We start from the raw sequence: 57671 nt of genomic DNA on the forward strand, positions 1-57671 counted from the left end.
GGATGCGCGCCATGACACTCCGCAGGTTGTTGGGAACCGCCATTTGCGTCGCCACTCTCGCGGCTTGCACACCAGTTGGACCGGATTTTGTGCGCCCCAATTCACCTGTCGTGAAACAATGGATTGAGGTCAACAACCCCAGCGTCGGTCAAAGCGGGCTGACTTCGCGCAGTGCGCCAGTCGTAAAATGGTGGCAGACATTCAATGATCCGACCCTTAACAAACTGATTGCCGAGGCTTACGCCCAAAACCTGACACTTCAGGTCGCTGGTGCGCGGGTTTTGCAGGCGCGCGCGCAACTGGGTATCGCCTTTGGCGAGCTTTACCCGCAGTCGCAGGCCATTGGCGGCTCGCTTGAACGGCGCCAGATCAGCGACAATCTGGGGCCAATTTCGGATGTCAATCGCGTCATCCCGCTGGATACCGAGTTCTCGACCTCGCAAGTCGGCTTCGATGCCCAGTGGGAGTTGGACGTCTGGGGCGCGCAGCGGCGCGGCGTTCAGGCCGCGCGATCCAATCTGGCCCTGCAAGTAGCAAACTACGACGACGCGTTGGTTACGCTGACCGGGGACGTCGCCGCGCTTTACGTCAATATCCGGGCGCTGCAAGAGACGCTGGCAATTGCGCGCGAGAACATCAAATTGCAGCAGGACTCGGCAGACCTGACTCAGCTGCGGTTTAACAATGGCGTCACCACGGAACTGGACGTACAGGAATCCGCCGCCCTGCTGAACAACACCAAGGCGCTGGTACCCGAACTGGAAAGCGACCTGCAACAGACCAAGAACGCGCTTGCGGTATTATTGGGCACGACACCTTCACGCATGACCGGTCTGCTGGGCAATACCGGCCGCATTCCATCGGCCCGGGCAAATGTGGCAGTGGGCGTTCCCGCTGAATTGCTGCGCCGCCGCCCGGATGTGCGCGCGGCTGAACTGGCGGCAGCCACGCAGTCGGCGCAGGTGGGCATCGCGATGGCGGACCTGTATCCCCAATTCATCCTGTCAGGCGCAATCGGCTTGCAGGCATCCGGCGGGCGCGATCTGTTCGGCGGCGGCAGCACAACCGGACTGGCCAGTGCCGGTGTGGTCTGGAATGTGCTGAACTATGGCCGCATCAAGAACAATGTTCGCGCGCAGGACGCCGCTTACCAGGCGCTGATTGCGAATTATCAGAACACTGTGCTGACCGCTTATTCCGAGGTTGAAAGTGCCATGGTCGCTTATGCGCAGGCACGTAAGCAGGTCGGGTTCTATCAGCAAAGTGTCGAAGCCTCACGCAAAGCTGCCGAAATCGCCGTCAGCCAATATACAGATGGCATTGCCGATTATTCGCGTGTGCTGAACACCCAGACCGCGCTATTGCGATCACAGGCCAACCTGATCGAGGCACGGCAGCAGGTATCCAGCAATCTGGTGGCGGTTTACAAGGGTCTGGGCGGCGGATGGCAAATCCGTCAAAATCAGGAATTCTTACCTGAAACCGTTCTGGCCGAGATGGCCTATCGCACGGATTGGGGCGATCTGCTGCAGAAAACCCCAACCCGCGCAAGCCTGAATTAGGTGCTACTTGGTTAACCCGCGCAACCCGCCCGAGATCAGGATATTAACCTCATAGAGGATGCGGGGCGCGGCCAGCCCGCCGGGGCTGGCCAGATAGTTCGGGCTCCATTCCGGATCGAACTTCTGCTTGAACGCACGAAGGCCCTCAAAATGGTAGAACTGTTCGCCATGTTCGTAAACGAACCCACCGATGCGGTTCCAAAGCGAAGCAAGCTGACGGTTTTCGATCCCTGAGAACGGTGCGGCACCCAGTGAAAACCAGTGAAACCCCTGCTGCGCCCCCCAATCCATCATGTCGGCGAAAAGAGCGTCCATGACGAAACTTGGGCTATCGGGTTCATAACGCATGAGGTCCAGTGACAGCTCGGACTTGTTCCCTCCTTGGAACAGATTGGCAAAGGCCATGATCTTGCCGGTGTTGCCATCACGCAGGATCGCATGATCGAAATAGGACAGGTATTGATCATCAAATCCCCCCAGTGCAAAGCCTTTTTCTGCACCGGCCTTTTGCGCAAGCCAGCGGTCTGAAATCCCACGCAAATCTGACAACAGAGGCCTCAGTTCTTCCTTCGGAATGATCTCGAACACATATCCTTCGCGTTCAGCACGGTTCTTGGCCTGCCGGAATCGCTTGCGCGACTTTCCGTCCAGCGAGAAGTCGTGCAATGACACCCGCGCAACCTCGCCAATCTTCAGGATCGACAGTCCAAGATCCAGAAAAGTCGGCAGATATTTGGTCGAGACACTGTAGAACGCACAGAGTTTACCTTCGCGATCCGCCATTTCCCGAAGCTGCCAAATCAGTTGCTGCCCGGCCCTCTCGTCACCAACCGGTTCTCCTTTTGAAATCAGCGCATTGCCCGTGTCTGCATACGCTAAGAATGCGGTCTCATCCGGTGAGATCAGGAATTGCTTGTCACCGGTGAGCGAGATTTGCGACTCCGTATCCTCACTCTCCATCACCAGCCGCTCGACAACCTCTGGGATTTCAACCCGCTGTGGTGTCGGAATCTCACGCCCGAACAGAGAGTTCACGGCAACAATGCCCACGATCACGGCTACAACAAGGCTGGACCGCAGAAAGCGCGAGGCGTCACCGTTCCAGGCAAACTGCCACCACAGATCGTTTTGGTATTCGACATGCGAATATGCAAACAGCCCGATCCAGAATATCACCGCCAACAGAACCACGACACTGATCAGCCATGGGATGTTCAGCCGAAATATCGACGCACCACTGACCCGGTAGAACGCGCCACGAAACATAGCCAGCAGCCCAATCGTTCCCAGCATCGAAAACGCCTCGTGGATGTCGAGCCCCTTTGCAAGCGACGCAAAGAACCCCACCCCCATCAACACCATCGCAACGACCCATGCCCGGTAGAGCTTGCGGAACAACCCGCGCGACACCAGCAATAGCAACACCCCAACGACACTGCCTGCAAGATGCGAAGCCTCGACAAACGAAAGCGGCAGCATATCTTTCAGCGTGCTGAGCTTTTGCGCCCCCGCTGGCAGCGCGCCCGACACCAGCAAGATTACCCCGGCCACCGCGGCAACCCCGGCCGCTACCATCGGAACCATGGGACGGATCACGCGATAGACCCAGATGGCGGCACCGCCGATCATGTGTCTTTGCGTCAAGGCAGATGCAACGGCAATGGAAAGGCTGGCGACTGCAAATGGTAGAAAAGTGTAAACCACCCGGTAAAGCAGCAACGCAGCAATAACATCCGATCGGCCTGACGCCCCCAGACCGGCAATCAATGTCGCCTCAAACACGCCGATTCCACCCGGCGCATGGCTTAGGATTCCAACGGCAATGGCAGCGATATAGATCGTGAAGAAATACGGGTACCCGACACCCAGATCATCCGGCATCAAAACGTAAAGCACCATGGATGCGCCAAACAAGTCCCCAATGGCAGCCAACGTCAGCAGGCCCGCCAGTTTCCCTCCGGGCAGATCGAAACCGACGCCTGCAACGGCCAACCGCCGGCCACCGCTGGACAGCCAAATGAACATCGCAACAAATGCAGCCAGCAAGCACAACCCTATGGTGGTTTCGACCGTTTCGCTGACGGGCATCACCTTGGATATTCCATCCGGGTGCAGGGTCAGCAATAAGCCCAAAATCAGGATCAGACCCATCCAGAACGCCACCCACGAGGTCGCGATTACACCAGCCACCCGGCCAAGGTCCAAGCCAAGCGACGCGTATATCCGATACCGGATCGCGGTTCCCGTGATGTAGGAAAACCCAAGGCAGTTCGACACCGCGTATCCGCTGGCTCCGGCCATCCCCGCCACAGGTAACGGCACCTTGCCATCTGCCACGCTCTGTACCGCGAACACATCATAGAGCGACAGCGACAAAAAGCTGAACGCTGTCCAGCACATCGCAAAAACCATCAATTTCCATGATGTCGCCGAAATATCGGTCTGGACATCCGACCATTTCACATGGGCCGACAGATCGTGCAAAACCGAAAGGGCAATCCCGGTAATAACGACCGGTATCGCGATGCGCAGCCAGGGTTTTTCCAGCAGATCAGCAAGTCGTTCGGCCCACTGACCGGCCAAAGGTTCGTCACCATTTTCAGATGTGGTCATGCCGCAAGCCTTCCGGAAATACTGAACCCTTAGTCAGCAAGCGGCCTACCTAAGGGTAAGTCGCACCCTGTCTACTCACAAACTCTGGCACAAGTCGCATTCATCTCAAAGCACTAGAGCCGCCCCTTGCGTGTTGACAGCAGCAGGTTCGTTTCCGAACGTGTAACGCCGTCGATCCTGCGAATATGAAACAGAACCTCGTCCAGTTCGGCCAGAGTTTCAGTACTGATTTCGGCAATCAAATCCCAACTGCCGTTGGTCGAATGGACCGCCGTGACCTGCCGCATGGCTCCGATCCGGGACATCACGCGCTCGGTGCCGCGCCCCTCGATTTCCAGCATCATAAGCCCACGTACCGGGCTTTGCGCCAGATCCCGACGCGTCAACACGGTAAAACCAACGATCTCTCCGGATTGCTTGAGCCGTTGCAAACGGCTGCGCACCGTAGTGCGGGTCACACCAAGCGTTTCCGACAGCTCTGACAGGCTGGCGCGCGCGTCACGCTGCAATGCGCCCAGCAGACGACTATCCAATTCGTCCATATTACCTTCTCATTAAGGAGTTTCCTGATCCATTTTGAGCATTTTGTGCTCTTCACGCAAGACACAGTGACGGCCTAAATGGACCACATGGAACGCAAAAACATCATTTTAGTCGGCGCGCCGATGGATGCCGGAAAACGGCGTCAGGGTTGCCGAATGGGTCCTGACGCATATCGCGTGGCCGGGCTGGATCAGGCCTTGGCCGATCTTGGTCACTCCGTTTGCGATTGGGGCGACGTGCAACCTGAAAAAACGGACCTGCCCGAACATCCGCACCTGTTCGCGCTGCCCGAATGCGTCGGATGGACGCAAGCGCTGAGCAAGACCGCACTGACAGCAGCTAAACAGGGCATTCCAATCTTCATGGGCGGCGATCACGCATTGTCCATGGGAACCGTGACCGGGATGGCCGCCTATGCTGCTAAGGTCGACCGCCCGCTATTCGTTCTGTGGCTGGATGCGCATAGTGATTTTCACACCCCCGACAGTACAGACAGCGGCAACCTGCATGGCACACCTGTCGCCTATTTCACAGGAAGGTCGGGATTCGAGGCGCTTCCGCCCTTACCCGCTGTCGTCCCAACCGATCGAGTTGGCATGATTGGCCTGCGCTCTGTCGACCCGGCGGAACGTTCGGCGCTGGAACAGGACCGCGCCATGCTGGCCGACATGCGCAGCATTGACGAACATGGGATCAAGGCGCCGTTGCTGGCGTTCCTGGATCGCGTGAAAGCCGAAAACGCTCTTCTTCACGTCTCGTTGGATGTTGATTTCCTGGATCCGGCCATTGCCCCTGCCGTCGGCACCACTGTTCCCGGCGGTGCGACCGAGCGCGAGGCTCATCTGGTCATGGAACTGCTGCATGAAAGCGGACTGGTCAGTTCGCTGGATCTTGTCGAACTGAACCCGTTCCTGGATGAACGTGGCCGCACCGCAAAACTGATGGTCGATCTGGCCGCCTCACTTATGGGCCGTCGCATCTTTGACCGCCCCACCCGGAGTTTCTGATGACCCAACCTTCTGAAAAGGCACTCGTGCCTTTTGTGTCCGTCGACAACATGATGCGGCTGATCCACCACATAGGTGTCGAACAGATGATCGTACAGATCGCCGATCAGATCGAATCCGATTTCAAACGGTGGGAAAGCTTTGACAAGACACCCCGTATCCCGGCGCATTCTCCCCACGGTGTGATTGAACTGATGCCCACCTCGGATGGGGAGGCATATGGGTTCAAATACGTGAACGGCCATCCCAAAAACACCTCCGAGGGTCTGCAAACAGTGACCGCATTCGGATTGCTGGCGGATGTTTACACCGGGTATCCCACTCTGCTGACCGAAATGACGATGCTGACTGCATTGCGCACGGCGGCGACGTCGGCTCTGGTCGGGCGCTATCTTGCCCCAAAGAATGCCACGACCATGGCCATGATCGGCAATGGGGCGCAGTCCGAATTCCAATGCCTCGCTTTCAAGGCAATGTGCGGGATCGACACTGTCCGGCTTTACGATACCGATCCCGGTGCAACAGCGAAATGCGCCACAAACCTGCAAGGCAAAGGCCTGACGGTCATCCCATGCAAGACACCGGAAGACGCTATTGAAGGTGCTCAGATCATCACCACTTGCACGGCCGACAAGAAATACGCCACCATCCTCACCGACAACATGGTCGGTCCCGGCGTCCACATCAACGCCATCGGTGGTGATTGTCCCGGCAAGACAGAATTGCATCGCGATATCCTGCTGCGCTCGGACATCTTCGTCGAATACCCCGAGCAAACCCGGATCGAGGGCGAAATTCAAGCGCTGGATGCTGATCATCCCGTGATCGAGATGTGGCAGGTTATGACCGGAGCTGCCAAAGGGCGCACAGACGACCGCCAAATCACCCTGTTCGACAGTGTTGGCTTCGCGATCGAAGATTTCTCAGCCCTACGCTATGTCAAACAGGCGATCAAAGGCACTGCATTCTTTGAGCCTCTGGACATGTTGGCCGACCCGGACGATCCGCGCGACCTGTTCGGAATGCTGATGCGGGCCGGTTAGGCGCGCCTAAGGGGGCTCTGCCCCCGCCACCCGTGCCGGGCGCCTCCCCCGGGATATTTATTGGCCAGATGAAGCAGGGGATCCGTTCTTCATCTGGCTCTAAATATCCCGGAGCGCGAGGCAGAGCCTCGCATCCTACCTACCCCGCAAGCGATGGCAGGTAGAGTACAATACCAGGAAATGCCACAAGCATTGCTATGGTCAGGGCGTCGGCCACGAAAAAGGGTGTCACACCCCGGAAGACATCCTGAACACTCAAATCCGGGCGCACCCCGGCGACGACAAAGCAATTCAACCCAATTGGCGGTGTAATCAGGCAAAACTCGGCCATCTTGACGACCAGAATTCCAAACCAAATCGCGCACATCGGCCCGGACATGCCAAACGCACTGTCTGCAGCACTGACCGTTTCACCACCGTTCAGCGCCATGACCGCCGGATAAACAACAGGCAAGGTCAAAAGAAGCATTCCTATCGCATCCATGAACATGCCAAGCACCGCGTAAGCCAGCAGAATGCAGATCAGGATCATCATGGGTGACATTTCAAGGCTGGTTATCCAGTCTGAAAAGGCGCCGGGAAGATCCGCAAACCCTAGAAACCGCACATAGATCAGAACGCCCCAGATGATCGAAAAGATCATTGCGGTAAGCTTGGCCGTCTCCAGCAGCGCGGATTTGAATTCGCTCCAACGCATCCCGTGAAACAGGGCGAAGCAGAAGACAATGAAAGCGCCGATTGCGCCGCCTTCCGTCGGCGTGCCCCACGCTTTTTCACCAAATGGGTTATAGACAAAGCAGATGATGATCAGGATGACGGCGACAATAGGAATGGCTCCGGGAAGGGCCGAAAAACGCTGTTTCCATGTAAAGCCTGTGACCGGGGGACCGACGGATTTGAAAATCACGGCGATCCCGACAATCAGCACGGCATAGATGATCGCGGAAAACGCGCCCGGAATGAACCCCGCCAAAAGCAGCTTCCCGACGTCCTGCTCGACGATGATCGCGTAGATCACCAGAATGGCCGATGGTGGAATCAGTGATGCCAGCGTTCCTCCGGCGGCCACCACACCGGCAGCAAAGCGTTTGTTGTAGCCGACCTTCAGCATTTCCGGGATCGCGATGCGGGCGAAGACGGCAGAGGTGGCAACCGAGGCACCCGAAACCGCGGCGAAACCGGCGGTGGCGAATACGGTTGAAACCGCCAACCCTCCGGGAACCCAGGCGACCCAGCGTTTGGCAGCTTCAAACAACGCCCGCGTGAGACCTGCGTAATAAGCCAGATACCCGATCAGGATAAAGGTCGGGATCAGGCTAAGGGTATGAGAGGCAACTTTGGAATGCGGCACTTGCCCGGCGGTTTTGACTGCAACAGTCAGCGCTTTACCGAACCGCGCCGGATCATACCCAAACTTGGCCCAAAAAATCCAAACAAGCCCAATTAGCCCGGCCAAGCCCGCAGCGAAGGCCACGCGCATGCCGACCACGACAAAGACCAGAAGCCCGCCCGTGACCCAGAGGCCAATTTCAATCGTGTCCATAAATCAGTCCTGCCCTTCGAACTGTTCGGCCTCAGCCGCTGCTTGTGCTGCCGCGTCCTGTATCAACGGAACGGCGACCGGAGCTTCCAATCCCAGCCATAGTGCGCGGCCATATCCCCAGACCTGCAAGGCAAGCCGCAGGCACAGAACGGAAAACGCGATGGGGGCCAGTAGTTTCGCGGGCCACAACGGAATTCCGATATCAATGGAACTGTCCCGGCTCCAAAATGGTGCGCCCAAATCAAAGGATCGGTCGAAGTGAGACCAGCTGCCCCAAACTAGCGCAAGCATCAGAAGCAGGATCAAAACCACCGAGACCAGTTCGAAAAGCCACAACCATCTGCCGTGAAGGCGTGACAAAACGATGTCCATGCGGATGTGGCCACCGTCGCGTTGAACATAAGAAATGCCAAGAAATGCGATCAATGGCATCGCCTGTTCGATCCAGTCAACATAACCTGGCAATGGGGCATTCAGGGCATTGCGCCCACTGACCGAGATAACGGCCAGGACCATCAGGCCAAATACTGCCAAACCACTGATGAGCGCGAGAAAACGCTCCAGTTTCAACAACTGCTGATCCAGCTGGCTCAGACGGCTTCCGTCCACCAGCACTGTGGCCTGTCCTGCCATTCCAGTATTCCCCAATATTGGTGTACCGGGTGCCTGGCAGGCACCCGGGTTCAGGATCAGTTGCCGCCGCGCTGTTGCGTCAGCGTCATCTGCACGAGATCATAAAGATCCTGCGCTGGCAGCCCCTGTGCCGTCATGTCCGCGATCCACTTTTCACGGATCGGATCGGCTGCCTTGGTGCGGAACTCCGCGATCACGGCATCGTCGATCATGACTTTCTGCACACCCTTTTCTTGCAGAACGCTGTCCCATTGTTCGAGCAATCCGCCATAATTCGCGAGGTAGTGTGCGATGGCTTCATCAATCGAGCTATCCAGCGCCTCGCGATGCGCGGCTGGCAGAGCCTCGTAGGCGTCAATGTTGACCACGACCGGGCAGTTTACCGTTCCGGGGTTCAGGTTTGCCGTCCACCAGTCGGCTTCGTTGATTGTCCCGAAAGACAGATGTGCGTGCTGGGCAAAGGCCACGGTGTCGACGACACCGGATTCCATGGCATTGAATGCCTCGGTTGCCGGGACCGAAGTCGGAACACCTCCGACCGCCTCGAAGGCTTGCCCCAAACCGCCAGTTGCACGGACCCGCATTCCGTCAAAATCAGCCAGTTCATCGCGCGGCTCGCCAGTGCCGACCAGATTATACTGCGGCATCGGTGAGGTCATGATGATGCGGGCGTTCCATTGCGCCATCTCATCCTTGACTGCGGGGTGGTCATAAACCGCATGACTGACCGCCACCTCCTCCTGCAGGTTGTTCACGCCGAGAAAAGGCAGCTCCAGAACGGTAATCGCGCGGTTTTTGTCGCGGTGGTAACCTGCACAGAACTGAGCCATCTCGAAGGCGCCAATTTCAATGCCGTCCAGATTTTCGCGCGGCTTGGACAACCCGCCATAGCTGACATTGATGGTGAATTCACCACCGGTTTTTTCGCTAACAAGTTCGGCCAGTTTTTCAACATGTTCAGTGAAGGCACGACGCTTACCCCAGACCGATGCGTTCCACTCAGTAGCAAAAGCTTCACCGACAAAGGCAAAGCTCAGGGCGGCGACAGCGGCGCCGCTCAACATCTTTTTCATCATTTGATCTCCCATTGATGCGCCTCCTCCCGAGGCGCTTGAGGATCAAGCTAGCGCCAACATTCTACTGTGCCAACCCTGCCTTGGTTTTCCGCTGGTATCAGAAGCAGTTCCCGCTTGGATTGCGCATGTAGAAAAACCCGACATTCGTGGACTGACACCTACTTGTGTTAGGAACTGCAAGTAGGACATGTGTTACACCTATCCATATATTTTAAATGGATTTTTACGGAGTTAGTGCGTTTTCTTTACTAGATATGGTCGTAGTTAGAAATTTCTTTACAAATAAATTCAGGGATTCCGGCAATTTATTTATTTATTTTCAGAACTCGGTAATATTCGAACTCGGGGAGGAACGGGATCGACATTGCCGGACCAAGTGGCAAAAAATGTCCCAACGCAATCCAGTCCAGAGGGAGGAGCCTCAAAAATGACCACCGCTGCCCAGGCAGATGCCAAGACCTATCCGCCATCCGCAGAAACCGTCGCCCGTGCGCATGTTGATGCCGAAAAATATGCCGACATGTATGCCGCTTCGATCAGTGACCCCGACGCATTCTGGGGCGAGCAAGGCAAGCGCGTTGACTGGATCAAACCCTTCACCCAGGTCAAAGACGTTAACTACGATTTCGGTTCGGTTAAAATAAACTGGTATGCTGATGGCACCTTGAATGTCTCGGCCAACTGTCTGGATCGCCACCTGAAAACCCGCGGTGATCAAACGGCAATCATCTGGGAACCGGACGATCCAAATGACCCGGCTCAGCATATCTCTTACGCGGAACTGCACCGCCGCACCTGCCGCATGGCAAACATCCTAGAATCTTTGGGTGTGCGCAAAGGCGACCGCGTCGTCATTTATCTGCCGATGATCCCCGAGGCCGCTTATGCCATGTTGGCCTGTGCGCGGATCGGCGCAATTCACTCTATTGTTTTTGCGGGCTTCTCGCCGGACGCACTGGCTGCCCGGATCAATGGCTGTGACGCCAAGGTTGTGATCACCGCGGACGAGGCTCCACGCGGTGGGCGTAAAACGCCATTGAAATCCAATGCCGACGCGGCGCTGCTGCACTGCAAGGATACGGTCAAGTGCCTTGTCGTCAAACGGACCGGTGGCCAGACCACCTGGATCGACGGTCGTGACTTTGACTACAACGAAATGGCCCTTGAGGCGGACGACTACTGCGCGCCTGCCGAAATGAGCGCCGAAGATCCACTGTTCATCCTATACACCTCCGGCTCGACAGGTCAGCCAAAAGGCGTTGTTCACACAACCGGCGGCTATCTGGTTTACGCCGCAATGACGCATGAGATCACCTTCGATTATCACGAAGGCGATGTGTATTGGTGTACTGCGGATGTGGGCTGGGTGACCGGCCACAGCTATATCGTCTATGGCCCCCTGGCCAATGGTGCGACCACGCTGATGTTTGAAGGCGTTCCAACTTTCCCCGACGCGTCGCGCTTCTGGCAGGTTTGCGAAAAACACAAGGTGAACCAGTTCTACACCGCGCCCACAGCGATCCGCGCCCTGATGGGTCAGGGCAAAGAGTTTGTCGAGAAATGCGACCTCAGCGATCTGCGTACTCTGGGAACCGTGGGTGAACCGATCAACCCTGAAGCCTGGAACTGGTACAACGAAGTGGTCGGCAAGGGCAAATGCCCCATCGTGGATACATGGTGGCAGACGGAAACCGGCGGTCACCTGATGACCCCCCTGCCCGGCGCCCATGCAATGAAGCCCGGATCGGCAATGAAGCCGTTCTTTGGCATCGAACCAGTGGTGTTGGATCCGCAGTCCGGCGTCGAGATCGAAGGCAATGGTGTCGAGGGTGTGCTCTGCATCAAAGACAGCTGGCCCGGCCAGATGCGCACCGTCTGGGGCGATCATGAGCGGTTCGAAAAAACCTATTTCTCGGATTACAAAGGCTACTACTTCACTGGTGATGGCTGTCGTCGCGATGAAGATGGCGACTACTGGATTACCGGGCGCGTGGACGATGTGATCAACGTGTCCGGCCACCGCATGGGAACGGCCGAGGTGGAAAGCGCACTGGTAGCACACGCCGCCGTCGCAGAAGCCGCTGTTGTCGGATATCCTCATGAAATCAAGGGGCAAGGCATTTATTGCTATGTCACTTTGATGAATGACCGTGAACCAAGCGAAGAGCTCCGCAAGGAGTTGCGCACCTGGGTCCGGACCGAGATCGGACCGATCGCCAGCCCCGATGTGATCCAGTGGGCCCCGGGCCTGCCCAAAACACGCTCGGGCAAGATCATGCGTCGCATCCTGCGCAAGATTGCCGAAAACGATTTCGGTTCGCTGGGTGACACTTCGACACTGGCCGATCCGTCGGTGGTCGAAGACCTGATCGAAAACCGCGCGGGCAAGTGAGGATGTGATGGACGCTGCTACGATCACCACACCCGCAGTACTTATCCTTCTCGGCCCTCCGGGCGCCGGGAAGGGCACGCAGGCCCGGATGCTGGAAGAAAAATTCGGACTTGTTCAACTCAGCACGGGTGACCTGCTGCGCGAAGCCGTTGCCGCAGGCACCGACGCAGGCAAAGCCGCCAAAGCCGTGATGGAAGCCGGTGATCTGGTTAGTGACGAGATCGTCATTGCGATCCTGCGCGATCGTATGGCGCAACCAGATTGCGCCAAAGGTGTCATTCTGGATGGGTTCCCCCGCACAACGGTTCAGGCCGAGGCGCTGGACGGTTTGCTTGCGTCCAATGACCAAAAGATCAACGCAGCAATCAGCCTGGAGGTGGAAGATGCCGAAATGGTGATCCGCATCTCGGGCCGCTACACCTGCGCGGGCTGCGGTGAAGGGTACCACGACCAGTTCAAGAAGCCTGCCGAAGACGGTAAGTGCGACAAGTGCGGCAGCACCGAATTCAAGCGCCGCGCGGATGACAACGCTGAAACCGTGGCTTCGCGTCTGGCAGCTTATCATGCGCAGACCGCGCCGCTGATCACCTATTACGACGGTCACGGTGTTCTGAAACGCATCAATGCCATGGGCAGGATCGAGGATATCGCGGGCGATCTCGAAGGGATCGTCAGCGACGTGATGAGTTAAGGGGAGGAGATAAGCCGCAAGGCTTTGATCCTAAAAAGAATACTTCAAAAGACCGCTTTGGCGGACTGGTGGAGTTTTGCCTGACACCACACGGTGTTGGGCATTGTCGAGAAGCGGACCGACGCACTGGAGGAGTTGGGCACCGGGCCGCCAAACGAGGAAGCGAAGGAGGAACCCGCAATGGCGGATCAATCTACAAACTCCGCGCAGGCAGCCGAAGCCGACAAGGGCTATTGGCAGGCCAACCTGCGCCTCATCTACATCAGCCTCGTGATCTGGGCGCTGGTGTCATTTGGATTCGGCATCCTGCTGCGTCCGCTGCTGTCGGGCATCGCCGTCGGTGGTACTGATCTGGGCTTTTGGTTCGCTCAGCAAGGATCGATCCTGGTCTTTCTGGTGCTGATCTTCAACTACGCCTGGCGCATGAACAAGCTGGACGCCGAACACGGCGTGGATGAAGAGTAAGGGAGAGCGGGGATAATGGATCAGTTTACCATCAACCTGCTGTTTGTCGGCGCATCCTTTGCGCTGTACATCGGCATCGCGATCTGGGCCCGCGCGGGTTCCACATCAGAGTTCTACGCCGCCGGTCGCGGCGTGCACCCGGTCACCAACGGTATGGCGACAGCGGCAGACTGGATGTCTGCGGCCTCGTTCATCTCGATGGCAGGCCTGATTGCCTTTACCGGCTATGACAACTCGACCTTCCTGATGGGATGGACGGGTGGCTACGTGCTGTTGGCCCTGCTGCTTGCGCCTTACCTGCGGAAGTTCGGCAAGTTCACCGTATCGGAATTCATCGGCGACCGCTTCTACAGCCAGACAGCACGCATCGTTGCGGTGATCTGTCTGATTGTTGCATCGGTGACCTACGTTATCGGTCAGATGACCGGTGTTGGGGTTGCCTTTGGCCGCTTCTTGGAAGTGTCGAACACCACCGGGCTGTTGATCGGTGCAGGCGTTGTGTTTGCCTACGCGGTGTTCGGAGGGATGAAGGGCGTGACCTATACACAGGTCGCTCAGTACTGCGTGCTGATCACCGCCTACACCATCCCTGCCATCTTTATCTCGCTACAGCTGACCGGCACTCCGATTCCGGCGCTGGGTCTGTTTGGCGACACCGCAAGCGGCGTACCGCTGCTGACCAAGCTGGATGGCATCGTGTCCGAACTTGGTTTCGCGGAATACACAGCGCACCACTCGGACACACTGAATATGGTGCTGTTCACGTTGTCGCTGATGATCGGTACTGCCGGTCTGCCCCACGTCATCATGCGGTTTTTCACTGTTCCCAAAGTCGCTGACGCACGCTGGTCTGCTGGTTGGGCGCTGGTCTTTATCGCTCTTCTGTACCTGACTGCTCCGGCCGTAGGTGCGATGGCTCGTCTCAACATCACCGAAATGATGTGGCCCAATGGCGGCATCGAAGGTGGTGCCGTTACAGTCGAACAGATCGACAACGATGCACGGTACGACTGGATGGCCACATGGCAAAAAACCGGTCTGCTGGATTGGGAAGACAAGAACGGCGACGGCAAGATTCAGTACTACAACGACAAGTCTGAATCGATGCAGGCGATTGCGGAACAAAAAGGCTGGGTCGGAAATGAGCTGACCAAGTTCAACCGCGATATCCTGGTTCTGGCCAACCCCGAGATTGCCAACCTGCCCGGTTGGGTGATCGGTCTGGTCGCTGCTGGTGGTCTTGCGGCTGCTCTGTCGACAGCTGCCGGCCTGCTGCTGGCGATTTCGTCGGCCGTGTCCCACGACTTGATCAAGGGCGCGATCAACCCGCAAATCACGGAAAAAGGTGAACTGATGTCAGCCCGTGTCGCGATGGCCGTAGCCATTATGGTTGCAACCTATCTGGGCCTGAACCCTCCGGGTTTTGCGGCGCAGACTGTTGCTCTCGCGTTCGGCTTGGCAGCGGCATCGATCTTCCCGGCATTGATGATGGGGATCTTCTCGACCCGCATCAACAACACCGGTGCGGTCGCGGGTATGCTGGCGGGTCTGGTCGTTACACTGGTCTACATCTTCCTGCATAAGGGCTGGCTGTTCATTCCGGACACCAACTCGTTCACCGATGCCGACCCGCTGCTGGGTACGATCAAGTCAACCTCGTTCGGTGCAATCGGTGCCATGGTCAACTTCGCTGTCGCCTATGTTGTGGCTGGCATGACCAAGGAAACTCCGCAGGAGATCAAGGAACTGGTCGAAAGCGTTCGCATTCCCCGTGGTGCGGGTGCAGCTCAGAACAAGTGAGCATGATGCGGTCGTTGGCACTTGCCTTCGACCGCGTCTTTCGATCCACTACTCCCGCCCGGCATACCACTGGGCGGGATTTTTTCACCAAAACATCGGAGACATCAGATGCCCCTGTCCCACGATGAAATCGCCCGGTTTCTGAAATCCGTTCATCCCTATGACGCGTTACCGGCTGATGCCCTGGATCAGATCGTAAAACAGATCGAGGTCTGGGAAGTCGAGGAAGACACCTCGGTCTATGAACTGGGTCATGCGCTTCCCGGTGTGTTCGTGATCTATGAAGGACAGGTTGAAATCACCGATGAGAATGGTGCCGTTGTCTCTCAACTGGGTTTGCGCAATTCTTTTGGAGAGCGCGGACTGCTGAAAGACGGCAAGGCAGCCACCAAGGCGCGTGCGCACACTCCGTCGGTCCTGATTGTTTTGCCACCGGATCTGGTGCGCGAGTTGATCGACGGTCACGATGTGGTCGCCAAGTTCTTCGACCGGACACGCGGCGACAGAAGTGGCCCGCAAAGCCTTGCGACCAGTTCCATTGATATTCTGATGGCACATAACCCGGCCACCTGCCCCGCGGATACGCCTGTTCAGAAAGCGGCGCAGATCATGCGCGACAAGCACATCTCGTCGCTGTGCATCACGGACGGCGACACGTTGCAGGGCATCGCAACGCTGCGGGATATCTCGGGCAAATACGTTGCGGACGGCCTGCCTCCGTCCACGCCGGTTTCCGAAATCATGACCGCAAACCCCGTCACCCTGTCACCCGGCGACATTGGTTCTGACGTGTTGCACATCATGATGGAACGCGGCATCGGCCACGTCCCGATTTCCGAGGGCGGTCGGCTGGTCGGTATTGTCACACAAACCGACCTGACACATTACCAGGCTGTGAACTCGGCCGAACTGGTGCGACGCATCGCGCAGGCAAATACCGCCGAAGATATGGCGCGGGTAACGGCGGAAATCCCACAGCTGCTGGTGCAACTGGTTGCAGGCGGGAACCGGCACGAAATCGTCACGCGCCTAATCACCGATATTGCTGACACGGTTACCCGGCGCCTTCTGGCCCTTGCCGAACAGAAACTGGGCCCGCCCCCTGTGCCGTATCTGTGGCTGGCCTGCGGCTCGCAAGGGCGGCAGGAGCAGACAGGCGTGTCGGATCAGGACAACTGCCTGATGTTGGATGACGGCGTGACCGATGCGGATATGGAGTACTTTGCAAAGCTGGCCAAGTTTGTGTCGGACGGGCTGGATACCTGTGGCTATTTCTATTGCCCCGGCGACATGATGGCGACCAATCCGCGCTGGTGTCAGCCGGTGCGTGTCTGGCGCGACTATTTCAAGGGATGGATCGCCAAACCGAACCCCGAAGCGCAGATGCTGGCCTCGGTCATGTTTGACTTGCGTCCGATTGGCGGCACGTTCGACCTGTTCGCCGACCTGCAGGCCGACACATTGGCGGCGGCCAGGTCCAATTCGATCTTCGTCGCACATATGATCTCGAACTCGTTGAAACACACCCCGCCGCTGGGGTTGCTGCGTGGGTTTGCAACCATCCGGTCGGGCGAACACCGCAATACGCTGGATCTGAAACACAATGGAGTTGTTCCGGTCGTGGATCTGGCGCGGATCTACGCCTTGCAAGGCGAGCTGCCCGAGGCCAATACCCGCGCCCGCCTTAAAGCGGCTGAGGCCAATGGCGTTCTCAGCGCGTCGGGCGCACGCGATTTACTGGACGCCTATGATCTGATCGCCGAAACCCGGCTGGAACATCAGGTCCAACTGGTCAAATCAGGCAAGAAACCAGACAATTATCTGCCACCTTCCGATCTTTCGGACTTTGAGCGAAGTCATCTTCGTGACGCCTTCGTTGTGGTAAAAACGATGCAATCGGCGGTCGGCCACGGCAAGGGAATGCTGGGCTGACACGTTTCTGAAGAACGGAGTGACACGATGTTTCTGGAATTGATCGGCACTGTTTTTGCGGGCTTCGCGTTTGCGGGCATCGTACTTGTGCTGAACAAGCTGACCGGAGGGCGGTTGCCCAAATGGGTTACTCCGGTCGCGGCGGGTTTGGGGATGATCGCTGTGACAATTTCCAGCGAGTATTCCTGGTATGACCGCACGCGCGAACAGCTTCCCGAGGAAATGGCAATCGTACAAGAGGTTGAAAGCCGCGCCCTCTACCGCCCGTGGACCTACGCCATGCCCTTCGTCGACCGCTTTGCCGCCATCGACACCGTGTCGGTGCGCACAAACGAAAACGTGCCCGACCAGCGGCTTGTCGATCTTTACTTCTTCGGCCGCTGGGCCCCGGTTTCAAAACTGCCCGTAGCCGTAAACTGTGCCGAGAATCGTCGCGCCAATCTTGCGGACGGTGCTGAGTTTTCCGATGACGGACGTCTGCTGAATGCAGACTGGATATCTGCCGGGCCTGCCGACCCCATCATCGACGCCACCTGCGGGGTTTGACCATGCTCACAGGGTTAAGCCTGAGGCTCAGGATATTTCTGTTTTTCTGTCTGCTCGCGCTCGGCGGGATATCAATCAGTTCCGCCGCCCTGTGGATCACCTATGCCCGGGCAGCGCAACCTGACCTGTTTGATGACTTCATCTTTGCCGAGGTTCTGATCGGGTTTGGATTACTGGCTTTGATCGCCGGTATCTGGCTGTTGTTTGACGACAATGTCGCCAAACCGATCGAACGGCTTTCAGCACAACTGCGGGCCCGCGCTCATGCCGGTGTCAGCACCGATCTGGACATGCAAGCCGCGCGATACCTGGGCGATCTGGCCCCAGCAGCGGCTGGCCTGGCCGAGCAACTTGCCGCAAATGCCATGCACACAGCCGAGGCGGTGGCCGCCGAAACCGCTCATCTGGCGGCGGAAAAACAGCGCCTTACTGCCCTTCTGACCGAAATCCCGGTCGCCATGTTGCTGGCCAGTCCGAAACACCAGATCGTTTTGTATGATGGTCAGGCAGCCGAGGTGCTGGCCCAGATCGCGCATCCCCGCCTGAACGCCTCGCTCTTCGAATACATCGAATCGACGGGGCTGACGGACGCGTATGGAAAGTTGTGCAAATCAGGTAAGGATGTTTTCTGCACCCTGACCAGCGTGGACGGCCGACAAACCTATTCGGCCCGAATGAAGCCACTGGGGGACGCACCCGGTTACATGCTGGTGTTCGAAGACAGCGTTGCCCGTATGTCGCCAGATGAGGCCCGCCCACTGGTCTATGATTTCGAGTTGCTGGACACGCCGGGTGACGGTGCGTTCGAAAACCGCTCTTTGCTGGATCTGTGTTTTGTGGTCTTTGACACGGAAACAACCGGTTTGCTGCCGCACAAGGATGAGATCGTTCAAATCGGCGCGGTCCGCGTTGTGAAAGGCAAGATCGTTGCGGGCGAGCATCTGGACATGCTTGTTGATCCGGGCATTCCGATCCCTGCTGCCTCGACCCGCGTGCACAAGATCAGTGATCGCATGGTTCAGGGCGCGCCGGATATCGTCAAAGCCGGGCGTGTGTTTCACCAATTCTCACGCGATGCGGTGATCGTAGCCCATAACGCCCCGTTCGACATGGCGTTCCTGCGTCGCCATGCCAAGCGTATGGAAGTCGAATGGGATCATCCGATACTCGACACTGTGCTGCTGTCAGCTGTTTTGTTCGGCGCAAGCGATACACATACACTGGACGCGCTGTGCGAACGGCTGGACATCTCAATCCCCGAGGCACTGCGCCATACGGCATTGGGCGACGCGGTGGCAACGGCCGAGGCGCTGGTCAAGATGCTGCCCATTCTGCAGGCGCGCGGGCTGAACACCTTTGGCGAAGTTATCGTCCAGACCCGCAAACACGGACGTCTTCTGGAAGACCTGAATTAACACCGAAATTTGCTAACGCCGTTCAGCTTTTCGTGGACAATCCGGGCCACGCATGGCACCTGATGCGCGGCCAAGGAACACGCGTGCGATATGACGGAAAAGATTTTCACACCGACCCCGGATCAAAGCCACGCCTTTCGTGAGGCGCTGGGATGTTTCGGAACAGGCGTCACCGTGATCACTGCGCAAACCGAAGACGGCCCACGTGCAATCACCGTAAACTCGTTCGCGTCAGTGTCCCTGAATCCGCCGCTGGTGTTGTGGTGCCTGGCCAGAGAGTCAAACCGCTTCGACACTTTCAGCACCTGCACCCATTACTCGATCCACGTGATGGCTCAGGATCAACAGGATCAGGCGCTAAGATTTGCCCGCGACGGTGTGGATTTCACCCATGCCGAGTGGACGACGGACGAGGCTGATCGCCCGCAGCTGGCCAATTGTCTGGCACGGTTTGACTGCCGGTTGCATGCCCGGCACGAGGCCGGAGATCATCTCATCATTGTGGGTCATGTGGATCAGGTCATGTACCGCACCGGCAAGGGTCTGATCTTCAAGCGCGGTCAGTTCGGCGGGTTTGTCGACCCTTTCTAGTCGTCCAGCGACCCATGCACCGCCAGAACCTCTAGCTGTGCGTCTTGCGGAGTGATCACACGAAAGGCTTCGTGCACTCCTGTCTCAGACAATTCTCTGGCGACGGTCAGCAGCGTGTTGGCGGCATGGTCTTCACACAGCTCTGACATGTGATCGATTTCGTTCTGTGCCACGCTCAATGCCGCTTCGACCGAGGGCGCTCCGTAATACTGCACGAAATGTTCTGCCAGATTGCGGGTGATCTGATCCCTTTCAGCCGCTTCGATCTGGGTTACCGCCACAAATGTCACCCGACCAAAGGTTTCCAGCCCCAGCCAGCCATTCGCAAAAGCCTGACGCGCCTTACCTTCCAGATCCGCGCCGCTCCAATTCGAAAACTCGAACCCGCCCGAAACGCACCATTCGCCCGTACGTGCCGGAGAATGGAACACGTTCATGTCGCTTTCATCGAAATGGATCGCGCGGGCCAGTTTCATCGTCCGTTCTCCAATAGTTCCGTCAGCGGGCGCAGGCGGGTGTTGAACCCGTCGCGGATCAGCATTCCAAACCGCTCATCCGTGCCAAGGAATACACCGCCATCAACCAGTGGCTCACCTACGCCACGCAGCAGGCCCATCCATTCGGCATGCAGGGGCGCGTTGCCATCCTCCTGCCAGCGGTTGAGCCAGGTCAGCATATGGCGTGACCAGCTTTCGACCAGTTGCGTGGCCGAAACCTCGGCACAACCTTCATCATAAAGGGCTGTGACATCCGGCGTTTCGCCGGGCGCGCTGCTGGTTTGCATCAATGCGAGCTCCCAGCTGACAATCAGCCAATCCGGTTCTTCTTCCGCGTTTTCCCCGGAGGCCGAAACGCGGAACACACCGCATTTCGCACCATTCACACAAATCAGACCATCCCACCCCAGATGCACTGCCACTTCGGGTGGGGCCAGAGCGCCCAGCGCATTCTGAAACCCAACAGCACAAAGCGGCAGCATCGCCATCGCGTCCCGAAGCGGCACCTCGGGCGCGAAAACGATCGCGACACGCAGGTAATCGGCCTGAATGTTATAAACAACCGCCCCCGCATCGCAGCCCAGCGCCGCCATAGCCTGGGCGCGTTCAAACGGGTCTTCCCCACCCTGAACCGGGTGGCCCGTCAACAAAGGGGGAAAGACCGGTTGGCTCATGCGGTGCCTTTGGCGATCATGTCGCGGGCGATCTTGCGGAAAGCCTCAGCCTGAGGGCTGTCTGGTTTGCTGACCACAATAGGCGCACCCCCGTCTGCGGCGATACGAATGTCCAGATGCAACGGGATTTCACCCAGCAGCGGCACGCCCATCGCCTCGGCCTCGGACTTGACACCACCATGACCAAAGACGTGTTCTTCATGCCCACAGTTCGAACAGATATGCGTGGACATGTTTTCGATCATCCCAACGATAGGCGTCTTGAGCTGATTGAACATATCGATTCCCTTGCGGGCATCAATCAGCGCCACGTCCTGCGGCGTCGAGACGACAATAGCGCCGTCCACCTTGAATTTCTGACTCAGCGTCAGTTGCACGTCGCCGGTACCCGGCGGCAGGTCGACGATCAGCACGTCCAGGGCACCCCATTGCACCTGGCTCATCATCTGTTGCAGCGCCCCCATCAGCATCGGCCCGCGCCAGACAACGGCCTGCCCTTCATTGGTCATCAACCCCATCGACATCATGGTGACGCCGTGGTTGCGCAGCGGCAGGATAGTCTTGCCATCGGGGCTGGCCGGACGGCCCGAGACGCCTAGCATTCGAGGCTGCGACGGCCCGTAAACATCCGCGTCCAGCAAACCCACGCGCCGCCCTTCTGCTGCCAGTGCACAGGCCAGATTGGCCGACACGGTGGATTTGCCCACCCCCCCCTTGCCAGAAGCAACCGCGATGATCCGGTCGACACCGGGAACGGCCTGTGGTCCAGTTTGCGAGGGCTTGGGTTTCGGCTTCAGATCCGGCGGCGCCTTGTCGGAATGAGCAGTCATCAGGGCCGATACATTTACGACGCCCTCAACCATCTGTGCGGCCTTTTCAGCTGTTGCGCGCACAGGTTCCATCTTTTCGGCATGCTTCGGGTCGATCTCAAGGACAAAGCGAACCGTATCGCCCTCGACATTCAGCGCACGCACGATGCCCGCACTGACAATGTCCTGACCTGAAACCGGATCGGTGATCTTTTTCAGATTCGCCAGAACCGCGTCACGAACACTCATGCTGTTCTCTCCTTGGTATGCCCCGCCGACAGGGGCGTGCGTGTCGACATGTATTGGTCGCCGCTCATTGCATGTGTCTCCGTCTCTTTCTGTTCATTTGACGCGTAACAGCCTTCATAGTTAGGCTAAACCATGCGCCTTGTCTTGTTGTGCCTGAGCCTGACGCTCACCGCCACCCCCTCCTTGTCGCAGGAGGCGATTGGCCTTGCGGCTCCGGCAGAGGTTAACGACTCCGGTCTGTTGCAACATATCCTTCCTCGCTTCTCTCTCAAGACCGGGATACGCGTTGTCGCAGATGATGCCGGTGCCATGCTGCTGGTAACCGAACCACCCGGCGATCCTGTCTTTGCCCGTGGTGGCGTGGTTTATCACCTGCGGATCGAAGGCGATGATCGTCAAATCCGGTTTCGCGACTGGCTGCAATCAGAGATCGGCAAGCGCACTGTCGAAAGCTTTCCTCCTGTGGTGGGTGAACCGTTCAGCGCCAGCTTTGATCCCAAGGTCACCCAGTCGGACGATACCCTGGACGGCAACACCGTGTTGGGCGAAGAACTGTCGATGACCCATTGTGGTCGATGTCATGTGATTGGCCCCCGCAATCGGATGAACGGGCTTGGCTCGACCCCCTCTTTCGCCGTCCTGCGCGCGATGCCAGATTGGTCGGAACGGTTCGAAGCGTTCTTTGCCCTCAATCCCCACCCCGCATTCACGCAGATCGACGGGTTGACACCGCCCTTTGATCCCGAGCGCCCATCCCCAATTCACCCGGTCAAGATGACGTTGGACGATCTTGAAGCCATCCTGGCGTTTGTTTCGCGCATAGACGCCGCTGATCTGGGCGCGCCGCTAAAGCTTCAGTGATCCTTTCTATCCGAATAGTAATCCTCGGTGGTAACGACCCGAGGCTTGGGTTTTGACTGGAACGGATTGTCCTGCTGCTGGAAATGAGCATTCACCCGGCAATTGTCGCACATCTGGATCATCCGTGCCTGATCCGACGTGGCAAACATCGGGTGCGTGCCCGAAAGCTTTTCCATGATCCGTTCAACGGTTGATTTCACCCCGAACAAAGCCCCGCATTCGATGCAGGCAAACGGTTCCTCCTCGTTCAGGACCTGCTGAGACAGGGCAGCATCGCTCAGATCCAGTTGCGGCACCAAGGTGATCGCGTCTTCGGGGCAGATCGTCTTGCACATTCCGCATTGCAGGCACGCATCCTGCTGAAAGTTCAACTGGGGCTTGTCAGGGTTATCCATCAAAGCCCCGGACGGGCACAGCGACACGCAACTTAGACAGAGCGTGCAACTGTCTGTATTCACAGCAACGGCACCGTAAGGCGCACCTTCAGGCAATGGCAGCGGGGCTTTGGCCTGCGGGTTCAGGGCCTGTGCTGCCAGCCGCGCGATTTGTCGGCGGTTGCCAAGTGGCAAGACCGGATTTGCCAACGGTTCGGGGACATTTTGCGCATACAGCAAGTCTGCCATCGCATCAGGGTCCACCTCCTCGATCAGCCCGATCGCATCCGAACTGGTTATGGCACGTGCCAGTTCAATTTCGCGATCCAGCGCATCCCGTTCGGTCTTCGGGGCCAGCAACACATCCACACGCGCAAATCCATGTGCCAGCGCGGCCAGCATTTCCGAATGGCCGAACCCGGATATCACTTTCAATTCCAGCGGGATAACATCCGCAGGCAATCCCCGGCCGAACCTTGCTGTAAGCCTTATCATTTCGGCCCCGTGGGCGTCGTGCACAAGCAACCGGGGTGCGATACCGCCTGCCCTTCGGTACGTGCGTGCCAGAATATGCATCCGTGACAGCAGGGCCGAAACAGGTGGATCTTCATAGGTTATCGCCGTTGACGGGCAGACCGCCGTGCATTCGCCACACCCGGCGCAGACCATTGGATCAATCGCCACATGCTCGCCCGAGGGTGTGATTGCACCGGTTGGGCAGATATCCAGACAGTTTGAGCATCCGACCTGTTCCGCCCGCGAATGGGCGCAAAGTGTTTCCTCCAGTCGCACGTACAGTGGTTTTTCGAATGTTCCGACCAGTTGGGCGGCTTCAAAAGCCAAACGTTCTACAGACACCGCATCCTTGGGATCAGCCCTCAGGTACCCCTCGCGCTTGGCCGGAGCTTGCACAAAGGGCGTGCCCCCCGTTAGGTCAACGATGATATCGCAGGCTGATTGCGCCCCATCTCTTGGTTCCGTCCAATTGAAAGCACCTCTGCCTGCGGGAACCACTTGCTGCACATTGTCCAGACGCAAGGAAAACCCACCCAGAGCACCCGAAACAGACCGCAATTGTCCCCGAATGACATCGAAGGCCCGAGAGTCCGGCTCAGCCTGATCCGTGACCAGAACGGTTACAGCCAGTGTTCGGGCCAACCTTTCCGCCAGTCCAAAGGCAACGGTACCAGGACCAATGATGAAACACGTGCCTTCGCTGATAACATCAACGCTGGGCGTCACCGGTTGCGGCAGGAACGCTTCGGCAGCTAAGGCAGCCATTTTGGCCGCCGCATCCGCGCCCTGATCGGACCAACCGGCGCGATCCCGCAGGTCGACAAAGCCGGGGATTTCGACATTCATATCTTCGGCAAGCGACCGGAATACCTCTTGTTCCTGCAGACAGGCGATGACGATATCGCCCTCTTGCATCAAGGCCGCAGCGGATTGCAGTTCTTTTGTACAAAGCGCGGTATGAACCTTTGAACAGGTAATTCCGCAGGCGCTTGCGATCCTGACCGAATCCAGCGCCTGAGTTCCCGCGCAATCGCAGAGCAAAAGTTTCGTGCCCATGTCCCCTCCCTCGGGAAGCAGTCCCGATCCTTTGCACTTTAGGCTGCATTCCCGATGAGGCAACTTCAACCCTGCGAAGTGCACAGCGCGCCCGGCAGAGTTTCGCGGCAAAATCCCATAAAACAAAAGCCTTCTCAGGCTTTGATCACGAAGACGCTACCGGGAATACGACCAAAGTATTAACGCGCAGGCTTGGCACGCGGCTATTTTGTGTACCATAGTGGACATGGAAAGGCAGGGGAGAGCCTTTCGGGGAGGATCCAGTGGCCAAGGCCGCAAGCCAGATCGACATGCCGGTTGGCGTCATTGTGCGCAAAACACCCGGGGTCACACGTTGGGCCCGCTGGAACTGGCGCGCGGTCGCCGTGTTGCCCGGTGCAGGGCCAGCCGATTGGCAGGAACTGCGCCGCGAAGGCGAGGCGGTGGAATACCACGCTGCCACCCTTCCCCTGACCCTCTGGGCGGACGAGACCGAAGCCTACCTGGTCAACCTGTCGGACGGGCAGCCCTCGATCTATCTTGTACTGCGGAATGAGCTGAAGGGCGACACGCCCCTGAATGCAGTTCTGATCACCGCTTCTCCGTTCCAGGGACAGGATTACGCGGACACCGGCGAAGAGATTGTCGAGAAAATCCCAATGACCGAAGGACTGATCGCCTGGGTACGGGATTTCACCCTGAAACATCACCAGCACGAAGTGTTCGTCAAGCGCCGTCGCGACAGAAAGCGAACCGATTTGGTGGAGGATGGTAAGGGCGACGCGCGTATCCGGCAGGCATCGGATGTTTTCCGCGCCCCGAGACGGGTGCTGCAATGACAGAGCGGCGTGATTTCTGGTCGCGCCGAAAGGCTGCCGTTCAAGCCGAAGCTGAAGCCGAGGCGCTCGCCCTTGAAGAACAGGTGATCGCAGCCCATCACGCCGAACTTGAAGAAAAGAGTGACGCTGAGATTTTGGCTGAATTCAATCTTCCCGATCCCGATACCCTCGGACCCGGCGATGATGTTTCGGGCTTTATGTCCAAGGCAGTGCCTGATCGCCTTCGGCGCCGTGCCCTGCGTCGGCTGTGGCGGCTGAACCCTGTTCTGGCCAATGTCGACGGGCTGGTTGATTACGGCGAGGACTACACCGATTCCGCCTGCGTGATCGAAAACATCCAAACCGCCTATCAGGTTGGAAAAGGCATGCTGGCGCATGTCGAGGCACTGGCCGCCGACGCGCAAGAAACGGAAGTAGACGAAATCGAGGCTGATACGCTCTCTGAACCTGAGGTCGTGCCGGTTGACCCCGATCCCGTGCCACAGCCGGTTTCAGTTGCTCAGGTAGAAGAGCCGGAAGAACTCGAACGTCCCCCGTCGCCACGTCGAATGACATTTGAATTTGAAGGATGACCGAATGACCGCAAGTGACGCGCACACTCTGGATGTTTCAGCCGAGGATCGCCTGCGCGCGGATTTCTATAACTTTCTGGGTCTGTTACTGGCAGGTCCTCCGGACCAGATATTGCTGAACCAAATGGCTGGTCTGGTCGGAGATGACACGGATCTTGGCAAGGCCATTCAATCCATGGCGCGGGTTGCCAAAGTTACCAAGCCAGCCGCTGCCGAACGGGAATTCAATGCGTTGTTCATCGGATTGGGCCGGGGTGAGTTGCTGCCTTACGCCAGTTTCTACCTGACGGGCTTCCTGAACGAGAAACCCTTGGCTCAGCTGCGCAATGACATGGCGGTTCGCGGGATTACACGTGCCCAGAACGTGTTCGAGCCCGAAGATAACATCGCCTCATTGATGGAGATGATGGCCGGAATGATCGTCGGGCGTTTTGGCAGCCCGGCATCCCTTGATGACCAAAAGGCATTCTGGAGCAAGCATATCGGCCCGTGGGCCACGCATTTCTATTCGGATTTGGAAGCAGCCGAGAACTCGGTTCTTTATGCATCCGTCGGCACTGCCGGTCGGGTGTTCATGGAGATCGAGCGCGAAGCGTTCCGGATGACGACAGCGTGAACCGCTGTCATTCGCCAGCGCCCAAACGGGCGTTACACTGCAATTGGGAAAGGAGGTTCCCATGAGCAAGACCAAGGAAGAAGGCGCCACCCGCCGTGACTTCCTCAAACTGGCCGGAACCGCAGCACCTGCTGCCGTTGCCGCCGCCAGCCTGACCGGGAAGGCCGAAGCCGCCGCGCTGCCGACCGACGAAACCCGCATTCAGGATACTGCGCATACACGCGCCTACATCGAGAGCACCCGGTTCTAGGACCGGACGCTTTCACACCCGGCAGACGGTTGCGATTGGCCCTGACGTCGGTTTCAGCAGTACCAAGCCAGCCGTGGCTGACACGGCGCGCAAGGGAGGAAAGACATGCTTAGGAAAAAGACCAACGGGGTTGCGAGACGCCCCCAGCGGACAAGTATCCTGTCCCAGGTCGGCGAGAAAACCGTCGATCGCCGCGCATTCCTGCGTGGCTCGGGCCTGACGATCGGCGGCCTTGCCGCGATCAGTGCCACGGGTGGAACCGTGACGCCAGCCAGTGCCCAGATAGCGGCCAATCAGGCCGTCGAAAACATCAAATCCGTATGCACCCACTGTTCGGTCGGCTGTACCGTCGTTGCCGAAGTACAGAACGGTGTCTGGGTCGGGCAGGAACCCGGCTGGGACAGCCCGTTCAATCTGGGTGCACACTGTGCCAAGGGGGCTTCGGTTCGCGAGCACGCCCATGGCGAGCGCCGCCTGAAATATCCGATGAAAAAGGAAGGCGGCGAGTGGAAGCGCATCAGCTGGGAAGAGGCGATCAACGAGATCGGCGACGGCATGATGTCGATCCGCGAAGAATCCGGGCCCGACAGCGTGTATTGGCTGGGCTCAGCGAAACACAATAACGAACAGGCCTATCTGTTCCGCAAATTCGCTGCCTACTGGGGCACGAACAACGTGGATCATCAGGCCCGTATCTGCCACTCGACCACTGTTGCGGGTGTTGCGAATACATGGGGCTACGGCGCCATGACCAATTCGTATAACGACATCCACAACTCGCGCGCCATCTTCATCATCGGCGGCAACCCGGCCGAGGCGCACCCTGTCTCTCTGCTGCACGTTCTGCGCGCGAAAGAGCAGAACAACGCACCGCTCATCGTCTGCGACCCGCGATTTACGCGCACCGCGGCCCATGCGGATGAGTATGTCCGTTTCCGCCCGGGTACAGACGTTGCGCTGATCTGGGGTATCCTGTGGCACATCTTCGACAATGGTTGGGAGGATAAAGAGTTCATCCGCACCCGTGTCTGGGGCATGGACCAGATTCAGGATGAGGTGGCCAAATGGACGCCTGAAGAAACAGAACGCGTCACAGGCGTGCCTGGTTCGCAACTGAAACGTGTTGCCCGAACAATGGCCAACAACCGCCCCGGCACGGTCATCTGGTGCATGGGCGGCACGCAGCACACCAACGGCAACAACAACACCCGCGCCTATTGTGTGCTTCAGCTTGCGCTGGGCAACATGGGTACCTCGGGTGGTGGTACCAATATCTTCCGCGGCCACGACAATGTGCAGGGCGCGACAGACCTTGGTGTATTGTCCCACACTCTGCCCGGCTATTACGGCCTGTCCGCGGGCGCATGGGGTCACTGGAGCCGCGTCTGGGGCGAAGACCTGGATTGGCTGAAGGGCCAGTTCGCCACGATCAAGGGCAAAGACGGCAAGGACAAACCGCTGATGAATGAAAGCGGTATCCCGGTATCCCGCTGGATCGATGGTGTTCTGGAAGACCCTGCGAACATGGATCAGGACAACAATGTCCGTGCCATGGTTCTGTGGGGTCATGCGCCGAACTCGCAAACGCGGGGTCCGGAAATGAAAACGGCAATGGAAAAGCTGGACATGCTGGTCGTGATTGACCCGTATCCCACTGTCTCGGCCGTTCTGCATGACCGCACCGATGGCGTCTACCTTTTGCCCGCCTGTACGCAGTTCGAAACCCGTGGCTCGGTCACGGCGTCAAACCGCTCGTTGCAGTGGCGTGACAAGGTGGTTGATCCGCTGTTCGAAAGCCTGCCGGACGAGGTCATCATGGCCAAGTTCGCCAATAAGTTCGGTTGGGCGGATCGCCTGTTCCGCAATATCGAGATGGAAGACCCCGAGACCCCGAATGTTGAAAGCATCACGCGTGAATTCAACTCAGGCCTCTGGACCATTGGATATACCGGGCAGTCGCCGGAGCGCTTGAAAAGCCATATGGCCAATCAGCACACGTTCGACCGAACCACGCTGCAAGCCATTGGTGGACCAAACGACGGCGAATATTATGGTCTGCCCTGGCCGTGCTGGGGAACCGCTGAGATGGGTCATACGGGGACTCCGAACCTCTATGACATGTCCAAACCGGTGGCCGAAGGCGGCCTGACCTTCCGCGCCAGGTTCGGAGTGGAACGCGATGGCGACAACCTGCTGGCCGAAGGGGTCTATAGCGTTGGATCAGAAATTCAGGACGGATACCCTGAATTCACGATGCAGATGCTGACGGACCTTGGCTGGGACGGTGACCTGACGGCTGAAGAACGCGCTGCAATCGATGCCGTTGCAGGCCCCGAGACCAACTGGAAAACCGACCTTTCGGGCGGTATCCAGCGGGTGGCGATCAAGCATGGCTGTGCGCCCTTCGGGAACGCCAAGGCCCGCGCGGTCGTCTGGACCTTCCCGGATCCGATCCCACTGCATCGCGAGCCGCTTTATACGAACCGGCGTGATCTGGTGGTGGACTATCCAACCTACGAAGACCGGCACGCCTATCGCCTGCCCACCCTTTATGCTTCGATCCAAAAGAACGACTTTTCAAAGGATTACCCGATAATCCTGACGTCAGGTCGTCTGGTTGAATATGAAGGCGGCGGCGAGGAAAGCCGGTCTAACCCATGGCTTGCTGAACTTCAGCAGGACATGTTCGTCGAGATCAATCCGCGCGATGCCAACAACCTTGGCATTCGGGACGGGCAACAGGTCTGGGTCGAAGGTCCGGAAGGCGGTAAGGTCAAGGTGATGGCGATGCTGACCAATCGGGTCGGTGCCGGTGTCGCCTTCATGCCTTTCCACTTTGGCGGCCATTTCCAGGGCGAGGACTTGCGGCACAAATACCCCGCCGGTGCTGACCCCTATGTTCTGGGCGAAAGTTCCAACACCGCCCAGACTTATGGCTATGATTCAGTGACCCAGATGCAGGAGACCAAGTGTACTCTCTGCAAGATCTCGGCAGCGTAAGGAGGACGATTAATGGCTAGAGCAAAGTTTCTCTGCGACGCTGAACGCTGCATCGAATGCAACGCCTGCGTAACCGCGTGCAAGAACGAGCATGAGGTACCCTGGGGTATCAACCGCCGCAGGGTGGTGACGATCAATGACGGCAATCCGGGCGAACGCTCGATCTCGGTGGCCTGTATGCATTGTTCGGATGCGCCCTGCATGGCGGTGTGCCCGGTCGACTGCTTCTATCAGAACGAAGAAGGTGTTGTCCTGCACTCCAAGGACCTGTGCATCGGTTGCGGCTATTGCTTCTACGCGTGCCCGTTTGGCGCGCCGCAATACCCGCAGGCGGGCAATTTCGGTTCACGCGGCAAGATGGACAAATGCACCTTCTGCGCCGGTGGTCCCGAAGAAAACCACTCGACCGCAGAGTTCGCCAAATACGGTCGCAACCGGATCGCCGAGGGCAAACTGCCCATCTGCGCCGAGATGTGCTCCACCAAGGCCCTGCTTGCCGGTGACGGCGACGTGGTGTCGGCTGTTTACCGTGAACGCGTCGTGGCGCGCGGTTTCGGCTCGGGCGCCTGGGGCTGGGGTACTGCCTACGACCAGAAAGACGGCTAAGCCGCTGTCTGCACAAAGCAATGGACAACCCGCTCGGCGCGGGTTGTCCGATCTTGGAATTTGACCGAGGTTCAGATGCTCCGCTTTCTCATCGCTTTTCTGTTCACCCTTGGACTGACCTTTTCGGCAGCCGCCCAAACGACCGATGACAGCAACGCCACGCCTGAAAGGGCGGGAACCGGCGGAGCGACGACCCTTGAAGATATTCTCGCCCGGCAACGTGGTGAGCAGGTGGATAACGGATATCGCTCCGGCAATACCGGCCAGAGCAATGTCGAGGGTCTGATGGGTCAGCTTGGCACCCGTGGTGTCGCGTCGGACAGTGATGTATATCGTGCGTTGCGCTATGGCTCGGCCAATGTGACCGTATCGTCAAACGGCCCCGCTGCAAGCGTGTTGATACAGGATGGCGGCATGTGGTGGCTGAACTTCCGCAGCGGACCGCTGCGCGAATATGGCACTTACATCATCGCCGGGATGCTGGGCATCATTCTGCTGTTCTTCCTGATCCGTGGGAAAATCCGCATCGATGGAGAGAAAACGGGCCGCACGGTCACCCGTTTCAACGGGATTGAACGTTTTGGCCATTGGCTGTTTGCTGGATCGTTCCTGATCCTCGCCATTACTGGTTTGCTCACGCTCTATGGCCGCGACTTCCTGATCCCGATCTTCGGCAAGGAAGGTTTCGCCACCATCGCACAGGGCTGCAAGTGGCTGCATAATAATCTGGCCTGGGCTTTCATGCTGGGTCTGATCATTGTCACGGTGAACTGGATTGCTCATAACATCCCCAACCGCACTGACCTGAAATGGCTGGCCGCTGGCGGGGGCCTGTTCACCAAGGGCAACCACCCGCCCGCCTGGAAATTCAATGCGGGGCAAAAGATCATCTTCTGGGCCTGCATCCTGCTGGGCGTGTCGATCAGCCTTTCCGGCTTGTCACTGCTGTTCCCGTTTGAGATGCCCCTGTTCGCCAAGACCTTCTCGGTCGCAAACGCCACGGGTATTCCGCAGGCGCTGGGTCTGACCTTGCCGGTGCAGATGTCGCCGCAGGAAGAGATGCAATTCGCCCAAGTCTGGCATGTCATGATTGCCTATGTGTTCATCGCGATCATCGTCGCGCATATCTATCTCGGCTCGGTCGGGATGGAGGGCGCGTTTGACGCCATGGGAACCGGAGAGGTCGAAGAACAATGGGCGCGCGAGCATCACTCGCTCTGGCTGGAAGAGGTGCAGGAAAAAGAGGCTGGCAAAGCAGCCGCCTCACCCGCTGAATAGATGCGTGGGCTGGTTCTGGCGCTGGCGCTGGTGCCCCTGCCCGCCGTGGCAGAATTCTTCACACTGAAAGGGCATGGCGGCCCCATCATGGGCATCGCCACCGCGCCAGACGGTCGCATTGCAACAGCCAGTTTCGATAACTCTGTGGGTCTTTGGACCGGGCAAACGCCAAATTGGTTCGAAGGGCACGAGGCCGCCGTGAACGCAGTCGCGTTCAACGGCTCCGCTTTTTATTCTGCCGGGGACGATTTCACCCTGCGCAAGTGGCCCAGCGGTGAAATCATTGGCCGACACAAGGGCAAGATTGTTGGCCTTGCCGCGTCAGAAACCCTTATTGCCACGGCCAGCTGGGATGGAACAATCGGCCTGTGGCCTGTCGATGGCACAGAACCCGCGCGGCTTGGACCGACCGGCAGTGGCGTAAACGCGGTCGCATTCTCACCTGACGGCACGCAGCTTTTTTCGGCGGGCGTCGACGGCGCTTTGCGCTTATGGGATGTGTCCAGCGGGCAAGAAACAAGGCGTCTGGTCGAGCACGGGTTCGGCATCAACGAACTGGCGCTGAATGCACAGGACAACTGGCTCGCTTATGGTGCGGTAGACGGTGTCACACGTATCCTTGACCTTTCCAACGGTGAAGAGCGCGATTTCACTCTGGACCGCCGCCCGATCCTTGCCCTTGCGCTCAGCCCGGATCGGAAACTTTTGGCCGTAGGCGATGGCGAAGGGTATATTATGGTCATCGACACCGTCGATTGGCGCATTGCACAGGATTTTCGCGCCACGTTGCGCGGTCCGGTCTGGGCTTTGGCATTTTCCAAAGACGGTAAAAACATCCATGCGGGCGGACTTGACGAGGCGATGTACAGCTGGCCTGTGGACGCTCTGTCCGACCAACACCAGATGGCCTCGACAGAACCGAGTTTCCTGAAAAATCCTGATGAGATGGACAACGGGGAACGCCAGTTTGCGCGCAAATGTTCGATCTGTCACAGCCTGTCCTCCGATAACGCGCGACGTGCAGGCCCAACCCTGCACGGTGTATTTGGACGTCAGGCCGGCACGGTTCGTGGATATTTGTACTCGGATACATTGCAAGGCTCTGATATCATTTGGAATGACGAGACAATAAATGCCCTTTTCGACGAGGGGCCAGACCACTACATTCCGGGGTCGAAAATGCCGATGCAGCGAATTGCCGAAGCACAGGATCGCCAGGATCTTATCGCTTTTCTGCGTCGCGCAACAACTGACCGGAACTGAACCGGAGGAGCCCATGAAAGCCTTTCTTGCCGCCGTCGCCACGATGGTCGTTATTGCAGGCGCAGCCCCGTTTGTGCTGGAACAGATCGGGTTCAGCACCGCTGACACTACGTCCGGCATCGCCGTGCGCCTCGACTGAATGGCGCAATATCTGACCACCCGTGAACTGGCCGATCTGCTGCGCATTGGCGAGCGGAAGGCTTATGACCTTGCCTCGTCAGGCGAGGTGCCGTGTGTGCGCGCCATGGGCAAGCTGTTATTTCCGCGGGCCGAGATCATTGCCTGGCTCAACGCGTCGCGATCCGGCCCTCAGGTCGCAGAACCGCCCCTGCCCCCGATCATAGCAGGCAGCCACGATCCCTTGCTGGACTGGGCGCTGCGTGAAAGTGGGTCGGGGCTGGCCACCTATTACGACGGTTCTTTTGATGGTCTGATCAGGCTCAGTGAACGCAGTGCGCAGGGCGCTGTGTTACACATCCACGAAAATGGCGGATTCAACAAGGAATCCCTGCAAGACACTTTGGGCGAAGCCCCGGTGATCCTATACGAAGTCGCCCGACGTGAGCGTGGATTGCTTCTTGCCCCGGGCATATCCGACATCAATTCTTTTGACGACCTCAAGTCACGCGCCGTCATACTGCGTCAGGACAGTGCGGCAAGCCAGCGCCTGTTTGACGCCCAACTGGACGCCCACGGCCTGCGCCGGGATGATCTGGACATTCGACCCGGCTGCGCACGTACAGAAGAAGAGCTGGCGATCGCCCTGCATGACCGGAAGGCCGAGGCCGGTTTTGGGCTTGGCGCCCTAGCCGGTCTCTACAACTTGGGTTTTGTCCCCACTCATTCCGAGCGGCTGGATCTTGCCATCTGGCGTCGGGCCTTTTTCGATCCGCCGATACAGAAACTGCTAACCCTGTTGCGCTCGGGTCAGTTCGCCCAGCGGGCACGCGAGTTCGGCGGCTATGACCTGTCTGGTCTTGGCACGATCCACCACAATGGGGCCAGCGGGTGAAAATCCACCCGCGCCTTCATCTTTTCAAAAATACTCGCCCCGCAGGGGCTGGCCGCAGGCCAGCTTATTGCGCATTGGGGAAAAACACCTGCTGACCGTCCAGCCGGAAAGAGGCGATCGCCTCCTGCCCGTCCGGCCCGGTCAACCAGTCGATGAAACGCTGACCAGCGGCCGCCCGTACATGCGGATGCTTTTCAGGATTTACGAGGATCACACCATATTGGTTGAACAGACGCGGGTCGCCTTCGACCAGGATCTCAAGATTGCCTCTGTTACCAAAGGACAGCCACGTCGCCCGATCTGTCAGAGTGTACGCGTCCATGCCGCTGGCAACGTTCAGCGTCGCCCCCATACCTGAACCGGTTTCCCGATACCAACTGCCGGACGCGCCGGTTGGGTCCAGCCCCGCAGCCGACCAATGCCGCAGCTCGGCCTTGTGCGTTCCGCTGTCATCACCGCGCGACGCAAACGGGGCTTCAGCCTTTGCAATCGCTGTAAGAGCGCTCAGAATGTCGGCACCACCGCGAATTCCAGCGGGATCTGCCTTGGGGCCCACCAATACAAAATCGTTATACATCAGGTCCTTCCGCTCCACGCCATATCCATCAGCGACGAATTTCTCTTCGGCGGATTTGGCGTGAACCAGCAGAACGTCCCCGTCACCATTCACTGCGTTGCGGATTGCCTGACCGGTTCCTACAGCCACAACGCGTACGTCAATGCCCGACTCGGCCTCGAACCACGGCAGAATATAGTCCAACAGCCCCGAGTTCTGGGTGGATGTCGTAGACTGCACGACAATGAACGGTGTCTCTGCCAAGGCCGCATTTGCCGACAGACCAAAGGCTATCACCGCTGCCCGAAGTATTGCGCGGAACATCATTTTCTCCGTTTTATCTTTTAGGTAACCAATCCACCCGCGAGGTAGCGACGCGATGCTTCGCTTTCGGGGGTATCCAAAACCTGCTTTGCGGGGCCGTGTTCAACCACATGACCGCCCTGCATCATGACCACATCCGACGCCAAACGACGGGCCTGGCCAATATCATGTGTGACCATCACGATCCGTACACCCCGCGCCGAGGCGCGCAGAACCATACGTTCGATCATCTGTGTTGCGCCGGGATCAAGGGCGCTGGTCGGTTCGTCCAGAAACAGTGTTTCGGGCTCCAGCGCCAAGGCACGCAAAATGGCCAGCCTCTGGGCCTCGCCCCCTGAGAGCGACCGGGCAGATTGCCAGGCCTTCCCCTCCAGCCCGCCTTCGGCCAGCAACTCGATGATACGTGCCTTTCTCGCCGCTCGCCCCTTGCCCTGACGCTTGAGGACAAAGCCCAGGTTTGCAGCAACAGACCGTCGCAACAGAACCGGTCTCTGAAATACCATGGCTTGGCGCGTTTTCTGCGCGGCGCCCAGAGGGTTTCCGTCCTGCACCACCCGCCCGCGATCCGGCGAGATCAGGCCATGCAAGCACCGTAGCAACAGACTTTTTCCCGCACCGTTGGGGCCAAGAAGCAACGTCGGCCCCGGACCATCCAGAACCAATGAAGGAACATCCAGCAAAACCTTGCCGTTGCTGCGAATTTGCACTTTTTCAACCGTCAGACAGTTCGACATCTCGCAGATCACGTCACGCATGGCGCAACCCCTCCTGTTCGGCCCGCAAACTGACCGCGCTGACCATCGCGTTTACCGCAATTGCAATCCCGATCAGGATCGCCCCCAGCGCCAGTGCCAGCGACAGATTTCCCTTCGACGTTTCAAGCGCAATGGTTGTCGTCATCACGCGGGTCACATGATTGATGTTTCCGCCAACGATGATAACCGCGCCCACCTCGGCGATGGCGCGTCCGAAACCGGCAAGCAAGGCCGTGACCAGTGCCAGTCGAGCATCCCACAACAAAACCGGGACCGAGGCCAGCCGTGACACTCCCAAGGACCGCAGCTGTTCTGAATATTCCTCAGCCAACATTTCAACAACCTGGCGCGTCAGAGCCGCGACAATGGGAGTGACCAACACCACCTGCGCGATGATCATGGCGGTCGGAGTGTACAAAAGCTCAAGCACTCCCAAGGGACCCGAACGGGACAGCATCAGATAGACCAGCAGGCCTACGACAACCGGTGGAAACCCCATCAGTGCATTCATCAGGACGATCAGCATCCGGCGGCCGGGGAAACGGGCGACGGCCAACGCAGCCCCCACGGGCATTCCGATCAGAGCAGAAACCAGCACCGCAAAAACGGACACTTTCAGAGACAACAGCACAATTGCCCACAGCTCAGAATCTCCCCCAAGGATCAAGGCAATCGCAGCACTGAATTCTGTTGAAAATTCCTGCATTTTATTCCCTGCAATCCACCCTTCGTATAGATACGCGTAAGTTTACAGGGAAATACTACTTTATATCGGTGCCAAGTACAGACACAATTCCGACACCACGAATGCGAAACGCGGCCCCGATTGGGACCGCGTTTTTGACCTTCAAATTAACGGTTAGCGTCAGTTCAGAGCAGCATCCGTAATCTGGTGCGTCCAGGCCCCTTCAGGTGTCTTGGTGATCACCGGGTCAGAACCTCCGGCCAGCAGGGTACCAACGGTGCGATCAAAATCCGCCGGGTCCAGCGCGCCGTTCGAACCTGCGGTCAACTTGGCGATCTCACCCATCATGCGTTTCTGATGTTCTTCCGTCTGCGCACCCGTTGCATCGTTCTCCAGCACGATATCCGCTGCTTCGTCGGGGTTCTCCTCGGCGTATTTCCATCCTTTCATCGAGGCGCGAACAAACCGCTGCATCTTGTCGGTGAAGGCCGCATCGCTGAGATTTTCTTCCAGAACGTAAAGACCGTCTTCCAGCGTCGCGACACCCTGGTCTTCGTATTTGAAGGTCACCAGTTCATCTGGGCTGACACCGGCATCGATGACCTGCCAGTATTCATTGTAGGTCATGGTGCTGATGCAATCCGCCTGACGTTGCAGCAGCGGATCGACGTTGAAGCCCTGTTTCAGAACTTCCACACCGTTGTCGCCTTTCCCATCAGTGCTGATGCCCAACTGGCTCATCCAGCTCATGAACGGGAACTCATTGCCAAAGAACCAGACACCCAGCGTGCGGTTCTTCAGGTCCTCAGGCGACGAAATACCGGCATCTTTCCAGCAGGTCAGCATCATGCCCGAGCTTTTGAACGGCTGGGCGATGTTCACCAACGGCAACCCTTTTTCACGTGCGGCCAGAGCGGCAGGCATCCATTCAACGGTCACATCAGCACCGCCGCCCGCAATCACCTGTGTCGGAGCGATGTCAGGCCCACCGGGCAGAATGGTAACGTCCAGGCCTTCTTCCTCGTAAAAGCCCTTGTCCTTGGCAACGTAGTAGCCCGCGAATTGTGCTTGCGTGACCCATTTCAGTTGCAGTGTCACTTCATCCGCCGCCAGCGCCGTACTGGCTGCCAGACCAAAGGCGGCAACCGCCCCGCTGAATAGCTTGTTCATCTTCATTTCTCCTAGTTGCTTGTTGCGCCCCGATTTTCAGGGTCTGTTGATTTTCTTCGTCTTATCCGCGTTGTGAGGGGTGCCAGAACGTCACCACTTTTTCGATTCCCGCCACCAGGCCATAAAAGGCCGTACCCGCGATAGCGGCAACAACGATTTCGGCCCAGACCATGTCCAACGACAATTGACCGACGCTGGTGGAAATCCGAAATCCCATACCGAGCGTTGGCGATCCGAAGAATTCCGCCACGATGGCGCCAATCAAAGCCAAAGTTGTCGAAATCTTCAACCCGTTGAAAATGAAAGGCATCGCCGCGGGCAGCCGCAGCTTCAGAAAGCTCTGCCAATAGCTTGCAGCATAGGTTTCCATCAAGTCACGCTGCATTGCGGTGGCCTCGCGCAGACCGGCCACGGTGTTGACCAGCATCGGAAAGAACACCATCACAACGACCACCGCCGCTTTGGAATGCCAATCAAACCCGAACCACATGACCAGAATGGGTGCCGTCCCAACGATGGGCAAAGCCGCGACGAAATTCCCGACTGGCAACAGCCCCAAACGCAGGAAATCCCACCGATCGACGGCAATCGCCATAAGGAAGGCCGATCCACAGCCGATGACATATCCGCTGAGCGCCCCTTTCAGGATTGTCTGAACAAAGTCGGCCCAAAGAATGTCAAGGCTACCTGCAAATCGCACTGCTATGGCAGACGGTGCCGGCAGAATGACCAGCGGCACTTCAAGCCCACGGACCACCAGCTCCCAGGCTCCAACAATGGTCAGACCAAAAATCACCGGTGCCAGAAAGCGTACCATCTGGCTGTCGGCTTGCGGGCCACTGGCCAATCGGCTGTTCAACCACCAGCCGAAAGCCCACAGCAGCAAAGCAAAGACAACCAACATCATTGCGCCATCCCCATCCGCTTCAGAACCGACCGTTCAATCAATCCCAACAAACCGACCAGGCAGGCGGCCAGAATGGCCGCAGCAAACAGCGCTGACCATATCTGCACGGTTTGACCATAGTAACTGCCTGCCAGCAACCGAGCACCCAATCCTGCGACAGCGCCTGTCGGCAGCTCACCCACGATTGCGCCGACCAACGACGCCGCAATACCGATCTTCAACGAGGTGAACAGGTATGGCATCGACGCGGGCAGGCGCAGTTTCCAGAACCCCTGCGATTGGCTGGCATTATAAGTCCGCAACAGGTCAAGTTGCATCGCGTCAGGGCTGCGCAACCCTTTGACCATACCGACGACAACCGGGAAAAAGCTCAGATACGCTGATATGATCGCCTTAGGAATGATCCCCTGAACCCCGACCGAGTAAAGAACCACGATAATCATCGGAGCCAAAGCGATAATCGGGATCGTCTGGCTAACGATAGCCCATGGCATGACCGACAAATCCATCACGCGGCTATGCACGATCCCAACGGCCAACAAGACACCCAGCCCGGTCCCGATGACAAAGCCCAGCATCGTAGCGCTGAGTGTCACCCACCCATGAAAAATCAGCGATCTTTTCGAGTTGATTTTCTTCAGAACAGTTGTATCCCACAATTCAATCGCCACCTGATGAGGTGATGGCAAACGGGGCTTGCCTTGCTCCCAAGTTGCTGGAATCGCGAACGAATTATTCAGAACCAGACCGAACTCTCCCAGATCCCGGCGCGCACTTGCGGTGGGTGGCTGAACCTCGGCACCGCCACGTTCAAGCTCGGTCAAAACCCCTTTGATGTTCATCGGAACGCAAGCGACATACCAGAACAGAACGATCACGGCGACGACGGTGAAAACGGCAATGATCTGCTTCATGCATGCCACTCCATTCGATAGACGGGCACTGTATCCGGCGGTACGGGTGGTTCTTCGGCAGTTACCTCGAACCCTTCACGACGGTAAAACCTCTGCGCCGCCTGATTAGGTTTGTGCGTTGTCAGCCAAAGATGGGTCCGACCCTGCTTCGCCTTGGCAACGAAACGCTTGCCAATTCCCTGCCCCGTCCGGCTGCAATACAACGCACCGATTTTACACTGCGCCGGATCTATGGACATGTAGCAATCAACCGGATCACCCGCGACCCAGATCTCGCGACTGTCGAACGCTTTGTGGATCAGGGTCGCCAATTCCTCCACCGGCAATTCATCAGGCATCCAGTCCGTCTGCCAGGCCCAGTTGTAAATCACGCGGGCACAAGCCGGCACGTCACTTACCACGGCCCGTCTGATGGTTTCTGCCCCCGGATCAGTCGTCATAAGAATGCCCCGCCCGCAACCCGTCGCGAACACGATGGGCCACTTCGATGAATTCCGGAGTGTCACGAATGTCCAACGGCCGTTCCTTTGGCAGCGGGCTGTCGATCACATCCGTAATCCGCCCCGGCCGCGGGCTCATCACGACAATTTTGGTGCTCAGATATACGGCTTCTGGAATCGAATGCGTCACGAATCCGATGGTCTTTTCTGTTCTGGCCCAAAGCGCCAGAAGCTGCTCGTTCAAGTGGTCTCGCACAATCTCATCCAAAGCGCCGAACGGCTCATCCATCAACAAGATATCAGCATCAAAGGCCAAGGCCCGCGCGATGCTGGCGCGCTGCTGCATCCCACCGGATAACTGCCAGGGAAACTTTCCCCCAAATCCTTCAAGATCAACTAGTTCCAGGACTTTTCTCACCCGTTCCTCCTGCTCGGATGCGGAATAGCCCATGATCTCAAGCGGCAACTTGATGTTCTTTGCTATGGTGCGCCAGGGATAAAGGCCCGCTGCCTGAAAGACATACCCATAGGCCCTGTTCCGCCGTGCTTCGTCCGCTGTCATTCCGTTGACAGTCAGCGACCCGCCGGTCGGTGTCTCCAAGGCCGCGATACAGCGCAGGAAAGTGGTTTTCCCACAGCCCGAGGGGCCAATGAAACTAACAAATTCACCCTTGTCGATCGTCAGGTTCACGTCTTTCAACGCGTGAACAGGCCCGTCATTGGTTTGAAAGGTGAGGTCAAGCTGCCTTGCTTCGATGACGTGCTGGGTCGTGCTTTCAGTGGTCATTCTACTGCCTTGAAAAGAGTGGTGCCGGGGCCGCCCAGACAGCGGCCCAACGGATCAAACCCCCGTCGCCGGGATACCTGTCCGCTCAACTGGCCGAGGGGCGGTTAGTTCTTTCCACGCGCTCAAAGCCTTGTTGACGGTCGTATTTGCCTCGCGCGCAACAAACTCGCCATGGCCTTCCTGCGTGCGGATTTCACCATCATGTACCGCAACCTGTCCACGGGTCAGCGTAAAGCGCGGCAGGCCTTTGACCTCTTTGCCCTCAAACACGTTGTAGTCGATCGAAGATTGCTGCGTACTGGCTCTGATCGTTTTCGTTTTCTCAGGATCCCATACGACGATATCTGCATCCGCTCCAACAAGGATCGCTCCTTTTTTCGGATAGCAATTCAGTATCTTGGCGATGTTTGTTGAAGTCACCGCAACAAATTCATTGGGCGTCAGGCGTCCGGTATTCACACCATGCGTCCACAGCATCGGCATCCGATCTTCCAGACCGCCGGTCCCGTTCGGGATCTTGGTGAAATCCCCAACTCCAAAGCGTTTCTGTTCGGTCGTGAAGGCGCAATGGTCGGTTGCCACAACACTCAGCGATCCTGATTGCAGGCCATTCCACAGGCTGTTCTGATGCTGCTTATTGCGGAACGGTGGGCTCATGACCCGCCGCGCGGCGTGGTCCCAATCCTGATTGAAATATTCGCTTTCATCCAGGGTCAGATGCTGAATCAGCGGCTCGCCCCACACCCTCTTGCCCTGCATTCTGGCTCGGCGAATGGCCTCATGAGACTCTTCGCAGGATGTGTGAACAACATACAGCGGCACGCCCGCCATATCTGCGATCATAATGGCCCGGTTTGTGGCCTCACCCTCTACTTGCGGCGGTCGGGAATAAGCGTGCGCTTCCGGGCCAGAGTTCCCCTCGGCCAGAAGCTTGGCGCTCAGTTCGGCAACGACGTCTCCGTTCTCGGCATGCACCATTGCGATGCCGCCCAGTTCGGCCAAACGCCTGAACGAAGCATAAAGCTCATCGTCATTCACCATCAACGCGCCTTTATAGGCCATGAAATGCTTGAACGTGTTGATGCCGCGCGTCTCGATCACGGTCTTGAGGTCGTCAAATACCTGTTCGCCCCACCATGTCACCGCCATGTGGAACGAGTAGTCGCAATTCGCCCGCGTTGATTTGTTGTCCCAGCGCTTCAGGGCATCCAACAGGCTTTCACCCGGATTGGGCAGTGCGAAGTCAACAACCATAGTCGTGCCCCCCGCCAGGGCCGCCCGCGTACCGCTTTCGAAATCATCGCTGGAATAGGTGCCCATGAACGGCATTTCCAGATGGGTATGCGGATCAATCCCACCGGGCATCACATAACAGCCGGTCGCGTCCAGCTCGTTATCACCTTTCAGACCCATCCCGATCCCGGTGATGACGCCGCCTTCGACCAATACATCCGCCTTGTATGACAAATCCGCGGTGACAACGGTTCCGTTTTTAATAACAGTACTCATTTTGAACTCCCTGATGCGGTCTGCGCCGCTTGCTTCATCTGGCCAAAAATATCCCGGGGGAGTCGCCCTTGGGCGACGGGGGCAGCGCCCCCTATTCCACGATTTCGGCAGTCTCGACCACGGCATGCAGCAGGACATCTGCCCCGGCTGCCGCCCAATCCTTGCTGATCTCTTCAGCCTCATTATGGCTCAGCCCGTCCACACAGGGGCACATGACCATGGCGGTCGGGGCCACACGGTTGATCCAGCAGGCATCATGCCCCGCGCCCGAGATGATGTTGGTATGCGAATAGCCCAGCCTTTCAGCCGCATCGCGCACGGCAGACACGCAATCGTCGTCGAACTTCACCGGATCGAAACCGCCGACTTTCTCGAATCCGATCTGCAGGCCCATTTCTTCGACAATATCTTCCGCCGCCACCCGCAGGCGATTTTCCATGTCGGTGATCACCTCCAGCTCGGGCGAGCGGAAATCGACCGTGAAAACGACTTTTCCGGGGATTACGTTGCGAGAATTCGGGAATACGTCGATATGCCCCGCGGCACCGACCGCATGCGGTGCATGAGACCAGGCGATTTCGTCCACTTTCTCAAGAATGCGCGCCATCGCAAGTCCGGCATTCTTGCGCATCGGCATCGGGGTTGAACCGGTATGGGCATCCTTGCCGGTCACCGTGACCTGTGTCCAGCTCAGACCCTGTCCGTGGGTGACGACGCCGATATCCTTTCCTTCGGCTTCAAGGATCGGACCCTGTTCGATATGCAACTCAAAGAAAGCATGCATCTTGCGCGCGCCGACTTCTTCTTCGCCGCGCCAACCGATCCGGTTCAGTTCATCCCCGAATTTCTTACCCTCGGCATCTTCACGGTCATACGCCCAGTCCTGCGTGTGCATTCCAGCAAAGACACCGGACGACAGCATGGCAGGCGCATATCGCGTCCCTTCCTCGTTGGTCCAGTTGGTCGCCACGATGGGATGTCTTGTCTTGATCCCGAGATCATTGAGTGTGCGGATAATCTCCAGCCCGCCCAGAACGCCCAGCACACCGTCATATTTTCCGCCAGTCGGCTGCGTATCCAGGTGCGAACCCACATAGACCGGCAAAGCGTCCGGGTCGGTGCCCTCACGATGCGCAAACATGTTGCCCATCTGGTCCAGCCCCATGGTGCATCCAGCCTCTTCACACCATTTCTGGAACAAGGCACGGCCTTCGGCATCCTCGTCAGTCAGAGTTTGCCGGTTATTCCCCCCCGCAACACCGGGACCGATCTTGGCCATCTCCATCAGGCTGTCCCACAACCTGTCGCCATTGATCCTGAGATTCTGCGCCGGAGCTGCCATTGTCTTATTCCCTGTTTGCTTGCGATTTTGCTCGCTATTGGTGTCTTGATTTGACCAACTGGTCAAACTCACGCTATCACGGGTTCGGTATCAGTCAAGAAATTGCGCGGCAAAGCCTGAAATTTCAGTGTAATCCGTGCCCATCCGACGAAAAAAGAGACACACTGAAATCATGCCGAAAGACCGCGCACCGACTCGTATCCAGAAGAAGAACCGAGCCGCGATTCTCGAGGCTGCCCTGAATGTGTTTTCCGCACACGGGTTTCGTGGGGCGACCGTCGATCAGATTGCTGCCGAGGCGGGGTTGAGCAAACCCAATCTCCTCTACTATTTCGCGTCGAAAGAAGCGATCCACACCGAATTGCTTTCGGGCCTGTTGGAAACCTGGCTGGCGCCCCTGCATGATCTGGATGAGACCGGTGATCCGATGGAGGAAATGCTGGCCTATATTCGCCGGAAACTGCAAATGAGTCAGGAGCTACCACGGGAAAGCCGCCTTTTTGCCAATGAGCTTGTGCAAGGAGCGCCCCGCATTCACGACGCTTTGTCCAATGATCTCAAACAACTGGTTGACGAAAAGGTCACCATTCTCACCAATTGGATGGATCAGGGCAAAATCGCGCGGTTGCACCCTTATCATCTGATGTTTTCGATCTGGGCGCTGACGCAGCATTATGCCGATTTCGACGTTCAGGTGCGGGCTATTCTGGGTGACGAAAACCCGTTTGAGGGTGCAGAGCCCTTTGTCGATACGCTGTACCGAAAGCTTCTGACGCCATGAATGCAGGGGCCGCGTCAGCGGCCCCTCAGGGATATTCCTTGTCTCGATCATTCCGCTGCTTTGGCCATCGGATTGTTCGGGTGCGTGGTCCAGTTCGCATAGGTCGGCTGAACCTCTTTCCCGGTGCGCGGATCGATTTCACCCGCCGCCATCGGCACCATCGAAATACAGCCTTCCACCGGGCAGACATCAACGCAGAGGTTACAGGCGACGCATTCGTCATCCGTCACCTCGAACACACGGTCATCCGACATTGAAATCGCCTGATGGCTGGTATCTTCACAGGCGGCATAGCATCGGCCGCATTTGATGCACTGGTCCTGATCGATCTTGGCTTTGGCGATGTAGTTCAGGTTCAGGTATTGCCAATCGGTGACATTGGGCACCGCGCGCCCGATCACCTCATCAATGCTGGTATACCCCTTTTCATCCATCCATTCCGACAGACCTGCCGTCAATTCATCAATGATCTTGAACCCATAGGTCATCGCAGCGGTACAGACCTGCACCGTGCCACATCCCAGCGAGATAAACTCGGCCGCATCACGCCATGTGGTGACACCCCCGATGCCCGAGATTGGCATGCCATGCGTCGCCTCGGCCCGAGCGATTTCGGACACCATCGACAGGGCGATCGGCTTCACGGCAGGGCCGCAATATCCTCCGTGGCTGCCCTTGCCATCGATCGAGGGTTCCGGGCTGAACGTATCCAGATTGACGCTGGTGATCGAATTGATCGTATTGATAAGCGACACCGCATCCGCGCCACCATTTCTGGCCGCCGCCGCAGGTTTCCGGATATCGGTGATATTCGGTGTCAGTTTCACGATGACCGGACGGTCATAGTATTGCTTGCACCAACGCGTGACCATCTCGATATATTCCGGCACCTGCCCTACGGCGGACCCCATACCGCGCTCGCTCATCCCGTGCGGGCAACCGAAGTTCAGTTCGATTCCGTCCGCGCCGGTTTCAGCCACGCGCGGCAGAATGGCTTTCCAGGCTTCTTCCTCGCAGGGCACCATGATCGAAGCGATCAGGGCGCGATCCGGATAGTCGGCCTTGACCCGCGCCATTTCCTCGAGGTTCACCTCAAGCGGGCGGTCGGTGATCAGTTCGATATTGTTCAGTCCCAGCAAACGGCGGTCGGCACCGTAGATCGCGCCATACCGCGGGCCGTTCACATTTACGACCGGCGGTCCCTCGGACCCCAGTGTCTTCCACACAACACCGCCCCAACCGGCCTCAAACGCGCGACGAACATTGTATTCCTTGTCCGTCGGCGGCGCAGAGGCCAGCCAGTAAGGGTTGGGGCTGGAAATGCCCAGAAAGTTAGTCGTCAGATCGGCCATGGCTTCTCCCTTCCCGGCTCAGCCGGATTTTTTGAATATCATTTCGGTCGGACGTATGCGCCCGGCCTTGAGGTTTTTGACGTAGTTCTGGAACTTTTCGGGTGCCGTCTCGCCCATCATCAGGTGAATGCCCAGCGGTGCCGGGCCGGATTCGGCAATCTTTGCAAAGACGTCCTCGAAGAACTGTATCGCGAATTCGGTGCGATCCGTTTCTGTCACCAGTTCAAAACCCGCGGCGCTTGCCGCAGACTTATAAACATCCGGCGCATCCACGAACGAGGTTTCGGCAACAGTGGACCACGGCAAAGGGAAAGCCAGCGGCTCGTCCACGTCTCCGGCCATCACATCGAACAGGGCAAAAGTGCCACCCTTGGCCAGCGCCCGCGACACTTCGGCGAACAGCCCGGCCTTGTCCTTTATGTTCATGCCCACATGCATCATGACGGCCAGGTCGAACCCAGCATCCGGCACCGGCATGTCCAATGCGCTGCCCACATGAAAGCTGGTTTTCGAGGAATGCCCGACCATATCGCTGAGCACCTTGGCGGTTTCAACGAATTCCGGTGTCAGATCGACGCCTGTAACTGTCGAGTCATAGCGATCCACGACATAGCGAGAGGTCCCGCCGATACCGCATCCGACATCCAGAACACGGGTCGCATGGGTCGGCGACAACTGCGCAAACAGGTTGTTGGTCGCCAGAACGCCGCCCGTATGGAACTCGTCCCCTGCTTTCAGGTCTGCGACCGTGGCCGCATCCGGATCGATACCGCTGGCCTCAAGCGCCGCGCGGACGCGGTCGGTCAGTGCTCCGGTGGTGTAGTGTTGCGCTACGGCTTGTTCGATCTGGGACATGGGAATACCTCAGCAGCGAAAGGAATGGGGTGAATACCCCATCCTATCACGAAACCAGCGTCGCGTGGATGTCCATCGCTGCATCCCGGCCTTCGGCAACAGCCGTAACGGTCAGGTCTTCGCCCCCCGCCGCGCAATCTCCGCCTGCCCAGACACCGGCCACAGAAGTGCGTCCCGCACCGCTGACAGCGATCTTGTTGCCGTCCAGCTTCAGCCCTTCCGGCGCACCTTCCAGCGTCTGACCGATGGCCTTGAGAACCTGGTCTGCCCGTAGCCGGACCGTTTCACCGGTTCCGGTGAGTTGGCCGTTCTGGCTCGAGGTATATTCCAGCTCAATCTCGGTAGCGGCTCCATTGCCGTGTACCGCCACCGGCTGCACATTGGTCAAGATCTGAACCCCGTGCGAGGTTGCCAGATCCTGCTCGTACCGGCTGGCACCCATGGCGTCGCGGCCCCGGCGATAGGCAATGGTGACATTCTCGGCACCTAACAATTTGGACTTTACCGCTGCGTCCACGGCAGTCATGCCGCCGCCAATAACGACGACGTTCCGCCCGACAGGAAGCTGTGCAAGATCACCAGCCTGCCGCACGTCCGAGATGAAATTGACGGCATCCCGCACGCCGTCCTTGTCAACACCATCCGCGCGCAGGGCATTCACCCCGGCAAGTCCGATGGACAGGAACACCGCGTCGTAATTTTCGACCAGACCATCCAGCGAGATGCCTTCACCCAGAACCGACCCGGTTTCAACCGTGATACCACCGATTTTCAACAGCCAGTCGACCTCGGCCTGCGCAAAATTGTTGGTCGATTTATAGGCGGCAATCCCGTATTCGTTCAGACCGCCCGGTTTGGGCTTGCCTTCGTGGATCACCACGTCATGACCCAGCATGGCAAGACGATGCGCGCAGGCCAGACCGGCAGGCCCTGCCCCCACGACAGCAACCGTCTTCCCGGTTGATGCCGCACGTTCAAACGGATGCGCCCCCGCGGACATAAGATCATCCGTCGCAAAGCGCTGTAGCCGTCCGATCTCGACCGGTTTGCCTTCTGCCGTCTCACGAACACAGGCCTCTTCGCACAGTGTTTCCGTCGGACAGACACGGGCGCACATTCCGCCCAGAATATTCTGCTGAAAGATCGTTCGCCCGGCTGCCTGCGGCTGTCCGGCCTGAATCTGACGGATGAATAGCGGAATATCGATGTCTGTCGGACACGCTGTCACGCAAGGTGCGTCATAGCAGAAATAACAACGGTCTGCTGCAACTGCGGCCTCATGCGGGGCCAATGGCGGATGCAGATCGGTGAAATTCGAGGTCAGCTCATCGCTTGAAAGCCGCCCGGCGACGATGCCGGGTGCCATCTGGCCCTGTGCCATCACTCTACTCCCTGTAGATATGTTTGTTATGACCTCAGCTTGCCACAAATAAATTTTTTATCAATTGGTAAAATTTGCCAAATGGTCAAAAAATTAAAAATCCGGGCCGTATAACCCGGATTCATTGGCATTTTGGTTAATTTCAGGGCCGAAAAGCTTTCAGACCATTTCGCCAAGATGGTGGGACTTGGTCCAAACCCGGGCGCCGTCAGGCCCTGCAACGGCCCGAGAGTGCGTTCCGGGCGGCAAGCGCAACCAGTCCCATGTCGAAAATTCCTCCCCCGATTCAGAGAAACTGCCGCTTATGACAAACACTTCCATTCCGTCGCGCGCATCCAGCTCGACCACGTCCCCCGCCGCCCATGTCCGCACAAAAACGTCCTCATGATCATCTTTGAACAGTTGCACGTCAGAATCGCCATTTATCGAGCGGCGCACCTCGGTACGGTCTTGCGGGTCAAACTGGTGCAGCTTGACCAGAATGGTCGCGCCTTCCGCTGCAGACGGAGTGTGCGAGGACGTCGGCGGATTGCGCACATAGCTGCCGACGGGGAAATCTCCGGTCTCGTCCTGAAATACGCCGTCCAGCACCAGATATTCCTCGCCGCCGTCATGGGTATGGGCAGAAAAAGCGCTGCCGGGCGCAAAGCGGACAATGGTTGTTGCACGGGCCACCTCATCACCAATCCGGTCCAGCATTTTACGCTCGACGCCAGCCGCAGGGGAAGCGACCCATTCGCTATTGTCAAAATGAACTGCGACCCGTTTTGTGAAATCCGCATTGATCCGCATGTGTAACCCTTTCTGCTGCGACCCCTGAAAGAAATGGGATCGCGTGATGAAATTTCAAATTTTCCGCTTTTGACGCCTTGGGCCGCTTGCTGTAATCCGAACTTCAAGGTGCACGGTCAAACACCTGTCGGGAAACGGGCATAGATGCAGGCAACGTCACAGACATTCAACATCGCGGTCGTCGGTCAAAACAACCGCCTGCAATACGAAGCCCTGTTGTTTGCGGCTTCACTGCGCCATTCTTCACCGCAATTCGGGGGCAAACTGTTTGTCGCCACGCCCAATCCTGGGCCCCGCTGGAAACAGGACCCCCGCATTCAGGACGAAGATGTTCTGAAAGCCCTGAAACAACTGGATGCTGAAATTCTGCCCTTCGACTCGCATGTATTCGGTGAAAGCTATCCGTACGGCAACAAGATCGAAGCGCTGATGGCCCTGCCGGAAGATGAGCCCTTTGTGTTCTTTGACACCGACACGCTGATCACTGGCGAGATCACATCCGTGCCATTTGACTTCGACCGCCCCAGCGCGTCACTGAAGGTTGAAGGGACATGGCCCAAACCAACGCTGTATGGCCCCGGCTTTGACGGTATCTGGCGCGCGCTTTACGCCCGGTTCGGGTTGGATTTCGAAAGCTCGCTGGACACCGATCAACCCCATGACCACTGGCGGCGGTACCTGTATTTCAATGCAGGCTATTTCTTCTACAAATGCCCGCGGAAATTTGGTGAGCGTTTTCTGGACTACGCCAGAACAATCCGCGACGAAAACATTCCGGAGCTGACGGGCCAAAGCCTTGATCCCTGGCTGGACCAGGCCGCCCTGCCCCTTGTCATTCACTCGTTCGGCGGTGGTCGTGATGTTTTGCCCCCCGGTTTACTGGACGGGTCCGTCAGTTGCCACTATCGCCTGTTTCCCTTGCTGTACGCCCGTGAAAGCGACCATGTGATAGACGTCTTGGAAACCGTCGTCGCTCCAAACAAGGTCAAGAAAGTTCTCAAGCAATATGAGCCGCTGAAAAAGATGGTTCTGCAGGGGAAAGGCGCAAAAGTCCGCGCCCTGTTTGACCGGGATCATCTGCCACGACGCGAACAGGCCATCCGCAACACGATCAAAAGCAAGGGCCTCTGGCTGCGCTGACAGGATCGTTGTGCGCAGGCGGGCAATGGCCTACAGATTTCGCAAGACAAATTCCAACAGGAGATTTCGAGATGTCTGACGGCCCCACCTACGGTTTCGACACGTTGCAAATTCACGCGGGCGCCCGCCCCGACCCGGCGACCGGAGCGCGCCAGACACCCATTTATCAAACCACAGCCTATGTATTTCGCGATGCAGACCACGCAGCAGCCCTGTTCAACCTGCAAGAGGTGGGCTTTATCTATTCCCGCCTGACCAATCCAACTGTGGCCGTTCTTCAGGAACGCGTGGCAACACTTGAGGGCGGCGTTGGTGCTGTTTGCTGTTCGTCCGGGCACGCGGCCCAAATCATGGCGCTGTTCCCGCTGATGGGTCCGGGTTGCAACGTGGTCGCCTCGACCCGTCTGTATGGCGGCACGGTCACGCAGTTCAGCCAGACGATCAAACGTTTTGGCTGGTCTGCCAAGTTTGTCGACACCGATGATCTGGACGCGGTGAAGGGCGCAATCGATGAGAATACCCGTGCGATTTTCTGCGAGTCCATCGCCAATCCCGGCGGCTATGTGACGGATATCCGTGCGCTGGCGGACGCGGCTGATGCAGCGGGCATTCCGCTGATCGTCGACAACACCTCGGCCACGCCCTACCTGTGCCGCCCGATCGATCACGGCGCGACCCTGGTCGTGCATTCAACCACCAAGTACCTGACCGGCAACGGTACGGTCACCGGCGGTTGCATCGTGGATTCGGGCAAGTTTGACTGGTCGGCAAATGACAAGTTCCCCTCGCTCAGCCAACCCGAACCGGCCTATCATGGACTGAAGTTCCACGAGACCTTTGGCCCGTTGGCCTTCACCTTCCATGGCATCGCCATCGGTCTGCGTGATCTGGGCATGACCATGAACCCGCAGGCAGCCCACTACACGCTGATGGGGATCGAAACCCTATCGCTGCGGATGGAGCGTCATGTTGAAAACGCGCAAAAAATCGCGGCCTGGCTGGAAGCGGATGATCGCGTGGACTACGTCACCTATGCCGGGCTGCCCTCTTCACCCTATCAGGATCGGGTTAAGGCTCAGTATCCACGCGGTGCCGGTGCGCTGTTCACATTCTCTGTGAAAGGTGGCTATGACGCCTGTATCAAGCTGGTCAATGCGCTGGAAATCTTCAGCCACGTAGCCAATCTGGGCGACGCGCGCTCGCTGATCATTCACTCGGCATCCACCACGCACCGTCAGTTGACCCCGGAACAGCAGGAAGCCGCAGGCGCAGGTCCGGGCGTTGTGCGCGTGTCTATCGGGATCGAGGACGTGAACGATCTGATTGCCGACCTTGATCAGGCCCTGGCCAAAGCAACCGCCTGACCATGACCCAGCACGACACAAACAACCTTGGCCAGCCTATCGGTTTACCGGTTTCGGGTGACTTTCCACGCCCGACGCCACCCTATACGCCGATGGTGGGCCGGTATTGTTCTGTTGTGCCCCTTGATGTGAACAGACATGCGCCCGGATTGTTCCGGGCGTTTGCAAAGGACACGGATGGCCACAACTGGACCTACCTGCCCTACGGCCCGTTTGCTGGCGAGTCTGAGTTCGAAGACTGGGCGCGCGCCAACTGCATGGATGCGGACCCGATGTTCCATACTGTTCTGGACGGTGATGACATACCATTGGGCATGGCTTCATACCTCAGGATAGCACCCGCCGCCGGAGCGATTGAGGTCGGGCATATCCACTTTTCACCCCTGCTTCAGCGCAAACCACAATCAACCGAAGTCATGTATCTGATGATGCGGCGCGTGTTCGATGAACTGGGTTACCGGCGTTACGAATGGAAATGCGACGCGCTGAATGGTCCGTCGCGCAGTGCGGCAGAGCGGCTTGGGTTTACCTTCGAAGGCGTGTTTCGCCAAGCAACCCACTACAAAGGGCGCAACCGCGACACTGCCTGGTATTCAATCATAGATACCGAATGGCCACGCATCCGTGATGCTTTCGAGGCCTGGTTGTCACCCGACAATTTCGACGCTTCGGGCCAGCAACGAAAACCGCTGACGGCCCGCGCGACAGGTTGAACTCATTCCGAGATCTCGAACACCATCGAGACGCTGACAGACACCGAAACCTCACCACCTGCGACAGGAACACCCCCTGCGTCAGCCATGCTCATCATGCGCATCTCGGGCATCGGGCGCACGCCCCCCGTTTGTTCCGAAATCGTTTGCACCGCGCCAAGGGTTACACCCGCCGCCTGTGCCAGCTGCTCGGCCTTGGCCATAGCTTCGCCGACAGCTTGCGCGCGCGCTTGGGCTTCGATTGGTTTGGTATCCTGCACCCCAAAGCTCAATCCACCAAAATCGTTGGCGCCATCCTGAATGACCGCATCCATGATGCTTCCAAGCTTGGACAGATCACGCACACGCACAAACACGCGGTTCGAGGCAGCGAACCCCGAAATTTCCGGTGTTTCCCCATTCTGCCCGTGCCGCCCAGACCAAACAGGGGAAAGCGACAGATCGCGGGTCTGAATATCGCGGTCTTCAATCCCCATCCCGGTCAGGCGCGCAAGAACCTTCGCAACTGCGTCCGAGGTGGCCTGCATCGCTGCCGAAGCCTCGGCATTTTCATTTGTTACACCCAATGTGATCGTCGCCATATCGGGGGCAACATCGATGGTTCCGGTTGCGTCAACCGTGATGCGACGTTCTTCCGCATGGGCAAGTCCAGCGGTCGTTGCGGCCATCATTGCGGCCAGAAAAGCGAATGTCTTCAATGTTATCACTCCGATTTGCTTGCGTTAAAGATGGGTCGGCGATGCATTGCCATACAAGAGGAGAGTTTGCCTTTTTCTTTCCCTCGGCAAGTTCCTGCTTTAATGTCGGTCTGCGAACGCCAAGGTGTTTGCATTGACGTTGATAATTATGGTTCCTGCGGATTATGAAACCTGCCTTTGCGCTGTCTTTTTCTGCGACCGGAATATCACTGTATCATCACTCGGATGACGAATGGTTCGTTATCGGCTCGATTCCCTTGGATTCGCCGGACCTGTCCGGTCAGATGCAGGTTTTGCGGGAAAACGCCTTTGCGTTGGAAAACGACCTAAGCTGCAAGCTTGTTCTGCCTTCCGAACAGGTTCGATACCTTCAGGTTGCAACCGATGACTTGCTCCCCGAAGACACGGTCGAACGTATTGAGAGCGCACTTGCCGACGCAACGCCTTACGCTTTGTCCGAGCTCAGCTACGACTATCAGACCGAAGGCGGCACCACCTATGTTGCAGCTGTCGCGCAGGAAACGCTGAGCGAGGCGCGGGCCTTTGCCTCGGACCATGGTTTCGTGCCGATTTTGTTTTGCGCCGAGGAAGACGCAGACGCATTCCCCCGAGAAGCATTGTTCGCGAAGCGTTCAGGCACATCGGAAACCCGACCAGCAGAGCTACCGCTGTCGGTAAAAAACGCAGACCAGCCCGAACCGGCAAAATCCTCTGGGAAACCAGCGCATCCCATTGCAGGCGCAGCGGCACCAAACGTGTTTCTGACCCCCGAAACACCTGACAATAAGTTTGCGACCACAAAAGCGCAGGCACCGCGTTTTGCTATCCCGGCATTTGCCGCGGCGCTTCTTCTTGGTGGCGCTTTCGGCGTTTGGCTGGCCTTGGATAGCGGTGGAGAAACAGATCAGGCCGCACCGAGCCCAATTCCAACCGAGACAGGTGTTTCCGAGCCGGTTATCGACGCCCTGCCACCGATAGTGCCAGAAGTTGCGGCAATTGCCCCCCCGGAAAACTTGCCACCTGAGCCTGCTCTGGACAGGGACGTGCCCCCAACACCGGAACCTACTGACACCGAAGCCGAAGAACAACCGGAACTCACGCCTACCGACGCGGCAATCCTTGAGGCGCTCAAGGTGGCCCCGACTCCTGTTGAATCTGTGGCTCAGGACCCCGAGGCAGATGAGGATATCAGCGCTGCCTCCGGTGTGAATGTAACGCCTCCGGCCGCTTTGGACGTGCCAGAAGCCCCGGAACCGGACGAGTTGTATCTGACGTCGATTGACAAATCCGACCTGTCCAGCGATGCGGTTGCCCTGCCCCCGGCTTCCAGTTTCGATACTGACGAACCCTTTGTTCGGGACGTGCAACATGGCATAGCAGGAGCGCGGTTCAATCTGGATGATCGCGGGCTGGTAACGCCCACGCCGGAAGGGAAGCTGAACCCGGATGGGATTGTCGTTTATCAGGGCCGACCGGCAAAGGTTCCGCCAGCAACGCCAGTGCGTTTCGAGGATGAACCCGTACTTGACGAGGTCGACGAAAGACTGGCCGGTCTTCGCCCCAAACCTCGCCCCGCAGATCTGGTCGAGAGCTTCGAACGCGGGCAGTTGGGGGGGCGGTCGCTGGCAGAGCTTTCGGCCAAGCGACCAAAAGCACGCCCAGACAGTCTGCAAGCGCGCACGGAAGTCGACGAGACGCCAACAGCGTTGGCCGTTGTCCGCGTCCCGCGCCCCAGGTTGCGACCGGCGGGTCTGGACACGGCAAAGGCACCTGCTTCTGGTAACTCCAATCTTGGGTCAACGGCCGCGCTGGACCAGAGTTCAGACGACGCCGGATCGTTTCAGGCGAAATCTGTCGCACCCAAGATTCCCACAACCGCATCTGTAGCCCGGCAGGCCACGCTCGATAACGCGATCAATTTGCGTCGCTTAAATCTGATCGGCGTTTACGGCACACCCGCAAACCGGCGCGCCTTGGTCCGGCTTCCCAGCGGGCGCTACAAAAAACTGAAAGTTGGGGACAGTATTGACGGCGGCAAGGTCATTGCTATCAGTGACAGTGAACTGCGCTATCAAAAGAAAGGTCGCAACGTGACCCTGGCGATGCCACGCAGCTGACATAGGCGCTCAAAACCGTGACCGATCACCTGTAGACAGGCACGTCAGAGGCAGCAGAACCGCCCCCGACTTATTGGTTCATTTGGATCAAGCCGCGGAAATCTCGCCGCTTTCGATCTGTTCGCGCTCGATGGATTCAAACAGCGCCTGGAAGTTCCCTTCGCCGAAACCATCATCACCCTTGCGCTGAATAAACTCGAAGAAGATCGGGCCAATCACCGTTTTCGAGAAGATCTGCAACAGAATGCGCGTCTCGCCCCCGTCAACGACACCTTCACCGTCGATCAGGATGCCGTGTTTCATCATCCGGTCCAGCGGCTCTTCATGACCGACCACGCGGGTCCTGGACATCTCGTAATAAGCTTCATTCGGACCCGGCATGAACTTCAGGCCGTTTTCAGCAATGGCATCGGTTGACGCGTAGATGTCGTCGCTGCCCACTGCGATATGCTGAATGCCTTCACCTTTGTATTTCTTCAGGTAAGACACGATCTGCCCGGTCTCGCCGCGGTCCTCGTTGATCGGAATACGGATGCGCCCGCAGGGTGATGTCAGCGCGCGGCTGTAAAGGCCGGTGAATTTTCCCTGAATGTCAAAGAAACGAATTTCACGGAAGTTGAACAGGTCGCCATAGAACTTGAACCACTTGTCCATGTTGCCCTTGTAGACATTGTGCGTCAGGTGATCGAGATAGAAGAACCCCTCGCCCCGAGGTTTGGATTCCTTGATCCATTCGAATTCCTGATTATAGGGCGATGTGTCGTAGTACTGATCAATGAAATAGATCAGCGACCCGCCAATACCCTTGATCGCAGGCACATTCATGGTTTTGTCAGCGTGGTCGTAAGGTTCCGCACCTTTTGACACGGCATGCTCGTACGCTTTTTGCGCGTCCACGACCCGCCAGCCCATCGACGGCGCACAGGGCCCATGTTCAGCCACGAACTTAGCCGCAAAACTGTCCGGGTCAGCATTCAGGATGTACGTCACATCCCCTTGCTGCCAAAGCTCGACAGAGGGTTTTTCCTTGTGGCGGGCCACCAGATCAAACCCCATCTTTGCGAACAGGTCACGCAACTCCTGCGGTTCTGGATGGGCGAATTCGACGAATTCAAACCCATCTGTACCGGCAGGGTTTTCTTCGCTGATCACGGATTTCGGGGCATTGTGCGGGAAAGGACCCATGGCGCGTCTCCTACGAAAACAGGAATTTCTTTGCTGATTCAAAAATACGACTTTTCTGACGCTGTTTCTGCGCATTGTTTTCGTATAAACTGCAAGATGACGCGCAAAACGCGCATATAAGTTAATAAAACCAGGATTTTTCCGCACATGCTGGATGCAACCGACAAGCGACTGCTTTCCGCGCTGCAAAAAGACGCGCATCTGACGGCCCATCAACTGGGTGAAATGCTGAACCTGTCGCCCAGTCAAGCGGGACGTCGCCGACAGCGGCTTGAAGTCGAAGGGTACATCACCGGGTACGCTGCCCGGCTGGACCCGCTGAAACTGGGCCTGCAGGTGCAGGGGTTCGTTCAGGTGCATCTGGGCACCCATGGCCCCGAGCAATCCGCAAGCTTTGCCCGCATGGTCGACACCCGCCCCGAGATTACCAGCGCATGGACGATGACGGGCGAGGCAGACTATCTGCTGCACATCTACTGTGACGACCTGTCCGCCCTCAACAGCTTGCTACATCAGGTGATCCTGCCGCATCCTGCCGTTGCACGAGTACAGAGCCAGATCGTAATGGATCAACTTAAACGCGACGCCCCCCTTCCCACCTGAAAAGGTTCCGAGGACAAACATGGACGACTTTCTATACCAGGCTTCGATCTATCTGGCAGCGGCAGTCATTGCCGTTCCCCTGTCTGCCAGACTGGGGTTGGGATCTGTGCTGGGCTATCTTGCAGCCGGGATCATAATCGGACCCGTACTGGGGTTAGTCGGAGCGGAAACCGAAAATCTTCAGCATGTGGCCGAATTTGGCGTGGTGATGATGCTGTTTCTCATTGGTCTGGAACTGGAGCCACGCGCCTTATGGGATATGCGCGACAAGCTATTAGGTCTGGGCGGTTTGCAGGTGTTGCTGTCGACAGTCGCGATTGCTGCCGTGGCCATGTACGCCAACCACCCCTGGTCGGTTGCCCTGGCGGTGGGTTTGACCCTTTCGCTTTCCTCGACTGCGATCGTTCTTCAAACCCTGTCAGAAAAAGGCCTGATGCAGACAAACGGCGGCCGCGCGACATTTTCGGTTCTGTTGACGCAGGACATCGCGGTGATCCCAATTCTGGCTTTGTTGCCACTGCTGGCGCTGCCCGCCATGCCGCGTTTCCAAGCAGATGGATCGATTGACCGGGGGGCCGGAGGATCACATGGTGCAGGCGATCACAGTTTGTCGCTGGTTGAAGGGCTGCCGGGCTGGGCCGTTACCCTTGTCACAATCGGCGCGGTGGTGTTTGTCATTCTGGCCGGTGTCTACCTGACAAGACCGTTGTTTCGTTTCATCCACGCAACCCGTCTGCGCGAGATGTACACTGCACTGGCGCTGATGATCGTCGTGGGCATTTCGTTTCTGATGACACTGGTCGGCCTGTCACCTGCCTTGGGCGCGTTTCTGGCAGGCGTTGTTCTGGCCAGTTCTGAATTCAGACATGAAATGGAAAGTGACCTTGAACCGTTCAAAGGGTTGTTTCTGGGGCTGTTTTTCATCACGGTCGGGGCCGGAATAGACTTTGGGTATTTCTTCAACGACCCGCTGGACCTGATTGGACTGGCGCTGCTTG

54 protein-coding genes (1 of these 54 only partly in view) are annotated in these 57671 nt (G+C 57.8%); 29 read left to right on the forward strand and 25 right to left on the reverse strand.

Going from position 1 to position 57671, the window contains the following annotated elements; genetic code table 11:
- The first annotated feature begins 11 nt into the window (after positions 1–11).
- Positions 12–1562, forward strand: coding sequence for an efflux transporter outer membrane subunit (locus tag AC2FPW_RS05770; protein ID WP_496812840.1), 1551 nt, complete (start codon positions 12–14; stop codon positions 1560–1562).
- 3 nt (positions 1563–1565) lie between these two features.
- Here the strand turns inward: AC2FPW_RS05770 and mprF are convergent, their stop codons facing one another.
- Complete coding sequence (gene mprF / locus AC2FPW_RS05775; protein WP_496812841.1) at positions 1566–4175, reverse strand: bifunctional lysylphosphatidylglycerol flippase/synthetase MprF; 2610 nt, start codon at positions 4173–4175, stop codon at positions 1566–1568.
- Positions 4176–4288: 113 nt separating this feature from the next.
- Positions 4289–4717, reverse strand: a complete 429-nt coding sequence (locus AC2FPW_RS05780) for an Lrp/AsnC family transcriptional regulator (RefSeq protein ID WP_480472343.1) — start codon at positions 4715–4717, stop codon at positions 4289–4291.
- A gap of 87 nt (positions 4718–4804) precedes the next feature.
- Between AC2FPW_RS05780 and rocF the strand changes: the two genes are divergently transcribed.
- Together rocF and ocd are read left to right on the forward strand one after the other, a co-directional pair.
- Positions 4805–5725, forward strand: coding sequence for an arginase (gene rocF, locus AC2FPW_RS05785; protein ID WP_496812842.1), 921 nt, complete (start codon positions 4805–4807; stop codon positions 5723–5725).
- Positions 5725–6768, forward strand: coding sequence for an ornithine cyclodeaminase (gene ocd / locus AC2FPW_RS05790; protein ID WP_496812843.1), 1044 nt, complete (start codon positions 5725–5727; stop codon positions 6766–6768). Before rocF ends, ocd begins: the two co-directional genes overlap by 1 nt.
- Before the next feature lie 139 nt (positions 6769–6907).
- Here the strand turns inward: ocd and AC2FPW_RS05795 are convergent, their stop codons facing one another.
- The 3 genes from AC2FPW_RS05795 to AC2FPW_RS05805 are packed head-to-tail and all read right to left on the reverse strand — an operon-like array spanning position 6908 to position 10017.
- Complete coding sequence (locus AC2FPW_RS05795; protein ID WP_267364043.1) at positions 6908–8311, reverse strand: TRAP transporter large permease; 1404 nt, start codon at positions 8309–8311, stop codon at positions 6908–6910.
- A 3-nt stretch (positions 8312–8314) separates the two neighbouring features.
- The gene (locus tag AC2FPW_RS05800) at positions 8315–8944 is read right to left on the reverse strand and encodes a TRAP transporter small permease (protein ID WP_480583827.1); all 630 of its coding nucleotides are present in this window, start codon (positions 8942–8944) and stop codon (positions 8315–8317) included.
- A 56-nt stretch (positions 8945–9000) separates the two neighbouring features.
- Complete coding sequence (locus AC2FPW_RS05805; protein ID WP_480583824.1) at positions 9001–10017, reverse strand: C4-dicarboxylate TRAP transporter substrate-binding protein; 1017 nt, start codon at positions 10015–10017, stop codon at positions 9001–9003.
- A 430-nt stretch (positions 10018–10447) separates the two neighbouring features.
- Here AC2FPW_RS05805 and acs point away from each other — a divergent pair, with 430 nt between their 5' ends.
- The 8 genes from acs to AC2FPW_RS05845 all read left to right on the forward strand — a co-directional run bounded on the left by acs (position 10448) and on the right by AC2FPW_RS05845 (position 19852).
- Positions 10448–12412, forward strand: a complete 1965-nt coding sequence (gene acs / locus AC2FPW_RS05810; protein WP_267364041.1) for an acetate--CoA ligase — start codon at positions 10448–10450, stop codon at positions 12410–12412.
- 7 nt (positions 12413–12419) lie between these two features.
- Positions 12420–13103 (forward strand): adenylate kinase, encoded by a 684-nt coding sequence (locus tag AC2FPW_RS05815; protein WP_267364040.1) that lies wholly within the window; start codon positions 12420–12422, stop codon positions 13101–13103.
- Positions 13104–13283: 180 nt separating this feature from the next.
- The gene (locus AC2FPW_RS05820; protein WP_209504901.1) at positions 13284–13568 is read left to right on the forward strand and encodes a DUF4212 domain-containing protein; all 285 of its coding nucleotides are present in this window, start codon (positions 13284–13286) and stop codon (positions 13566–13568) included.
- A gap of 15 nt (positions 13569–13583) precedes the next feature.
- A complete protein-coding gene (locus AC2FPW_RS05825) occupies positions 13584–15368 on the forward strand; it encodes a sodium:solute symporter family protein (protein ID WP_496812844.1) in 1785 nt (594 codons plus the stop codon).
- A 108-nt stretch (positions 15369–15476) separates the two neighbouring features.
- Positions 15477–17300 (forward strand): DUF294 nucleotidyltransferase-like domain-containing protein, encoded by a 1824-nt coding sequence (locus tag AC2FPW_RS05830; RefSeq protein WP_267364036.1) that lies wholly within the window; start codon positions 15477–15479, stop codon positions 17298–17300.
- A 27-nt stretch (positions 17301–17327) separates the two neighbouring features.
- Positions 17328–17846 carry a hypothetical protein gene (locus AC2FPW_RS05835; protein WP_267364034.1) on the forward strand — a complete coding sequence of 173 codons (519 nt, stop codon included), beginning with the start codon at positions 17328–17330 and terminating at the stop codon, positions 17844–17846.
- Between the two features lie 2 nt (positions 17847–17848).
- On the forward strand, positions 17849–19261 hold the full coding sequence (locus AC2FPW_RS05840; RefSeq protein ID WP_496752865.1) for a 3'-5' exonuclease: 1413 nt from the start codon (positions 17849–17851) through the stop codon (positions 19259–19261).
- 90 nt (positions 19262–19351) lie between these two features.
- A complete protein-coding gene (locus AC2FPW_RS05845; RefSeq protein WP_480485887.1) occupies positions 19352–19852 on the forward strand; it encodes a flavin reductase family protein in 501 nt (166 codons plus the stop codon).
- Here the strand turns inward: AC2FPW_RS05845 and AC2FPW_RS05850 are convergent.
- The 3 genes from AC2FPW_RS05850 to AC2FPW_RS05860 are packed head-to-tail and all read right to left on the reverse strand — an operon-like array spanning position 19849 to position 22081.
- Entirely contained in the window at positions 19849–20328 is a 480-nt protein-coding gene (locus tag AC2FPW_RS05850; protein WP_480485889.1) for a DUF6505 family protein, read from the reverse strand. The two genes, AC2FPW_RS05845 and AC2FPW_RS05850, sit on opposite strands and share 4 nt — an antisense overlap.
- The gene (locus AC2FPW_RS05855) at positions 20325–21023 is read right to left on the reverse strand and encodes a biotin/lipoate--protein ligase family protein (RefSeq protein WP_496812845.1); all 699 of its coding nucleotides are present in this window, start codon (positions 21021–21023) and stop codon (positions 20325–20327) included. Before AC2FPW_RS05855 ends, AC2FPW_RS05850 begins: the two co-directional genes overlap by 4 nt.
- A complete protein-coding gene (locus AC2FPW_RS05860; RefSeq protein WP_480485893.1) occupies positions 21020–22081 on the reverse strand; it encodes an Mrp/NBP35 family ATP-binding protein in 1062 nt (353 codons plus the stop codon). The genes AC2FPW_RS05855 and AC2FPW_RS05860 overlap by 4 nt, the downstream gene beginning before the upstream one ends.
- Before the next feature lie 132 nt (positions 22082–22213).
- Here AC2FPW_RS05860 and AC2FPW_RS05865 point away from each other — a divergent pair, with 132 nt between their 5' ends.
- A complete protein-coding gene (locus AC2FPW_RS05865; RefSeq protein ID WP_496812846.1) occupies positions 22214–22942 on the forward strand; it encodes a hypothetical protein in 729 nt (242 codons plus the stop codon).
- Here AC2FPW_RS05865 and AC2FPW_RS05870 read toward each other — a convergent pair.
- Positions 22936–24888, reverse strand: a complete 1953-nt coding sequence (locus AC2FPW_RS05870) for a 4Fe-4S binding protein (RefSeq protein WP_496812847.1) — start codon at positions 24886–24888, stop codon at positions 22936–22938. The two genes, AC2FPW_RS05865 and AC2FPW_RS05870, sit on opposite strands and share 7 nt — an antisense overlap.
- Positions 24889–25151: 263 nt before the next feature.
- Between AC2FPW_RS05870 and AC2FPW_RS05875 the strand changes: the two genes are divergently transcribed.
- The 10 genes from AC2FPW_RS05875 to AC2FPW_RS05920 all read left to right on the forward strand — a co-directional run bounded on the left by AC2FPW_RS05875 (position 25152) and on the right by AC2FPW_RS05920 (position 34303).
- The gene (locus tag AC2FPW_RS05875; protein WP_267365561.1) at positions 25152–25706 is read left to right on the forward strand and encodes a DUF3305 domain-containing protein; all 555 of its coding nucleotides are present in this window, start codon (positions 25152–25154) and stop codon (positions 25704–25706) included.
- Entirely contained in the window at positions 25703–26278 is a 576-nt protein-coding gene (locus tag AC2FPW_RS05880) for a DUF3306 domain-containing protein (protein ID WP_496812848.1), read from the forward strand. The genes AC2FPW_RS05875 and AC2FPW_RS05880 overlap by 4 nt, the downstream gene beginning before the upstream one ends.
- Positions 26279–26282: 4 nt before the next feature.
- The gene (locus AC2FPW_RS05885) at positions 26283–26894 is read left to right on the forward strand and encodes a TorD/DmsD family molecular chaperone (RefSeq protein ID WP_480583792.1); all 612 of its coding nucleotides are present in this window, start codon (positions 26283–26285) and stop codon (positions 26892–26894) included.
- 61 nt (positions 26895–26955) lie between these two features.
- Positions 26956–27144 carry a ubiquinol-cytochrome c reductase iron-sulfur subunit N-terminal domain-containing protein gene (locus tag AC2FPW_RS05890; RefSeq protein ID WP_209504175.1) on the forward strand — a complete coding sequence of 63 codons (189 nt, stop codon included), beginning with the start codon at positions 26956–26958 and terminating at the stop codon, positions 27142–27144.
- Between the two features lie 105 nt (positions 27145–27249).
- On the forward strand, positions 27250–30144 hold the full coding sequence (locus tag AC2FPW_RS05895) for a formate dehydrogenase subunit alpha (protein ID WP_496812849.1): 2895 nt from the start codon (positions 27250–27252) through the stop codon (positions 30142–30144).
- Positions 30145–30156: 12 nt separating this feature from the next.
- Positions 30157–30750, forward strand: a complete 594-nt coding sequence (gene fdh3B / locus AC2FPW_RS05900; protein WP_209504177.1) for a formate dehydrogenase FDH3 subunit beta — start codon at positions 30157–30159, stop codon at positions 30748–30750.
- Positions 30751–30825: 75 nt separating this feature from the next.
- Positions 30826–32028 carry a formate dehydrogenase subunit gamma gene (locus tag AC2FPW_RS05905; protein ID WP_496812850.1) on the forward strand — a complete coding sequence of 401 codons (1203 nt, stop codon included), beginning with the start codon at positions 30826–30828 and terminating at the stop codon, positions 32026–32028.
- On the forward strand, positions 32029–33291 hold the full coding sequence (locus tag AC2FPW_RS05910; protein WP_496812851.1) for a c-type cytochrome: 1263 nt from the start codon (positions 32029–32031) through the stop codon (positions 33289–33291).
- Positions 33292–33304: 13 nt separating this feature from the next.
- Positions 33305–33430 (forward strand): hypothetical protein, encoded by a 126-nt coding sequence (locus AC2FPW_RS05915; RefSeq protein ID WP_267365569.1) that lies wholly within the window; start codon positions 33305–33307, stop codon positions 33428–33430.
- Complete coding sequence (locus AC2FPW_RS05920; protein WP_496812852.1) at positions 33431–34303, forward strand: substrate-binding domain-containing protein; 873 nt, start codon at positions 33431–33433, stop codon at positions 34301–34303.
- A gap of 64 nt (positions 34304–34367) precedes the next feature.
- Here AC2FPW_RS05920 and AC2FPW_RS05925 read toward each other — a convergent pair whose 3' ends face one another.
- The 10 genes from AC2FPW_RS05925 to AC2FPW_RS05970 all read right to left on the reverse strand — a co-directional run bounded on the left by AC2FPW_RS05925 (position 34368) and on the right by AC2FPW_RS05970 (position 43692).
- Complete coding sequence (locus tag AC2FPW_RS05925; protein WP_496812853.1) at positions 34368–35183, reverse strand: ABC transporter substrate-binding protein; 816 nt, start codon at positions 35181–35183, stop codon at positions 34368–34370.
- A 20-nt stretch (positions 35184–35203) separates the two neighbouring features.
- On the reverse strand, positions 35204–35938 hold the full coding sequence (locus tag AC2FPW_RS05930; protein WP_496812854.1) for an ATP-binding cassette domain-containing protein: 735 nt from the start codon (positions 35936–35938) through the stop codon (positions 35204–35206).
- A complete protein-coding gene (locus AC2FPW_RS05935) occupies positions 35931–36644 on the reverse strand; it encodes an ABC transporter permease (protein WP_480565154.1) in 714 nt (237 codons plus the stop codon). The genes AC2FPW_RS05930 and AC2FPW_RS05935 overlap by 8 nt, the downstream gene beginning before the upstream one ends.
- A gap of 159 nt (positions 36645–36803) precedes the next feature.
- Positions 36804–37793: an ABC transporter substrate-binding protein gene (locus tag AC2FPW_RS05940; protein ID WP_480476654.1), complete on the reverse strand. Its 990-nt coding sequence runs from the start codon at positions 37791–37793 to the stop codon at positions 36804–36806.
- A gap of 61 nt (positions 37794–37854) precedes the next feature.
- A complete protein-coding gene (locus tag AC2FPW_RS05945) occupies positions 37855–38700 on the reverse strand; it encodes an ABC transporter permease (RefSeq protein ID WP_267364134.1) in 846 nt (281 codons plus the stop codon).
- Positions 38697–39614 carry an ABC transporter permease gene (locus AC2FPW_RS05950; protein ID WP_480565157.1) on the reverse strand — a complete coding sequence of 306 codons (918 nt, stop codon included), beginning with the start codon at positions 39612–39614 and terminating at the stop codon, positions 38697–38699. Before AC2FPW_RS05950 ends, AC2FPW_RS05945 begins: the two co-directional genes overlap by 4 nt.
- Entirely contained in the window at positions 39611–40054 is a 444-nt protein-coding gene (locus AC2FPW_RS05955) for a GNAT family N-acetyltransferase (protein WP_496812855.1), read from the reverse strand. The genes AC2FPW_RS05950 and AC2FPW_RS05955 overlap by 4 nt, the downstream gene beginning before the upstream one ends.
- A complete protein-coding gene (locus AC2FPW_RS05960; protein WP_209595940.1) occupies positions 40044–40841 on the reverse strand; it encodes an ABC transporter ATP-binding protein in 798 nt (265 codons plus the stop codon). The genes AC2FPW_RS05955 and AC2FPW_RS05960 overlap by 11 nt, the downstream gene beginning before the upstream one ends.
- Positions 40842–40895: 54 nt before the next feature.
- Positions 40896–42350, reverse strand: coding sequence for a dihydropyrimidinase (gene hydA / locus AC2FPW_RS05965; protein ID WP_496812856.1), 1455 nt, complete (start codon positions 42348–42350; stop codon positions 40896–40898).
- Between the two features lie 91 nt (positions 42351–42441).
- Entirely contained in the window at positions 42442–43692 is a 1251-nt protein-coding gene (locus tag AC2FPW_RS05970) for a Zn-dependent hydrolase (protein ID WP_496812857.1), read from the reverse strand.
- 172 nt (positions 43693–43864) lie between these two features.
- Here AC2FPW_RS05970 and AC2FPW_RS05975 point away from each other — a divergent pair, with 172 nt between their 5' ends.
- Complete coding sequence (locus AC2FPW_RS05975; protein WP_209504191.1) at positions 43865–44473, forward strand: TetR family transcriptional regulator C-terminal domain-containing protein; 609 nt, start codon at positions 43865–43867, stop codon at positions 44471–44473.
- Positions 44474–44520: 47 nt separating this feature from the next.
- On the opposite strand, the gene preA is transcribed toward AC2FPW_RS05975, so the two are convergent.
- The 4 genes from preA to AC2FPW_RS05995 all read right to left on the reverse strand — a co-directional run bounded on the left by preA (position 44521) and on the right by AC2FPW_RS05995 (position 48853).
- Complete coding sequence (preA, locus tag AC2FPW_RS05980) at positions 44521–45825, reverse strand: NAD-dependent dihydropyrimidine dehydrogenase subunit PreA (RefSeq protein ID WP_496812858.1); 1305 nt, start codon at positions 45823–45825, stop codon at positions 44521–44523.
- Positions 45826–45843: 18 nt separating this feature from the next.
- The gene (locus AC2FPW_RS05985) at positions 45844–46680 is read right to left on the reverse strand and encodes a class I SAM-dependent methyltransferase (RefSeq protein ID WP_496812859.1); all 837 of its coding nucleotides are present in this window, start codon (positions 46678–46680) and stop codon (positions 45844–45846) included.
- 46 nt (positions 46681–46726) lie between these two features.
- On the reverse strand, positions 46727–48061 hold the full coding sequence (locus AC2FPW_RS05990; protein ID WP_267364144.1) for an NAD(P)-dependent oxidoreductase: 1335 nt from the start codon (positions 48059–48061) through the stop codon (positions 46727–46729).
- A 159-nt stretch (positions 48062–48220) separates the two neighbouring features.
- Positions 48221–48853 (reverse strand): cupin domain-containing protein, encoded by a 633-nt coding sequence (locus AC2FPW_RS05995; RefSeq protein WP_496812860.1) that lies wholly within the window; start codon positions 48851–48853, stop codon positions 48221–48223.
- A 144-nt stretch (positions 48854–48997) separates the two neighbouring features.
- On the opposite strand from AC2FPW_RS05995, the gene AC2FPW_RS06000 reads away from it, so the two are divergent.
- The 3 genes from AC2FPW_RS06000 (at position 48998) to AC2FPW_RS06010 (ending at position 52070) form a co-directional block, all read left to right on the forward strand.
- Positions 48998–49993, forward strand: a complete 996-nt coding sequence (locus tag AC2FPW_RS06000; RefSeq protein WP_496812861.1) for a GT-B fold glycosyltransferase domain-containing protein — start codon at positions 48998–49000, stop codon at positions 49991–49993.
- A gap of 71 nt (positions 49994–50064) precedes the next feature.
- On the forward strand, positions 50065–51357 hold the full coding sequence (locus AC2FPW_RS06005) for an O-acetylhomoserine aminocarboxypropyltransferase/cysteine synthase family protein (RefSeq protein ID WP_496812862.1): 1293 nt from the start codon (positions 50065–50067) through the stop codon (positions 51355–51357).
- A gap of 2 nt (positions 51358–51359) precedes the next feature.
- Positions 51360–52070, forward strand: a complete 711-nt coding sequence (locus tag AC2FPW_RS06010) for a GNAT family N-acetyltransferase (RefSeq protein WP_496812863.1) — start codon at positions 51360–51362, stop codon at positions 52068–52070.
- Positions 52071–52072: 2 nt separating this feature from the next.
- Here AC2FPW_RS06010 and AC2FPW_RS06015 read toward each other — a convergent pair whose 3' ends face one another.
- Complete coding sequence (locus AC2FPW_RS06015) at positions 52073–52768, reverse strand: SIMPL domain-containing protein (protein WP_480481356.1); 696 nt, start codon at positions 52766–52768, stop codon at positions 52073–52075.
- Positions 52769–52932: 164 nt separating this feature from the next.
- Between AC2FPW_RS06015 and AC2FPW_RS06020 the strand changes: the two genes are divergently transcribed.
- A complete protein-coding gene (locus AC2FPW_RS06020) occupies positions 52933–54885 on the forward strand; it encodes a hypothetical protein (RefSeq protein ID WP_496812864.1) in 1953 nt (650 codons plus the stop codon).
- Positions 54886–54972: 87 nt separating this feature from the next.
- Here AC2FPW_RS06020 and hppD read toward each other — a convergent pair whose 3' ends face one another.
- Complete coding sequence (hppD, locus tag AC2FPW_RS06025; protein WP_267364493.1) at positions 54973–56070, reverse strand: 4-hydroxyphenylpyruvate dioxygenase; 1098 nt, start codon at positions 56068–56070, stop codon at positions 54973–54975.
- A 147-nt stretch (positions 56071–56217) separates the two neighbouring features.
- On the opposite strand from hppD, the gene AC2FPW_RS06030 reads away from it, so the two are divergent.
- Positions 56218–56673: an Lrp/AsnC family transcriptional regulator gene (locus AC2FPW_RS06030; RefSeq protein WP_267364492.1), complete on the forward strand. Its 456-nt coding sequence runs from the start codon at positions 56218–56220 to the stop codon at positions 56671–56673.
- Between the two features lie 19 nt (positions 56674–56692).
- On the forward strand, positions 56693–57671 hold the 5' portion of the coding sequence (locus AC2FPW_RS06035; RefSeq protein WP_267364490.1) for a monovalent cation:proton antiporter-2 (CPA2) family protein. 902 nt of this gene lie beyond the right edge of the window; only the first 979 of its 1881 coding nucleotides appear in the window; its start codon is at positions 56693–56695; its stop codon lies beyond the right edge, outside the window.

The sequence above is a fragment of the Ruegeria sp. SATB027 genome (assembly GCF_059613825.1).

Bases quoted from the DNA above. Each gene is read 5' to 3' on its own strand.
- AC2FPW_RS05975 (WP_209504191.1), top strand. From the start codon at position 43,865: ATGCCGAAAGACCGCGCACCGACTCGTATCCAGAAGAAGAACCGAGCC.
- AC2FPW_RS05960 (WP_209595940.1), bottom strand. From the start codon at position 40,841: ATGACCACTGAAAGCACGACCCAGCACGTCATCGAAGCAAGGCAGCTT.
- AC2FPW_RS05770 (WP_496812840.1), top strand. From the start codon at position 12: ATGACACTCCGCAGGTTGTTGGGAACCGCCATTTGCGTCGCCACTCTC.
- AC2FPW_RS05885 (WP_480583792.1), top strand. From the start codon at position 26,283: ATGACCGCAAGTGACGCGCACACTCTGGATGTTTCAGCCGAGGATCGC.
- AC2FPW_RS05835 (WP_267364034.1), top strand. From the start codon at position 17,328: ATGTTTCTGGAATTGATCGGCACTGTTTTTGCGGGCTTCGCGTTTGCG.
- AC2FPW_RS06005 (WP_496812862.1), top strand. From the start codon at position 50,065: ATGTCTGACGGCCCCACCTACGGTTTCGACACGTTGCAAATTCACGCG.
- AC2FPW_RS05820 (WP_209504901.1), top strand. From the start codon at position 13,284: ATGGCGGATCAATCTACAAACTCCGCGCAGGCAGCCGAAGCCGACAAG.
- AC2FPW_RS05910 (WP_496812851.1), top strand. From the start codon at position 32,029: ATGCGTGGGCTGGTTCTGGCGCTGGCGCTGGTGCCCCTGCCCGCCGTG.
- AC2FPW_RS05830 (WP_267364036.1), top strand. From the start codon at position 15,477: ATGCCCCTGTCCCACGATGAAATCGCCCGGTTTCTGAAATCCGTTCAT.
- AC2FPW_RS06030 (WP_267364492.1), top strand. From the start codon at position 56,218: ATGCTGGATGCAACCGACAAGCGACTGCTTTCCGCGCTGCAAAAAGAC.
- AC2FPW_RS05780 (WP_480472343.1), bottom strand. From the start codon at position 4,717: ATGGACGAATTGGATAGTCGTCTGCTGGGCGCATTGCAGCGTGACGCG.
- AC2FPW_RS05840 (WP_496752865.1), top strand. From the start codon at position 17,849: ATGCTCACAGGGTTAAGCCTGAGGCTCAGGATATTTCTGTTTTTCTGT.
- AC2FPW_RS05950 (WP_480565157.1), bottom strand. From the start codon at position 39,614: ATGAAGCAGATCATTGCCGTTTTCACCGTCGTCGCCGTGATCGTTCTG.
- AC2FPW_RS05865 (WP_496812846.1), top strand. From the start codon at position 22,214: ATGCGCCTTGTCTTGTTGTGCCTGAGCCTGACGCTCACCGCCACCCCC.
- acs (WP_267364041.1), top strand. From the start codon at position 10,448: ATGACCACCGCTGCCCAGGCAGATGCCAAGACCTATCCGCCATCCGCA.
- AC2FPW_RS05970 (WP_496812857.1), bottom strand. From the start codon at position 43,692: ATGGCAGCTCCGGCGCAGAATCTCAGGATCAATGGCGACAGGTTGTGG.
- AC2FPW_RS05935 (WP_480565154.1), bottom strand. From the start codon at position 36,644: ATGCAGGAATTTTCAACAGAATTCAGTGCTGCGATTGCCTTGATCCTT.
- AC2FPW_RS05805 (WP_480583824.1), bottom strand. From the start codon at position 10,017: ATGAAAAAGATGTTGAGCGGCGCCGCTGTCGCCGCCCTGAGCTTTGCC.
- AC2FPW_RS06010 (WP_496812863.1), top strand. From the start codon at position 51,360: ATGACCCAGCACGACACAAACAACCTTGGCCAGCCTATCGGTTTACCG.
- fdh3B (WP_209504177.1), top strand. From the start codon at position 30,157: ATGGCTAGAGCAAAGTTTCTCTGCGACGCTGAACGCTGCATCGAATGC.
- AC2FPW_RS05915 (WP_267365569.1), top strand. From the start codon at position 33,305: ATGAAAGCCTTTCTTGCCGCCGTCGCCACGATGGTCGTTATTGCAGGC.
- AC2FPW_RS05945 (WP_267364134.1), bottom strand. From the start codon at position 38,700: ATGATGTTGGTTGTCTTTGCTTTGCTGCTGTGGGCTTTCGGCTGGTGG.
- AC2FPW_RS05930 (WP_496812854.1), bottom strand. From the start codon at position 35,938: ATGCGTGACGTGATCTGCGAGATGTCGAACTGTCTGACGGTTGAAAAA.
- AC2FPW_RS05925 (WP_496812853.1), bottom strand. From the start codon at position 35,183: ATGTTCCGCGCAATACTTCGGGCAGCGGTGATAGCCTTTGGTCTGTCG.
- AC2FPW_RS05940 (WP_480476654.1), bottom strand. From the start codon at position 37,793: ATGAACAAGCTATTCAGCGGGGCGGTTGCCGCCTTTGGTCTGGCAGCC.
- AC2FPW_RS05880 (WP_496812848.1), top strand. From the start codon at position 25,703: ATGACAGAGCGGCGTGATTTCTGGTCGCGCCGAAAGGCTGCCGTTCAA.
- hydA (WP_496812856.1), bottom strand. From the start codon at position 42,350: ATGAGTACTGTTATTAAAAACGGAACCGTTGTCACCGCGGATTTGTCA.
- AC2FPW_RS05845 (WP_480485887.1), top strand. From the start codon at position 19,352: ATGACGGAAAAGATTTTCACACCGACCCCGGATCAAAGCCACGCCTTT.
- AC2FPW_RS06000 (WP_496812861.1), top strand. From the start codon at position 48,998: ATGCAGGCAACGTCACAGACATTCAACATCGCGGTCGTCGGTCAAAAC.
- AC2FPW_RS05955 (WP_496812855.1), bottom strand. From the start codon at position 40,054: ATGACGACTGATCCGGGGGCAGAAACCATCAGACGGGCCGTGGTAAGT.
- AC2FPW_RS05800 (WP_480583827.1), bottom strand. From the start codon at position 8,944: ATGGCAGGACAGGCCACAGTGCTGGTGGACGGAAGCCGTCTGAGCCAG.
- AC2FPW_RS05895 (WP_496812849.1), top strand. From the start codon at position 27,250: ATGCTTAGGAAAAAGACCAACGGGGTTGCGAGACGCCCCCAGCGGACA.
- AC2FPW_RS05795 (WP_267364043.1), bottom strand. From the start codon at position 8,311: ATGGACACGATTGAAATTGGCCTCTGGGTCACGGGCGGGCTTCTGGTC.
- preA (WP_496812858.1), bottom strand. From the start codon at position 45,825: ATGGCCGATCTGACGACTAACTTTCTGGGCATTTCCAGCCCCAACCCT.
- AC2FPW_RS05920 (WP_496812852.1), top strand. From the start codon at position 33,431: ATGGCGCAATATCTGACCACCCGTGAACTGGCCGATCTGCTGCGCATT.
- ocd (WP_496812843.1), top strand. From the start codon at position 5,725: ATGACCCAACCTTCTGAAAAGGCACTCGTGCCTTTTGTGTCCGTCGAC.
- rocF (WP_496812842.1), top strand. From the start codon at position 4,805: ATGGAACGCAAAAACATCATTTTAGTCGGCGCGCCGATGGATGCCGGA.
- AC2FPW_RS05850 (WP_480485889.1), bottom strand. From the start codon at position 20,328: ATGAAACTGGCCCGCGCGATCCATTTCGATGAAAGCGACATGAACGTG.
- AC2FPW_RS05860 (WP_480485893.1), bottom strand. From the start codon at position 22,081: ATGAGTGTTCGTGACGCGGTTCTGGCGAATCTGAAAAAGATCACCGAT.
- AC2FPW_RS05815 (WP_267364040.1), top strand. From the start codon at position 12,420: ATGGACGCTGCTACGATCACCACACCCGCAGTACTTATCCTTCTCGGC.
- hppD (WP_267364493.1), bottom strand. From the start codon at position 56,070: ATGGGTCCTTTCCCGCACAATGCCCCGAAATCCGTGATCAGCGAAGAA.
- AC2FPW_RS06020 (WP_496812864.1), top strand. From the start codon at position 52,933: ATGAAACCTGCCTTTGCGCTGTCTTTTTCTGCGACCGGAATATCACTG.
- mprF (WP_496812841.1), bottom strand. From the start codon at position 4,175: ATGACCACATCTGAAAATGGTGACGAACCTTTGGCCGGTCAGTGGGCC.
- AC2FPW_RS05870 (WP_496812847.1), bottom strand. From the start codon at position 24,888: ATGGGCACGAAACTTTTGCTCTGCGATTGCGCGGGAACTCAGGCGCTG.
- AC2FPW_RS05905 (WP_496812850.1), top strand. From the start codon at position 30,826: ATGCTCCGCTTTCTCATCGCTTTTCTGTTCACCCTTGGACTGACCTTT.
- AC2FPW_RS05855 (WP_496812845.1), bottom strand. From the start codon at position 21,023: ATGAGCCAACCGGTCTTTCCCCCTTTGTTGACGGGCCACCCGGTTCAG.
- AC2FPW_RS05890 (WP_209504175.1), top strand. From the start codon at position 26,956: ATGAGCAAGACCAAGGAAGAAGGCGCCACCCGCCGTGACTTCCTCAAA.
- AC2FPW_RS05995 (WP_496812860.1), bottom strand. From the start codon at position 48,853: ATGCGGATCAATGCGGATTTCACAAAACGGGTCGCAGTTCATTTTGAC.
- AC2FPW_RS05825 (WP_496812844.1), top strand. From the start codon at position 13,584: ATGGATCAGTTTACCATCAACCTGCTGTTTGTCGGCGCATCCTTTGCG.
- AC2FPW_RS05990 (WP_267364144.1), bottom strand. From the start codon at position 48,061: ATGGCACAGGGCCAGATGGCACCCGGCATCGTCGCCGGGCGGCTTTCA.
- AC2FPW_RS05985 (WP_496812859.1), bottom strand. From the start codon at position 46,680: ATGTCCCAGATCGAACAAGCCGTAGCGCAACACTACACCACCGGAGCA.